Source organism: Mycobacteriales bacterium, assembly GCA_030697205.1.
Lineage (GTDB): Bacteria > Actinomycetota > Actinomycetes > Mycobacteriales > SCTD01 > JAUYQP01.
In genome coordinates, this window is record JAUYQP010000042.1 from 56192 (window position 1) to 111567 (window position 55376).

A 55376-nucleotide genomic window follows, 5' to 3' on the forward strand; every position below is an offset into this window, starting at 1 on the left:
CGCCACCAGCCGCGACCCGAGCGCCGCCACCATCGCGCCGTTGTCGGTGCACAGCCCCGGCCGCGGGACGCGCAGGACGATGCCCGCGGCGTCGCAGCGCTGCTGGGCGAGCGCGCGCAGCCGGCTGTTGGCCGCCACCCCGCCGCCGATGAGCAGGTGCTCGACGCCGGTGTCGCGGCAGGCCGCCACCGCCTTGGTGGTGAGCACGTCGACGACGGCCTCCTGGAACGACGCGCACACGTCGGCGACGGGCACCTCGCCCTCGTGGGCCTCGAGCCAGCGGGCGACGGCGGTCTTCAGCCCGGAGAAGGAGACGTCGTAGGCGCCCTGCACCTTGCCGCGAGGGAAGGCGATCGCCGCCGGGTCGCCCTCGCGGGCAGCCCGGTCGACCGCGGGGCCGCCGGGGAAGCCGAGGCCGAGCAGCCGGGCGACCTTGTCGAAGGCCTCTCCCGCAGCGTCGTCGACGGTCTGCCCCAGCGGGGTGAGGTCGTGGGTGACGTCGTCGACGCGCAGCAGACTGGAGTGGCCGCCGGAGACGAGCAGCGCGAGCGCCGGCTCGGGCAGCGGGCCGTGCTCGAGCACGTCGACCGCGACGTGCGCGGCGAGGTGGTTGACGCCGTACAGCGGGACGTCGAGGGCGAGGCTGTAGGCCTTGGCAGCGGCGACCCCGACGAGCAGGGCACCGGCCAGCCCCGGACCGGCGGTGACCGCGATCGCGTCGAGGTCGGTGAGCGCGACGCCGGCGTCGGCCAGGGCCCGGCGCACGGTCGGGACCATCGCCTCGACGTGGGCGCGGCTCGCGACCTCGGGCACGACCCCGCCGAAGCGGGCGTGCTCGTCCACGCTGCTCGCGACCGCGTCGGCGAGCAGCGTCGTGCCCCGCACGATCCCGATGCCGGTCTCGTCGCAGGAGGTCTCGATGCCGAGGACCAGCGGCTCGTCAGCCACGCTGCATCACCCACGCGTCGGTGCCCGAGGGCTGGTAGTAGCCACGACGGACGCCGGTACGCCGGAAGCCGTGCCGTGCGTAGAGGCGCTGCGCCGGCTCGTTGTCGGCCCGCACCTCCAGGGCGACGGGCGCCTTGCGACGGCGGTCGGCTTCCGCCAGCAGGTCCTGCAGCAGCAGCGCCCCGATCCCCCTGCCCTGGTGCGACGGGGCCACCGCGACGGTCTGCACGAAGGCCTCGTCGGGGTAGTCGCACAGCCCGGCGTAGCCCACGACCGACCCCTGGTCCTGCGCCACGACGTAGTGGCGGGTGTCGACCTGGCCGAGCTCGGACCAGAAGGCCCGCGCGCTCCAGCGCTCGTCGGGGTAGACGACCTGCTCGATCGGCAGCACCTCGTCGAGGTGCCACCACCGCATCCGGGTGAGGGTCGTCATGCCGTCACCCGCTTGGGGGCTGCGGGCTGCTCGGCGTCGGGGCGGCGCAGGTAGAGCGGGGTGAGCGGCTCGCTCGGGGCGCCCGCGACGACCCGCACGGCCGCGAGCAGGACGACCGCGTCGGCGCTGGGGTAGCGGTCGTCGTCGGAGACGTCGAACCCCTCGAAGGCGTCGCGGTGCAGCAGCGCGCCGTCGCCGACGACCCTGCCGGCCGCGTCGGGCTGCGGCCAGGACGTCTCGCGCAGCCGTCGCGACAGCTCGGCCGGCGCGAGCACCGACGGGCCGGCGAGGCGCTCGCCGTCCTCGTCGTACTCCGCCCAGTAGACCTCGCGGCGGCGTGCGTCGGTGACCACGAGCCGGCGGCCCGGGTCCTCGGTCCAGGCCCCGACGGCGTCGAGGCTGCAGGCGCCGTAGGCCGGGATGCCGAGCGCATCGGCCATGGTCGCCGCGGTGACGACCCCGACGCGCAGCCCCGTGAAGGGCCCCGGCCCGAGGCCCACCGCGACCGCGGCGAGGTCGCGCGGCCGCACCCCGCGCCGACCCAGCAGCTCGTGGACGCCGGTGGCGAGCAGCTCACCGTGGCGCTTGGCGTCGACCCGCTGCCAGGTGGCCGAGTCGACCCAGCGCGCCCCGCCGGCGCCGTCGGGCTCGAGCTCGACCAGCGCCGCGGAGACCGCCGGGGTCGAGGTGTCGAGCCCGAGGACGAGCACGGCTCAGCCGGCGGCGGGCGGGAGGGCCTCGGAGGTCGAGCCGACGGTGGCGAACCACCGCGAGGGTGCCTGCGTGGTCACCGTGACGTCGAAGGACTTCGGCGCGGGCTGGAAGACGTCATCGCTGACCGACAGCTCCGACGTCGAGCCCTCCTCGAAGCACGACATCGTCAGCTCGGCCAGCGAGTCGGGCACGGTCGCGACCTCGAGGAAGGTGGCGCCGTTGCACGCCGCGGTGACCTCGAGCCGGCCGCCCTTGGGCACGGTCACCCGGAAGGTCTGGGTGGTCAGGGTCGGGTCGGCGTCGTTGCCGCCGCGCGCGAGGTCACCGGCCTCGGCCTCGAGGGTGACGGCCGCGATCTCCGCGGAGGTGGCGGGATAGCGGCCCTTCGGCACCTCGGGCTTGGCCGTGACCTGGTTGGGGACGCAGCGCTCGGGGATCTCGGTCGCGTTGACGAACTGATCGCAGTCGTCGTCACCCGACGTCGCGAGGGCAGTCGGCTCCGGGGTGGTGGGGTCCTCGCTGCTGCAGGCGGTGAGCAGCAGCGGGAGGGCAAGCAGGAGGGGGGCGAGCCTCAAGAACTGTTCTCCTTGTAGTGCGCGACGAGCTCGCGCTTGAGCACCTTCCCCGACGGCCCGAGCGGGAAGGCGTCGGTGAAGAAGACCCTCCGAGGGTACTTGTAGGCCGCGAGCTTCTCCTTCGACCAGGCCACCAGGTCGGCCTCGGTGAGCTCCCCGCCCGCGGGGTCCAGCACGACGACGGCGCAGACCTCCTCGCCGTACTGCGGGTCGGGCAGCCCGATGACGGCGACCTGGGCCACCGCCGGGTGCCGCCCGAGGACCTCCTCGACGTCGCGCGGGTAGACGTTGTAGCCGCCGCGGATGACCATGTCCTTCTTGCGGTCGACGATGGTGACGTAGCCCTCGGCGTCCTTGGTGCCGAGGTCGCCGGTGCGGAACCACCCGTCGACGATCGCGGCCGCGGTCGCCTCGGGCTTGTTGAGGTAGCCCTTGAAGACGTTGTGGCCGCGCACGACGATCTCGCCGAGCTCGCCGGTCGGCAGCAGCTCGATGCGGTCGTCGATCTCGGCCTTCGCGACCTCGACCTCGACGCCCCAGATCTGCTTGCCCACGGTGCCCGGGCGCGGCTCGAAGCCGACCTGGTTGAAGGTCGCGACCGGCGAGGTCTCGGTGAGGCCGTAGCCCTCGAGCACCTGGGTACCGAAGACCTCGGCGAAGCGCTCGAGCACCGCCACCGGCAGGGCCGCGCCACCGGACAGCGCGGACTTCAGCTGCGGACGGGCCTCGGAGGTCTTGGCGGCCTCGAGCAGGCCGATGTACATCGTCGGCACGCCCATGAAGATCGTGCACTTCTCCTTGACCAGCAGGTCGAGGGCCTGCGCGCCGTCGAAGCGCGGGAGCAGCACGACGGTCGCGCCGACGTAGAAGGCGGTGTTCATGCAGCAGGTCTGGCCGAAGGTGTGGAACAGCGGCAGGCAGCCGAGCACGACGTCGTTCTCGTCGATGTCGAAGGAGTGCATGGCCGAGGCGACGACGTTCATCGTCACGTTGAGATGGGTGATCTCGGCGCCCTTGGGCTTGCCCGTGGTGCCGCTCGTGTAGAGGATCACCGCGGTGTCCTCGGGCTCGCGCGGCTCGACCGCCGCGATCGGCTGCACCTCGAAGGCCAGGTTGTCGATGCGCTCGATCGTCGCGTCGCCCCCGTCCATGACAGCCAGGACGGGTACGCCGGCGAGCTCCGCGCCCTTGGCGCCCTCGCCGAGCAGCGGGGCGGCGCACACCAGCGCCTTCGCACCGGAGTCGGTGAGGACGTACTCGATCTCCTCGGCCTTGAGCAGAGCGTGCACCGGCACCGCGACCGCGCCGAGCGCGAGCGTCCCGAAGTAGGCGAGCGGGAAGTGCGGCGTGTTGGGCAGCAGCAGCGCGACCTTGTCGCCGGGGCCGACGCCCCGGTCGCGCAGGACCTGGGCGTACTGCTTGGCGTGGCCCCAGAGCTGGGCGTAGGTGAGCCGCAGGTCGCCGAGGACGACCGCGGTGCGGTCGGCGTGGCGGACGGCGGACTCCGCCAGGATGCTCGCGATGGTCAGCGACATGTCACTCCTCGTTCGGTGCGGGTCAGGGCGAATCTAGGGCTCACGGTCGGGGTCAGGCCACGCCGAGGTAGGCCTGCTTGACGTAGGGGTCGGCGGCGATCTGGGCCGTCGGGCCCTCGCGGGCCACCCGGCCGTGCTCGAGGACGATCACCCGCTCGGCGCACCGGAACGCGAAGGACACGTCCTGTTCGACGAGCAGCATCGTGGTGCCCGACTCCTGGATGCTCTGGATGCCGGCGATGATCGCTTCCTTGACGCCCACCGACAGCCCGAGTGTGGGCTCGTCGAGGAGCAGCAGGGTCGGGCGCCCCATGAGCGAACGGCCGATCGCGCACTGCTGCTGCTCACCGCCGGACAGGGTGCCGGCCGTCTGCCCGGCGCGCTCCTTCAGCTTGGGGAACAGCGCGTAGACGCGCTCGAGGTCCTCGGCCCGGGTGTTGGGCTGCTTGCGCAGCCGCCGCGCACCGAGTTCGAGGTTGTCGCGGATGGTGAGCCCCGGGAACAGCCGGCGACGCTCGGGCGTGTGGACCAGCCCGGACATGACGACGTCGTAGGGCCTCTTCGCGAGCGGGCGGCCGTCGAACTCCACGCTGCCGGTGCAGGTGTTGAGCCGGGACAGCGCGCGCAGCAGGGTGGTCTTGCCCGCACCGTTGGGCCCGACGACGGCCACGGTCTCGCCCCTGTCGACGTGGAAGGACACGCCGTCGAGGACCTGCGCCTTGCCGAACGACACCTTGAGGTCCTTCACCTCCAGCACGCGCTCACGCAGTCCGTCACTCACCGTCGGTGCCCTCCGTGCTGTCAGAGTTGGCGTCGGGGTCGCCGCCGAGGTAGGCGCGCACGACGGCGGGGTCGCGCAGGACGACCTCGGGCTCGCCGTCGGCGATGACCCGGCCCTGGTCCATCGCGATGACCCTGTCGACGAGCGCCAGCAGCGAGCCGATCTTGTGCTCGACGATGACCAGGGTGACGCCGTCGTCCTTGAGCTGGCGGATCGTGTCGGACAGGACCCCGATCTCGTTGGTCGACAGGCCTGCGAAGGGCTCGTCGAGCAGCAGCAGCTCCGGGCCGGTGGCCAGCGCCCGGGCCATCTCGAGGCGCTTGAGGTCGCCCTCGGACAGCTGGGAGCTCGGGGACGCGGCGCGGTGCGCGAGCCCCACCCGCTGCAGCACCGCCATGGCCTCGGCCTTCACGTCGCCCTTGGTGCGGCGCACGATGAGCGGGACCATGACGTTGGCCAGCACCGGCAAGTCCGGGAACGGCTTGACGATCTGGAAGGTGCGGGCAACGCCGTTGCCGACCACCTTGTGACGCGGCAGCTTGAGCAGGCTCTTGCCGCGCAGCCGGACGTCACCGCTGGTCGGCTTGTCGAACCCGGTGAGGCAGTTGAACAGCGTCGTCTTGCCGGCGCCGTTGGCGCCGATCAGGCCAACCGCTGAGCCCTGCTCCACGGAGAAGCTGACCTCGTTGACCGCGGTCAGACCCCCGAAGCGGCGGGTGACGGCCTGGGCCTCGAGCAACGCGGTCATGGTGACTCCGTCAGGGCTGCGCCCGCGGCGCGGGACGGGCTGCCGCGGCCGGACAACCGCTGCAGGAGCGGAGGGACGAGTCCGCGCGGCGCCACGATGAGCACCACGATGAGCAGCAGCGCGAAGCTCCCGAGCTTGAGCTCCGGGTGCTCGACGAAGACGTCGGACGCCCGGTCCAGGTAGTAGTTCTGGAGCAGGATCACGGCGTAGGCCCCCAATGCCGGCCCGATGATCGAGCCCGCGCCCCCGAAGGCCGCGATGATGATGATGAGCAGGCTGAGGTCGACGCCGAGCAGGTCGAGCGCCACAGTGCCGCGGATCTGGGCGTAGATGCCGCCGCCGAAGCCGGCGCAGGCTGCCGAGAGCACGAAGGCCGCGAGCTTGTAGCGGGTCAGGGGCACACCGGCCGCCTCCGCCGCGAGCTCGTCCTGCTGGATCGAGCGCAGCACGAGGCCCCGCTTGCCGTATCCGAGCAGCATCAGCCCACCGACGACGAGCACCATGGCGACGAGCGCCACGAAGTAGCTGACGTAGATGTACTGGTCGAAGCCGCCCTTGCCGGCGTAGGTCAGCGGGCCGAGCACGAGCTTCGCCAGCCCCTCCCCGACCGGTCCGGTAACGGCGCCGTCCTGCACGTTCTTCACGCCGGCGATGCCGTCCTCGCCGCCGAGCTGCTCCTTGTAGATGAAGGTGAACTGCACCAGGGCGCCGGCGACCGACAGCGTGGCGAGCGCGAGGTAGGGGCCCTTGAGCCGCAGACAGGGGACGCCGATCGCGACGCCGAGTGCGGCAGCCGTGCCGACGCCAGCCAGCAGCGCGACCTCGTTGGGCACGTCGGGCTGGTACTTGCTGAACAGCGCCACGGTGTAGGCGCCGGTGCCGATGAAGGCGGCGTGGCCGAAGTTCACCTGGCCGGTGTAGCCGGACAGGATGTCCCAGCTGGCCGCGAACATCACGAAGACCGTCGCGACCGAGATCGCCTGCAGCAGCGTGGTGTTCGCGACGAACCGCGGCAGGTAGAGGAGCACGACGGGGATGAGCAGCAGCAGGACCACGTTGGGCGTGGGACGCAGCCGTCGGCTGCTGCCTGCGGGAGCCCGGCGGGGGGCGTCCGCAGCGGGGGCGGCCTGCTCCGTCGTCGTCACCTGGCCACCTTCCCCAGCAGGCCCTGCGGCCGGAGCACGAGGGTCGCGAGGATGACGGCCACCGTCACGAGGCCGATCTTGATCCCGCCGTCCTTGACGTTGAAGGCGACGAAGCGGTCGAGGAAGCCGATCACCACGGAGGCGAGCACCGTGCCCTGGATGCTGCCGAGACCGCCGAGGATCACGATCGCGAAGGCCTGGGTGAGCGGCAGCAGCCACATCGTCGGCGTGAGGACGCCGTAGGGGGCCACGAGCACGCCGGCGAGGCCGGCGAGCCCGGCGCCGATCGCGAGGACGTAGAGGGTCACGCGCTCGGGGCGCACCCCGACGAGCACCGCCGCCTCCTCGTCCTCGGCGACCGCCCGGACCATGCGACCCGCGGGCGAGCGGGTGAGGACGAGGAGCACGACCACGATGGTCACGAGAGCGGCGACGCCGGCGAGCAGCTCGGTCTGGCGCAGGCCCACGCCGAGCACGCTCACCCGGCCGTCGACGAAGCCTGGCAGCTGGCGCTCGAGCCCGCCGTAGAAGAACTGCACTGCCGACTGCACGAGGATCGCGACCGCCAGCGTGGCGATGAGGACGGCGACCTCCTGGTGGCGGATGGGCGCGATGACCAGCCGGTCCAGCAGCACCCCGGCGACCATCGCCGCGGCGACGCCCACCAGCGCGGCGAGGAGCAGCGGTGCGCCCGCGTCCGACGCGGCGTAGGCGCTGTACGCGCCGATCATGAAGAACGAGCCGTGCGCGAGGTTGACGATCCCGCCTACGCCGTAGACGAGGGAGAACCCGAGGGCGACCAGCGCGATGGTGGCGCTGGTGAGTGCTCCTTGGACGAGGACGTCCACGTGCCTCCTTCTGGAGTCCGGCGAGAGGGGCGCGGAGCGGGTCCGACGGCGCGGCGCTCAGCAGAGCGCCCGCCGCCGGACCCGACCGGCGTGGGAGAGCTCTAGCCGAGCTTGACGAACGGCGGGAGCTTGTAGGTGTTGCCCTCCGCGAGCGCCTCCGGGAAGACGATCTTCTTGGAGCCGTCCTCCTGGTACTGGAAGTACAGCAGCGACAGGCCCTTCGTCGGGTCGGTCGCGCTGTAGATCACGTCGTGCTGCTCGTTGAACTTCTCGACGCCCGAGGCCCCGATGCGGTCGGTCTTCTCCAGCTCCGTGACGAGGGCGTCGGCACCGAGGCCGCCGGCGCGCACCGCCGCCTCGTGCAGCGTGTAGATGCCGTCGTAGGTGGCCACGCCGTTGTAGAGCGGGTCGCGCTTGAACTTGCCCTGGAAGGCGTCGAAGAACGGGATCGTCTTCTCCGACACGGGGGCGCGCACGGCGCCGGCCGGGCCGTTGAGCTGGCCGACGGCCTTGGTGACGTCGAAGTACGCGGAGGACTGGCCGGCCACGTTGATGCCGCCCATGGCGAAGTTCGGCTTGAGGTCCGCCCACGCCTTGCCCAGCTGGATGCCGACCTGGGTGGAGCTCACCTCGAGCACGAAGTTGGCGCCCTTGTCGGTGAAGCTCTTGAAGGGCGCCTCGAAGCGGGTGGCGCTCGGCGTGAACTTCTCCGTGCCCACCAGCTCCACGCCCTTGTCGACGGGGATGGCGCCCTTGGTCGCCGCGCTCGGCGACGCCAGGCAGGCCTGCAGGAACTTCACCAGCGGGATCGCGAAGGCGGCGTCCTCGTGCAGGATGGCGAACTTCGTGAAGCCGAGCTTCGGCAGCTTGGTGACGGCGGTGAGGCACATGTCCGCGGCGAGGTTGGTCGAGTTGACCGGGCCGATGCGGAAGATGTACTTGCCGGGACCGGTGGAGTCGACGCCCTTGACCACGTCGGGGGCGGCTGCGCCGGCCGAGACGTACGGGATCTTCGCGCGCTTGACGGTGTCGAGGACGGCAAGCGTCTCGGCTGTGGAGAAGCCGCCGGAGATGGCCTGGACCTGGTCCTGCTGCGCGAACTTGGTGATGCAGGCGACCGCCTTGTCGGGCTTGGCCTCGGAGTCGCAGAAGACGATCTCGACCTTCGGGCCCTCGCCCTTGGCGTTGAGCTCCTCGGCCGCCAACAGCGCGCCGTCGCGGACGTCCTCGCCCTGGGGGATCTGCTCGGGCCCGAAGACACCGATCTTGAACGTCTCGGTCGACCCGCCCGTCGACGCGCCTCCGCTAGGGGTGGCCGTGCCGTCGCCGCTCTCCCCGCAGGCCGCCGCGCCCAGCGCCAGCACGGCCATGAGGGCCACCCACCTCGTCTTGTGCATGTGTGCTCCTGACGTCATCGTCGTGTGCGCGCTGTGGGCGCGCTCACAGACCACACCGCAACACGGCCGAAAGAGCAACCCACCGGGCGCCTCGTAGTACATCTGTGATGCAGTGCGCGTGCACAGCGAGCCCGGCGCACCACGCCCCGGATGCGCCCCGCCGGGCCAATTTGTCCGGATTAGGGCTGTGCCGGCGACCAGCCCGACGACCGGGCGGGCGGTGACTCGAGCAGCACGTCGAGCGCGACGTCGCGCCACCGCGGGCCCCGCCCGTCGAGGCGCGCGACGCGTTCGTCGTCGCCTCCCCCACCGCGAGCCAGGCGCACCTCGAGCCACGAGTCGGCGAGCCGCTCCGCCAGGCCCTCACCCCACTCGACCACCGTGACGCAGTCCTCCAGGGCGCTGTCGAGGTCGAGGTCGTCGAGCTCGAGCGCTGAGCCGAGGCGGTAGGCGTCGACGTGCACGAGCGGCAGCCGCCCCGCGTGGTGCTCGCGGGCGATGACGAAGGTCGGGCTCGTTACGCCCGTGATGCCGAGCCCGTCACCGATGCCCTGCGTGAGGGCGGTCTTGCCCGCCCCGAGCGGCCCGGTGAGGACGACGAGGTCGCCAGGGCGCAGCAGCGCGGCGAGGGCCGCGCCGAGGGCCCGGGTGTCCTCGGGCAGGGGCAGGGAGTACGACGCTGCGCTCACCGGGCGGGCGTCCCCTCGAGCGCGAGCGCGGCCCTGCGCAGGTCGGCGGCGAGCTCGCGCAGCGGCTCGCCCGCCGGGCCACCCCGCAGCGCCCCACTGGGGTGCCAGGTCGGCAGCACCCGCAGCGGCCCGACTCCCTCGACGTCAGCGTCGTGGACCCGGCCGCGGACCGGCCCGAGGGCGGTCGGTCCGAGGAACCACCGGGTCGCCGACAGGCCGAGTGCGACGACGAGCTCGGGCCGCAGCAGCGCGAGCTGGGTCGTTAGCCACGGCCGGCACGCGGCGGTCTCGGCACGGGTGGGTGGGCGGTTGCCCGGCGGGCGGCACTTGACGCTGTTGAGGACGTGGAGCCCGTCGCGGGGCAGGCCGGCCTCGCCGAGCAGCCGGTCGAGCAGCTGACCGCTGCGTCCCACGAACGGCCGCCCGGTCAGGTCCTCCTGCGCGCCGGGCGCCTCCCCGAGCACGACCAGCCGGGCGCCCTCGTTGACGTCGCCGACGACGACGCGGCTGCGGGTCGCGACGAGCTCCGGGCAGGCGGTGCAGCCCCGGCACCGCTCGTGGAGCTGCTCCAGCTCGTCGGTCGGGAGCACGGCGGGGTGGGCGCTCACGCGGTGCGGGAGACCGGGCGGGTCGCGCGCCGCACGAGCGCGCGCAGGTGGAGCGTGACGAGCGGGGCGCGCTCGAGCTGCACCATGTGGCCGGCGCCCTCCACGACGACGAGCTGCGCGTCGGGCACGGCGTCGACCATGACGCTGGAGTGGTCCGGCGGCGTGACGAGGTCCTTGCTGCCGACGAGCACCAGGGTCTCGACATCGCCGAGGACACCGAGCGCGGAGAGCTTGTCGTGGCCGACGAAGGTGTCGTAGAACTCCGCGATCACGTCGACCGGCGTCGCGGCGGTCATCCGCTCGACGAACTCCACCAGCGCCGGGCTGACGTCCTTGGCCCCGAAGGCGTAGCGGCGGGTGGCGAGGAAGGCGAGGTCGGTGCCGAGCCGGCGGCCGCGCTCGAAGACCTTCGGCTGCTTGCGGATGCCGCGGGTGAGCCAGGGCAGCACTCGGGTGCCGACCGGCGTGACGACCGCAGGCAGGCCGAAGGCGGCTTGGGCGAGCTTGCCGGTGCTCGTCGACAGCAGCGCGACGCCGACGACCCGCTCGCCGAACAGCTCGGGGTGGCTGTCGGCGAGCGCCATGATCGTCATGCCGCCCATGGAGTGGCCGACCAGGACGACGCGGCCCCTCGGGGCGGTCGCGTCGAGGACGGCCCGCAGGTCGAGCCCGAGCTGGTCGATGGTCGCGCGCTCCGGGGTGCTGCGGCCCGAGCGGCCGTGGGAGCGCTGGTCCCAGAAGACCAGCTTGCCCGGAAGGTCCTGTGCGAGCGCCTGGCGCTGGTAGTGCCAGACCGCGAGCTCTTGGGTGTAGCCGTGGCAGAAGACGACCGTCAGCGCGGCGTCGGCGGGGCCGACCTCCTCAACGTGCAGCGCCACCCCGTCGTCGGCGGTGACCGTGAGGACGCGGTCGGCGGGCAGCTCGCCGAAGGCCTCGCGGGCCTCCGGGTCGGGGCGCAGCCGGGTGCGGCCGACGGCGTAGCGCTCGGCGGCGAGGCCCGCGGCGGCGCCGACCGCGACGGCCCCCGCGACTGCGCCGACGAGCCCGGCGGAGCGGCTCCTGCTCATGCCCCAGCCTCCCAGACGCCGGTGTAGGTGCGCGGCACCCGGGCCCCCACCCGGGTCACGACCTCGTAGCCGATCGTGCCGATCGCCTCGGCCCACTCCTGCGCGGTCGGCTCGCCCCGGTCGCCGGGGCCGAAGAGCAGCACCTCGTCGCCGGCGACCACCGCGTCGTCGTCGACGTCGACGAGGAACTGGTCCATGCAGACCGTGCCGGCGATCCGTCGGCGCCGGCCACCGACGAGCACCTGCGCGAGGTTGGTCGCGGCCCGCGGCACCCCGTCGGCGTAACCGAGCGGCACCAGGGCGAGGGTCGTCTCGTGCTCGGTGGTGTAGCGATGGAGGTAGCTCACGCCGGAGCCCTCGGGCACCCGCTTGGTCAGCGCCACCGTGCTGGACAGCGTCATCGCCGGGCGCAGGCCGAAGACCTCCGGCCCGCCGAGCTGCGGCACCGGCGTCACGCCGTAGACGGCGATGCCGGGGCGCACCAGGTCGAAGTGGGTCTGCGGCGCGGTGAGGGTCGCCGCGGAGTTGGCGAGGTGGCGGACCGTCGGCCGCAGGCCCGCGCGGTCGGCGACCTCGAGGGCCTCGCGGAACTCCCGGACCTGCCGCTCGCAGGTCGGGTGGCCGGGGTCGTCGGCGTGGGTGAAGTGGCTCCACACGCCGACCACCTCGACGGTGCCGGCAGCCTCTGCGTTCGCGGCCGCGGCGCACAGGTCGGGCCAGTCGGTCGCGGTCGCGCCACCGCGGGACAGGCCGGTGTCGACCTTGAGGTGCAGGCGGGCCGCGCGGCCCGTGACCGCCGCGGCTGCCCGCGCGAGCTCGGCCACGCTGTAGATGCCGAGGTCCACGCCGGTGGCGACCGCCGGCGCGAGGTCCTCGTCGGGGCTGAAGAGCCAGGCGAGCAGCGGCGCATCGATGCCTGCCGCCCGCAGCGCCGCCGCCTCCTCGAGGAAGGCCACGCCGAGCCAGGCGGCCCCACCGGCGAGCGCCGCCCGGGCCGACGGCACCAGCCCGTGGCCGTAGCCGTCGGCCTTGACCACGGCCATCACCGACGCGCTGCCGGCCCGCTCGTCGAGGGCACGCGTGTTGGCCGCGATCGCGTCGAGGTCGATCTGGGCGCAGCTCCTCACTCCCTGATCCTCCCAGTCCGCGCCAGCGCCACCGCGTCGGGCCAGGCCTCGAGCACCCGGCTCGCGCTGGTCGTGCCTGCACCGCCGGACAGCTGGCCCGCCAGGCCGTGCAGGTGCGCCCCGACCGCGGCCGCGAGCCCGAGCTCCAGACCCCGCGCGAGCAGGGTGCCGATCCCGCCCGCCAGCACGTCGCCGGTGCCGGCCGTCGCGAGGTGAGTCGTGCCGGTCGCGTTGACCCAGGTGCCCCCGGGCCCGGTGACGACGGTCGCCGCGCCCTTGAGCAGCACGGTGCAGCCGAGGTCCTCGGCCAGGGCGCGCGCTGCCGCGAGGCGGTCCGGTCCGACCTCGCGGCCGAACCGCGCCGCCTCCCGGTCGTGCGGTGTCAGCACCGTCGGGGCGCTGCGGTCCCGGACCCATTGCGGGTGCTGAGCCAGCACGGTGAGCGCGTCGGCGTCGACGAGCACGGGTACGCCGGAGGCGAGCACCGCCTCGACAGCCTCTGCGGCCGTCGCCCCGGTGCCGAGTCCGGGGCCGACCACCCAGGCCTGGACCCGTCCTGCGTCGACGACTGCTGTGCCCTCGGCCTCGGTGACCACCGCCTCGGGCCAGCGGGTCCGGACCTGCTCGGCGCTGTGGGTCGCGCCCGCGAAGCGCACCATCCCGGCTCCGGCACGGACCGCCCCGCCGACCGCCAGCACGGCCGCACCGGTGTAGCTCGGGCTGCCTGCCACGACCCCCACGACCCCGCGGGTGTACTTGTCGTGGGCGCTGCCCTCGGGCAGACCGGGCACGTCACTGCCCTCGACGACCCGGACCGTGGGCTCCGGCAGCCACGGGCCCAGCCCGATGTCGACGAGCTGCACCTCGCCGGCGTGGTCGCGACCCGCCCCGACGAGCAGGCCCGGCTTGAGGGTCCCGAAGGTCACGGTGAGAACGGAGCGCACCGCCTCGCCCGCGACGACGCCGGTGTCGGCGTCGACCCCGGACGGGACGTCGACCGCGATGGTGCGGGACGGGTCGAGGTCGCGGACCAGCTCGGCGGCCTGGTCGCGCAACGGGCCTGTCCCACCGATGCCGACGAGCCCGTCGAGGACCGCGTCGGGGTCGCGCGGCGGGTGCGGCACGAGGCGCCCGCCGACCCGCGCGAAGGCCGCTAGGGCGGCCTCGTCACGCTGGGTGCCGACCACGGTCGCAGTGACCTGCGCTCCCCGCCCTCCGAGCAGGGCGCCCGCCCACAGAGCGTCCGCGCCGTTGTCTCCTCCGCCGACCAGCAGGTGCACGCGGGCGCCGTAGACCCTGCCCGCGAGGAAGCGAGCGGTCTCGACGGCGAGGCCGGTCGCGGCCCGCTGCATGAGGGTGCCCGGCGGCAGGGTGGCGCGCAGCGCGTCCTCGGCCGCCCGCACCTGCGCGACGGTGTGGGTAACCCTCACGACGCGGCTCCGGTGTCGGCGGCTCGCGCGGACCTGGCCGTCATGACTCGGCCACGACGACGGCGGTGGCGACGCCGCCGTCGTGCGACAGCGACAGGTGCCAGGTCGTGATCCCCTGCGACGCGGCCTCGGCGGCGACCCCGCCGTGGACCGCCAGGCGTGGCCGGCCCGACCCCTCCCGGACGACCTCGGCGTCGACCCAGCGCAACCCACCCGGGGCCCCGAGCGCTTTCGCGACGGCCTCCTTCGCGGCGAAGCGCGCCGCCAGCGAGGCCACCTGGGTCACCTGGTGCTCCGCCTCGGTGAACAGCCTCCTGCGCAGCCCGGGCGTGCGCTCGAGCGAGCGCGCGAAGCGGGCCACGTCGACCACGTCCACGCCGACACCGACGATCGCCATCCGACTACTCGCCCGGGGCCGACGGCCCGGGGCCGCACGGCCGGTCGAGCACGGGCTGCGCCTGCGGCGTCATGAGCCCTCCTCGATCGCGGGTGGTCGGCTGCCACGAAACCTAGGCGATGCCGGAGCCCAGCCGCTCCCGGGCGACCCAGCGAGATCACCAGGCGATCTGCACGGGACACGCCGGCGGGTCGCGTGCAGACCACCTGTTGATCACGGCCGGTCGGCGGCGGCGGCACGGCGGCGGTGACGCCGGATCGCTACTCGACGGTGACGGACTTGGCGAGGTTGCGGGGCTGGTCGACGTCGAGACCGCGGGCCATCGCGACCTCGGCCGACAGGACCTGCATCGGGACGATGGTGAGCAGCGGCGAGAGCAGCGACTTGGTGTCGGGCAGCCGGATGATGTGGTCGGCGTAGGGCGTCACGCTCTCGTCGCCGTCGGTTGCGATGACGATGGTGCGGGCGCCGCGGGCGCGGACCTCCTGCACGTTGTTGACGAGCTTGGCCTGCAGCGCGTGGCGGGTCGCGACGACGACCACGGGCGTGCCGTCCGTGACGAGCGCGATCGGGCCGTGCTTGATCTCGCCGGCGCTGAAGCCCTCGGCGGAGACGTAGGCGAGCTCCTTGAGCTTGAGCGCGCCCTCCAGCGCCATCGGGTAGCCGACGTGGCGGCCGAGGAAGAGGACCCGCTCCTCGTGGGCGATCTCGCGCGCGATCTCCCGGACGGTGTCCATCCGCGACAGCGTCTCGACGAGCAGGTCGGGGATCTCGGCGAGGTCGCGCAGGTGAGCGCGGACCTCGTCGGGGTCGCGGGTGCCGCGGACCTGCGCGAGGTAGAGGCCGACGAGGTACATCGCCGTGATCTGGGTGATGACGGCCTTCGTCGACGCGACCGCGACCTCGGGTCCGCCGCGGGTGTAGAGCACTGCGTCGGCCTCGCGGGCGATCGAGGAGCCGACGGTGTTGGTGACCGCGAGGACCCACGCCTTCTGCGAGCGCGCGTGCCGGACGGCCTCGAGGGTGTCCGCGGTCTCCCCGGACTGCGACACGGCGACGACGAGGGTGCTGCGGCCGACGACCGGGTCGCGGTAGCGGAACTCGCTGGCCAGCTCGACGTGGACCGGCACGCGGCACCAGCGCTCGATGGCGTACTTGCCGACCATGCCGGAGTGGTAGCTCGAGCCGCACGCGATGATGACGACCTGCTCGACGGAGCGCACGTCCTCGTCGGACAGCGCGATCTCGTCGAGGTGGATGCTGCCGCCCTCGGTGAGCCGGCCACCGAGGGTCTCGCGGACCGCCTGCGGCTGCTCCTCGATCTCCTTGAGCATGAAGTGCGCGTAGCCGCCCTTCTCGGCGGCGGTGGTGTCCCAGTCGACGTGCATCTCGTCCGGCGTGACGACGGTGCCGTGCAGGTCGGTGACGGTGATGCGGTCACGCCGCAGCTCGACGACCTGGTCCTGGTCGATGACGAGCGCGTCGCGGGTGTGGGCGATGAAGCCGGTGACGTCGCTGCACAGGAAGTTCTCCCCGACGCCGACCCCCGCGACCAGCGGCAGGTTGCGGCGGGCGCCGACCACGACGTCGGGCTCGTCGGCGTGGCTCACGACCAGGACGAAGCTGCCCTCGAGGTCGCGGCAGACGCTGCGCACCGCCTCGGCGAGGTCGCCGGCGTAGCGCTCCTCGAGCAGGTGCGCGACGACCTCGGTGTCGGTGTCGCTGCGCCGCTCGTGGCCGCGCGCCTCGAGCCCGGCGACGAGCGTCTCGTAGTTCTCGATGGTGCCGTTGTGCACGACGGCGACCTTGCCGGCGCAGTCGACGTGGGGGTGGGCGTTGCGGTCGGTCGGCGGGCCGTGGGTCGCCCAGCGGGTGTGCCCGATGCCGAGGGTGCCCGGCATGGTCGTCTCGCCGAGGACCTTCTCGAGGTTGGCGAGCTTGCCGGCCTTGCGCTCGACGTGCAGCGCCCCGCCGTCGAGCACCGCGACGCCCGCGCTGTCGTAGCCGCGGTACTCCAGCCGCCGCAGGCCGTCGACGATGACGTCGACAGCGGGCTGGCTTCCGACGTACCCGACGATGCCGCACATGGGTCAGAGGTTACCTACCCGGTGCGTGCCAGACTCGCGCCGTGCAGGAGGTCTGGAGCGCGCCGGTCCGCTACATCGAGTGCGACCAGCAGGGCATCGCGTTCAACAGCCACTACCTCGCGTGGTGCGACGAGGCCGTGAGCGGCTGGCTCGCGGTCCGCGGCACGCCGTACGAGAGCGTGCTCGAGCGCGGCCTCGACACCCGCGTCGTGGGCAGCGAGCTGGCCTGGTCGGCGCCGGCCCGCTGGGGTGACGCGGTGACCGTCGACGCCGAGTGTGCGCGGGTCGGCACGAGCAGCTTCGCCGTCCGCTTCCACGTGCGCGTCGCGGACCGCCTGTGCTGCACGGTGACGACGACCTACGTGCTCGTCGACAGCGCAGGGCCCACGCCGGTTCCCGACGACCTGCGCGCGGCCTGGCTCGACCAGACGGCCGGCTAGACCAGCAGGCCCTCGACCCGGGCGACGACTGCGAGGCGGTGCGCCGCGACGACGCGCTCCACGTCGTACGACGTGGGCCAGCCGTGGCGGGCGAGCACCTCCGGGTCGGCGTCCCGGTCGGTCATCGAGGGCACCTCGCGCGGCAGCGCAGCGAGCTCCTTCGCGATGCGGTTGCGCAGCCGGCTGTCGCCGACCGACAGGCACCAGGCCAGCAGGTCGAGCGACAGGACGGCGTGGCCGGCCTCGTCGGTCGCGATGACGTCGAGGCTCGCGCGCAGCGCCGGGTCGTCGGCGGTGTCGGCGGCGAGCCGGAGGATCGCCGCCATCGCGCCCTCGTGCCAGCAGCCGTCGGCCAGGGCCTCGACCGCGAGCCGGGTCAGTGCCGCGCGCGGCGTGCTGGCCTGCCCGATGCGCCGGCCGAGGAGCCCCGGGACCGCACCGCCCTCGACGGGCTCGCCGGCATAGGCCCCGGCGATGGCGAAGGCCCTGCGGGTGTGGTCGACCTCGTCGAGCGCGGCCTGGGTCGCCCGGGCGACCAGGTCGAGCGGCGCGCCGAGGGCAGACAGCACGAGGGCGAGGTCGTGGAAGGCCGGCACGGAGGCGAGCTCACCGCGGGCGGCCTGCGTCCAGAGCCGGGCCAGGGCCGCGCGCTCGCGCGGGTCGAGCCCGGTCACGTCGGGGCGCGGCAGGTCGTCGTCGCTGCCGGGCCGGACCTCGGGCACGAGCAGGTCGCCGTCACGCCGCATCGGTCGGCCGCAGACGACGGTGCCCGTGAAGGCGCTGCCGCTGGGCGAGGGGGTGACGGTCTGCTCCGGGTCGGCGGTGGAGCTCGCCGACGCCGTCGGCGGCGCGGGCTCGGTCGGCTCGACGGTCGTGTCGGTCGGCGAGGGCGAGGGGCTCACCGACTCGGGGTGGCTCGAGGCCTGGCGCTGCGCGGGCTCGGTCGGGGGGACCGGCCCGGGGCACCCGAAGTAGCCCTCTGTCTCCTCTGGGGTAGGCGACGCGGTCGGGCGTGGCGCGTCGCGGCGGTCGTCACCGGCGGCGGTCCCCGCGGGCTCCACGGCTTCCGACGTCTGCGCGCTCGGCTCAGCCGACGGCTCGGGACTGGCCTCGACCGTCGGGTCGACCGTCGGCTCGGCGGTCGGCTCCGAGCCCAGGCTGTCACCCGTGCGCGGTGCCGGAGCGTCGTCACCGCCCGCGGCGAGGACCGCAGTCACGGCGACCGTGGCGGAGACCGCGGCGGCGGTCGCCACGATCGCGGCCCTGCGTCCGTGCACCAGCTCGGCGAGCGTCACCGTCGTACCCCCGTCGTCGTCGTGCCGCGTTGGACGCCACCCGTCCCCATCTGGTTCCGTCTGACCCCATGGTCCTCGTCCAGCGGCTGTTTCGCAGGAGCCTGCAGCAGGTCGGCGCCTACGCGCTCGACTGGGCCGCTGCCAACGAGGCGGCGATGGCCACCGAGGGCCCGCTGTGGGTGGCGCTCGGCGACAGCGCGGCCCAGGGCGTCGGGGCGTCTGCGCACGACCGGGGCTACGTCGGGCTCGTCCTCGAGCGGCTGCGCGCGTCGACCGGCGAGCCGTGGCGGGTCCTCAACCTGTCGCGGTCGGGGGCGCGCACCCGGGAGGTCGTGGATGTGCAGCTGCCGCTCGGCCTGGAGCTGCAGCCGGACCTGCTCACCGCGGTGGTCGGCGGCAACGACGCGCTGAAGACCCGCCGCGAGCAGTGGCTCCGCGACGTCGACGACCTGTGCCACGCGCTGCCGGCGGGAGCGGTCGTGTCGACGACGGCGCGGGGCGTCTTCGAGCGCAAGACGGAGCTGGTCAACGCGCGGGTGCGCGAGCAGGCGGCGGCGCACGGGTTGCGGGTCGCGGACCTGTGGGCGTTCACGGGTCCGCCGTACAAGGGCCTCTACGCCGACGGCTTCCACCCCAACGACAAGGGGTATCTGCAGTGGGCGGACGCCCTGTCGGCGACCCTCGAGCTCTAGCGCTCGAACGCGCGCGCGGCGACGGCCCGCGCGAGGTCGTCACGGACCTCGAGCACGCTGCGCCGCAGGGCCGGTGGCAGGTCGGTCGCGAGCAGCCCGTCGGTGCGGTCGAGCACCTCCTGGTCGACGACGGTGCGCGGGTAGAGGTGGCGCGCGAGCGCCGGCCCCACCGCGGCGGAGCGCGCAGCGAAGACCGCCGGCAGCTCGTCGAAGTAGCGGTCCACGAAGGCTCCGAGGTCCTGGTGCGGCTGCCAGAACGACGGCCCGACGGCCCGCACCTTCGGGGCCGACACGGCAGGGTTGTACATGAGCTCCTCCCAGACCGTGCCCTTCGCCACCGGGTCGGCGAGCGCTGCCCGGGCCATCCCGGCGCCGCGCTCCCCCGCGTCGGTGCGGTCCGCGGCGAGCTCGGCGAGCACCCGCTGCTCGTCGACCGCACCGACCGCCGCCGCTGCGCGCAGCAGGTGCCAGCGCAGGTCCGCGTCGAGCACCGCACCGGTCGGCAGCTCGCCACGGTCGAGCCAGCCGAGCAGCGGCTCGGGTCCGGTGCTCGTCTCGGCCGCGCCGTGCAGCAGGGCCAGCTGCAGGTCGCCGTCGAGGTCGGGCAGGGCGAGCAGCCGCAGCACCGCCTCGTGCAGGTCGGTCAGCAGGTCCGGGTCGGCGCTGTAGAGCGCCGCCGCCGTCGTCGCCTGCGCCAGCAGCGTCTGGACCAGCGCCGGGTCGGACTCCGCGCCGAGGTGACGGATGACCACCTCCACGAAGTCGGCCGCCGGCAGCTCGGCATTGCGGCAGCTGTCCCACAGACCGCCCCAGGCGACGACCCGGTCGAGCGGGTCGGCGAGGGTGCCGAGACTGCGGCGCAGCGCGTCGAGCGAGGCCCCGTCGAAGCGCACCGCGGCGAAGGTCAGGTCGCCCCGGTTCGGCAGCACGAGCGCCGCGCCGCTGACTCCCGAGACCTCGGTGCGGGGCCCGTCGACGTCGACGTCGACGTGTGACCGCAGGACCAGCGCGCCGGCCGTGTCGTCGTACACCCCGATGCCCGTGCGATGCGGCAGCAGGACGCCACCCTCCTGCAGGACTGCGCCGTCCTCGACCCGCAGCGTCGCGAAGCCGGGGGTCCGCAGCCAGCGCTGCGCCCAGTCGCCGAGGTCGCGGCCGCTGCTGCGCTCGAGCGCCGCGAGCAGGTCGGCGAGGGTGGCATTGCCCCAGGCGTGGCCGGTGAGGTGCTCGCGCACCCCCGCGAAGAAGGCGTCCTCCCCGACCCAGGCCACGAGCTGGCGCAGCACCGACGCGCCCTTGGCGTAGGAGATGCCGTCGAAGTTGAGCAGGGCGGCGCGGGTGTCGGCGACCTCGCCGGCGACCGGGTGCGTCGTGGGAGAGGAGTCCACGCGGTAGCCCCAGGCCTTGCGCGTGAGGCCGAAGTCGGCCCACACGCCGTCGAAGGGCAGCGCGCGGTCGCAGGTGAGGTAGCCCATCAGCTCCGCGAAGGCCTCGTTGAGCCACAGGTCGTCCCACCAGCGCATCGTCACGAGGTCGCCGAACCACATGTGCGACAGCTCGTGCGCGATGGCCTCGCTGCGCTCGCGCCGCAGCGCCTCGGTGACCCGCCCGCGGGGGACGTAGCGCTCCTCCGACAGCGTCACCAGCGCGGGGTTCTCCATCGCGCCACCGATGAAGTCCGGCGCGAAGACCTGCGCGTAGCGGTCGCCGAAGGGGTAGCGGCCGAGCAGCTCCTGCTGCAGGTCCAGGCAGCGCGCGGTGAGGTCGAGGACCTCCGCGCTGTCGAGGACGGAGGCGACCGACTGGCGACACCACACCGACAGCTCGATGCCGTCGTGGGTCGTCGTGGTCCCGTGCCAGGGCCCGGCGGCGACGCAGAAGAGGTACGTCGGGAGCGGCGGCGTCGGCGCGAACTCGTGGCGGCCGGGGGCCGTGACCGTCGCGGCCGTCGTCGACAGGACCACCCACCCCGGCGGCGCGTCGACAGTGAGGGTCAGCGGCGCCTTGAGGTCGGGCTGGTCGAAGCAGGCCAGCAGCTGCTGGGCCTCGTCGAGGAAGGCCTGGGAGTAGACGTAGACCTCGCCGTCGGCCGGGTCGGTGCTGCGCTGCATCCCCTCGCCCGTCGTGCTCCACCGGCAGCGGGCCACGACCACGACGTCCTCGTGGGCGGCGAGCTCGCGCAGCACGACGCGGTTGCCGTCGACCTCCGGGGTCACCGGTATGCCGCCGCGGGTCATGGACACCAGTTCGGCGTCGAGCTCCAGGAAGGTCGTCGCCCCGGGACGCGCGACGTCGACGCGCACCCGGGTCGTGGAGGTGAAGCCGTCGGTGTCGCGCAGGTCGAGGTGCACGTCGTACGCCGACACCGTGAGCAGGCCGGCTCGCTCGCGGGCCTCCTCGAGGGTCAGCGCCCGCTTCATCCCGCGACGACTCCGGCGAGCCGCTGCGCCACCGCCCGGGCCTGCTCGTCGGTGGGCGCCTCGACCATGACGCGCACGAGCGCCTCGGTGCCCGACGGCCGCAGCAGGACCCGGCCGTCACCACCGAGCTCGGCCTCCTCCTTGGCGACCGCCTCGACCACGTCGGGCGCGGTCGCGCGGGAGCGGTCGGCCTGCACGTTGACGAGGACCTGCGGCAGCGCGACGACGACGCCGGCGAGCTCGGCGAGGGTCGCCCCGGTCCCGGCCATCCGCTGCAGCACGGTCAGCCCGGTGAGGACGCCGTCGCCGGTCGTCGCGTGGTCGAGCAGCACGAGGTGGCCGCTCTGCTCGCCGCCGACGGAGAAGCCGCCGGCCAGCATCGCCTCCAGCACGTAGCGGTCACCGACCGCCGTCGACACGACGGCGAGGCCCTCGCGCTGCATCGCCTGGGCGAAGCCGAGGTTGCTCATGACGGTCGCGACGACCGTGTCGTGGGCGAGTGCGCCGGTGGCCTTCAGCGCCAGCGCGCAGACCGCGAGCAGCTGGTCGCCGTCGACGACGGCACCCGTCGCGTCGACCGCCAGGCAGCGGTCGGCGTCCCCGTCGTGGGCGAGACCGAGGTCCGCTCCGTGGGCCAGGACAGCGGCCTGCAGCGCCTCGAGGTGGGTCGCGCCGCAGCCGTCATTGATGCGGCTGCCGTCACCGTCGGCGAAGATCGCGACGACGTCGGCGCCGGCCCGGCGGTAGGCCTCGGGGGCGATCGTGCTGGCCGCGCCCTGCGCGCAGTCGACGACCACCTTCAGCCCGGTCAGCGGCGCACGGACGGTCGCGAGCAGGTGCGCGAGGTAGGGCTCGGCGGCCTGCTCGGCCACCCGCACGTGGCCGATCTCGGTGCCCTGCAGTGGGGTGTCGAGGCCCGCCTCGATCGTGGCCTCGACGGCATCGGACAGCTTGTAGCCGCCGGCGCCGAAGAGCTTGAGGCCGTTGTCGGGCGCCGGGTTGTGGCTGGCGCTGACGACCAGGCCGAGGTCGGCGGCGCCGCTCGCGACGGCGTGGGCGACCGCGGGGGTCGGGACGACGCCGAGCAGGTCCACGTCGAGGCCCACCGCCGCGAAGCCGGCCGCGGCCGCCGCGGCGAGCATCGGGCCGCTCGGCCGGGTGTCACGCCCGATCGCGACCCGCATCCCGGGGCGGCCGAGCTCGCGGCCCGCGGAGGCGGCCAGCCGCAGCGCGAGGTCGGCGGTGAGGACGTCGCCGCCCGCGAGCCCACGCACCCCGTCGGTCCCGAACAGTCGCCGCGCGCTCCCTGCCGTCATGCCGCCAGACCCTAGGCGACCCGCCTGCCCACCCCAACGTCATAGCAATTCAGGAGACGCCCACGCTCAGGACTTATGACGCAAGGGGGGCGGGAACGCCGCGAGGCCGGCACCCGCGGAACGGGTGCCGGCCTCGGCGTACAGGCTGGTGTTAGCGCTTGGAGTACTGCGGCGCCTTGCGGGCCTTCTTGAGGCCGTACTTCTTGCGCTCCTTGATCCGCGAGTCGCGGGTCAGGAAGCCTTCCTTCTTCAGCGCGGGGCGGTCGTCGGGCTCGATCTCGATGAGCGCGCGGGCGATCGCGAGGCGCAGCGCACCGGCCTGGCCGGAGATGCCACCGCCGTGCAGGCGGCCGACGACGTCGTACTGCTCGGCCTTCTCCAGGGTCACGAACGGCTCGTTGATGAGCTGCTGGTGGACCTTGTTGGGGAAGTAGTCCTCGAGGGTGCGGCCGTTCAGCTTGTACTGACCGGTGCCCGGCACGAGGCGGACCCGGACGATGGCCTCCTTGCGGCGGCCGACCGTCTGGATGAGGGCGGGGGACGTCACTGCGCGACCTGCTTCAGCTCGTAGGGCACCGGCGACTGGGCCTGGTGCGGGTGGGTCGGACCGGCGTAGACCTTCAGCTTGGACAGCATCTGCCGGCCCAGCGTGTTGTGCGGGAGCATCCCCTTGATGGCCTTCTCGATGATCCGCTCAGGGCGGGTCGCGAGGACCGAGGCGTAGGAGACGGACGTGAGACCGCCCGGGTAGCCGGAGTGGCGGTGGACCCGCGACTGCTCCGCCTTGTTGCCGGTCATGTGGATCTTGCCGGCGTTGATGACCACGACGAAGTCGCCGGTGTCGAGGTGCGGCGCGTAGTAGGGCTTGTGCTTGCCGCGCAGCAGGATGGCCGCCTGGCTCGCGAGCCGGCCGAGCACGAGGTCAGTGGCGTCGATGACGTGCCACTGGCGCGTGATGTCGCCGGGCTTCGGGGTGTAGGTGGACACGGGCCTGCTCTTCTTCCCTCGTGCACGGGTGAGACGGGTGGGGTGTGCGATGGGCACGCGTCAAGACGGCGCGCCGCGCAACAGCCCGCCACGATACCCGACGCAGGCCCCGGGCCGCAAAGCGCGGCTAGTCGTCGAGGTCGACCTGCCAGAGCAGCAGGCCGGTGCGACCGGCGCGCAGCGCGAGCAGGCCCGTCTCGGGGTCGTGGAGCACGACGTCGCGGCCGCGCCCGGGCCGGACATCGGCGGCGAGGACGGCGAGGTCGCTGAGCCGCTCGCCCGTCGTCCACAGGACCTGAGCGGTGCGGCCAGACAGCGCCGTCAGCCCGTCCGGGACGGGCGGGCCGCCACCGAGGACCTGCTGCTGCGGGTTCTCCTCCGCCAGGGTCGCGACGAGGTCGCCGTGGCCGTCGCCGTCGAGGTCGCCCACGCCGGTGACGTCGGCGGTGAGGTGGCTGAGCACACCGGGGTGCAGCGACGACCCGCTCCGGCCTGACAGCACGGCGGTCGACCCCAGCGGGCCCGGGACGTAGACGTCGGCCATCCCATCGGCGTCGAGGTCTCCGACGAGACGCTCGCCGCCGCCGAGGTCGTCGCCGGTGCGCCAGGCCGTCGCGCCGTCGGCGGCCGCCACCCGCTCGAGGCGACCCAGGCCCCCGAGCCCCACGAGCAGGTCACCGCCGGACTCGAGGAGCTGCAGCGGTCCCGTGTCGGCCCAGGTGCGCTGCCAGACGACGGCTCCGGTGCGGGCGTCGAGCTGCACCACCCGGTGGGTGCGCACCGACCCGACGAGCACCCCGGAGGTGGCCACGACGGGGCCGACCCGTGACGAGCGCAGCAGCGGCGCACCCCGCTCGGTCGGGACCGCGGCGCGCCAGATCTGCCGGCCGTCGCGACGCGCCACGACCTCGCTGGAGCCCGCAGTGCTCGTGCCCGTGAGCAGCAGCCCTGCGACGACCGCGCCGAACGGCCCTGCCCCCGCCTCCGCGGGCTGGGCCACCAGTGACGACACGCGACCGCCCGCCCCGTCGACGAGGTGGACCGTGCCGGCCGCACCGTCGGTCGCGTCGAGCCGACCGTCGGCGTTGCGCAGGGTGCGGTCCGACGTCGAGGTCCGGACCTCGACCACGACGTCCTCGACGCCGTCGCCTGTGACGTCGGCGACCGACGGCACGAGCCACCCGGTCAGGCGCTGCCCCGCAGCGGGCAGCGGGACCGACGCGGCCCATCGCGCCCGTCCCTGCCGCGGCTCGAGCACCTGCACCTGCAGGGCGCCGCAGGTGCGGGCGGTCGCGTCGACGACCACCACACCGAGGCCGTGGCCAAACCCGACGTGGTCGAAGCCGGTGGGCGCGTCGAGCCGCACCCACGGCCGGCGACCGTCCGCACTGCGCACCCCCTGCACCGACACGGCCCGGCGCACGCCGAGCAGCGCCTCACGACCAGGACCGGCGGGTTGCACGACGCCGAGCCGCGCGGGGGCTGCGGCCCCGACGAGCAGGTCGTCGCAGCCGGCGTCGGCGCCCGACGGGACGGCACCGGCCACCAGGCAGCCGAGCACGGCAAACAGCACCGTGGTGCGTGAGCGCAGCGACATGCGACTCCGACCGGCTGGGAGGGTCGAGGACTGGCTGCGGACGCTAGAGCGTGACGATCATCACGTCAACGACCGCACCATTGCGTGCAACGCCCGCGTCTCGTCCAGGTTGTAGGCCCGCGTCTCGCCCGTGGCGACCCACCCCAGACGGGTGTACGCCGCTGCCGCCCGTGCGTTGTCCTCGTGCACCTCGAGCCGCAGCTGTTCCGCACCCTCGCCACGCGCCCACTCGGCGACCGCGTCGAGCAGCAGCCCGACGCCTCCGCGGCCGCGCGAGCCCGGCTGCACGAAGACACCGAAGACCGTCGGCCGCCCGGCGTCGTCGACGAAGCCGCCGGCCATCCCGACCGGCCGGTCGCCGTCCCAGAGCAAGCAGTGGAAACCGGGCCTCGTGGGGGTGCCGGTCCAGCGCTCGACCGGCGACGCCAGCGCGTCGGCGTGGGTCTCGCCGTAGCCGATCGGGGTGTCCCGCAGCGCCTCGAGCCGCAGGTCGCGCCACCGCTCCCACTGGTCGGCGGCGAGCGGCTCAGCGCGCACGCACGACCCGCCCCTCGTCCCAGACCGGCTCGTCGGACTCGTAGACCTCACCGGAGGACCCGAAGACGAGGAAGCGGTCGAAGCCGCGGGCGAACCACCGGTCGTGGGTGACCGCGAGCACCGTGCCGTCGAAGGACTCGAGGCCCTCCTCGAGCGCCTCCGCGGAGGCGAGGTCGAGGTTGTCGGTCGGCTCGTCGAGCAGCAGCAGCGTGCAGCCGGACCGCTCGAGCAGCAGCACCTGGAAGCGCGCCTGCTGGCCGCCCGACAGCGTCTCGAACCGCTGGTCGGCCTGGCCGTGGAGCTCGTAGCGGCGCAGCACCCCGATGGCCGCGCCCCGCTCGAGGCCCCGGCGGGCGTCGTCGCCGCGGTGCAGCACCTCGACGAGCGACTTCCCGTGCAGCTCAGGCTGGTCGTGGGTCTGCGCGAACCACCCCGGCACGACCCGCGCGCCGAGCCGCACCCAGCCGGTGTGGGCGACCGGCTGCTCGGCGAGCAGCCGCAGGAAGTGCGACTTGCCGGAGCCGTTGGACCCCAGCACGGCCACGCGCTCGCCGTAGAACACCTCGAGGTCGAAGGGCTTCATCAGGCCGGTCAGCTCGAGCCGCTCCGCGGTGACCGCACGCACCCCGGTGCGCCCGCCCCGCAGCCGCATCGAGACCTTCTGGTCGACGACCTGTTCGGGCGGCGGACCGGCCTCGACGAACTTCTCGAAGCGGGTCTGCATCGCGTGGTAGCGCGACGCCATGTCGGGGCTGATCTTGGCCTGCTCGCGCAGCGTGATGACCAGCTTGCGCAGCCGCTCGTGCTCCTCGTCCCAGCGCTTGTGCAGCTCCTCGAGCCGCTCGCGCCGCGCGGTCCGCGCCTCGTAGTAGGTCGCGAAGCCGCCGCCGTGGACCCACGCACCGTGGGCCTCGATCGTGACGATCCGGTCGGCGACATTGGCGAGCAGCTCACGGTCGTGGCTGACGAACAGCACCGTCTTCGGTGACTCCGCGATCGCGGCCTCGAGCCAGCGCTTGCCCGGCACGTCGAGGTAGTTGTCGGGCTCGTCGAGCAGCAGCACCTGGTCCGGCCCGCGGAGCAGCGCCTCGAGGGCGAGCCGCTTCTGCTCACCCCCCGAGAGCGTGTGGAGCTTGCGGTACTGGCTCTTCTCGTAGGGCATCCCGAGCGCGGCCATCGTGCACACGTCCCAGGTGACCTCGGCGTCGTAGCCGTGCGCGTCGCCCCAGTCCGACAGCGCCGTCGCGTAGCGCATCTGCGTCTTCTCGTCGTCGTGCTCCATCATCGCGAGCTCGGCGGCCTCCAGCGCCCGCCCGGCGTCGCGGATCCCCGGCGCGGCCAGGTCCAGCAGCAGGTCGCGCACCTCGCTGTCGTCGCGGATCGAGCCGATGAACTGCCGCATCACCCCGAGCCCGCCGTCGCGCGCGACCGCGCCGTCCGCCGGCTTCAGGTCCCCCGCGATGATCCGCAGCAGCGTCGTCTTGCCCGTCCCGTTGGCCCCGACCAGCGCGGTCTTCGCGCCCTCACCGACGCGGAAGCTGACATCGCTGAACAGCACCCTGCCGTCGGGCAGGACCTGGCTCAACCGCTGGCAGTCGACGTACCCCATGCCCTCCAGTGTGGGGGCGCAGTCCACCGACTTCAGGAGTACGACGCAGGCGCGTCCAATCAGCGGGCGACGACGAGGACGCCGTGGTGGCCGGTCGCGCCGTCCGGTCGCTGGGCGCGCCTGCTCGCGTCCTGCACGACCCCGGTCCGGTCCGTGGCGCGCACCTTCAGCACGTGCTGGCCGGGCGCGAGCTCGACGGTGGCGCGCCACTGCCGCCAGGCGTCCTGCGACAGCGCGCCGCCGAGGTCGGCCTCGGTCCAGTCGCCGTCGTCGACGCTCACCTCGACCTTGACGACCCCGCGCTTCGGACCAGGCGCCCAGGCGACTCCCGCCACGACGACGCTGCCGGCCGCGACGGTCGAGCTGTCGCGGGGGACGTCGATGCGGGAGGCGAGCTTGACCGGCCCGAGCTTCGACCAGCCGCGCGGGACCCAGAAGCCGTCGAAGCCCTCCCAGGTCGTCAGCTCGATCGCCTGCAGCCACTTGGTCGCCGAGACGTAGCCGTAGAGCCCCGGCACGACGAGCCGCGCCGGGAAGCCGTTGAGCTGCGGGAGCGGCTCGCCGTTCATGCCGAGGGCCACCATCGCGGGCCGGCCGTCGAGAGCGACCTCGGTCGGGAAGCCGGCGGTGAAGTCGTCGACGGAGCGGCCGACCACCTGGCCCGCTCCGCGCTGGACGCCCGCTATCTCGAGCAGGTCCTTGAGCAGCACGCCCTGCCAGCGCGCGTTGCCGACGAGCTCGCCACCGACCTCGTTGCTGACGCACTGCATCGTGATGTCGGCCTCGAACTGCGGCATCGCCAGGAGCTCGTCGTAGGTCAGCGACAGCGGGCGGTCGACCATGCCGGTGATGCCGAGCGACCAGGTCTCGGGGTCGATGGCGGGGACGACCAGCGCGGTGTCGATGCGGTAGAAGTCGCGGTTGGGCGTGAAGAGCGGCGAGATGCCGGGAACGTCGACGGTCGAGCCGAGCACGTCACCGGGAGCGGGCCGCACCGGCGGGCGCAGGACGCGCAGCGCGCGGATCCGGTCCACGTCGACGCGGCCGTCCAGCCACTGCGCGACGGTGCCGCCGACGGTGGCGACGGCGATGACGACGCTGCTGCGCAGGATGAAGGCGCGGCGCGACCAGGTGGGCGCGGCCTCGGGTCGCGGGTCGGGTGCCCGCCAGGGCACGCGTCCCATGAGGGCGCGCAGCAGCACGATCCCCACGACGACGGTGAGCGCCGCGGCGCAGAGGCCGCCGGCGCTGGTCGTGCCGGCCTTCGCGAGCTGGGCGACCAGCGCGACGGCTCCGAGCAGCGCGACCGCGGCCTCGCCCTCCCGGGGGTGCAGGCGGGCGAGCATCCCGGCCAGCGCCGCCAGGCCGGCGATGACGACCGCGATGGTGACGAGCAGGATCGGCTTGTCGGCGGTGCCGAAGGCCTCGATCCCGCCGTCGCGCAGGGCGGGCGGCGCGAGCCGGATGACGGTGTCGCCCACGGCCACGAGCGGCGGAGCGGCGCCTGGGACGACGCGACCGGCGACCTCGCCGACCACCAGCGCCCCCAGCCCAGCGGCGATGCCGGCGAGCGCAGCGGCCCGCGCAGGGAGCGGCGGCTGTACGGCTGTCGTCGTACGCCCTGTCGTGACTGTCGTCATGCCCCACCCCCGTCCTGGTCCGCTCCCAGTGTCGGGTGCCGCTCCTGGGTGTTCGTCCCCGGAGCCGTGACGGATCGGTGACGTCGGCCGGTCAGTCCGCGAGGCAGGTGGGGCGCAGGCCCTGCGGGGCGATCCAGGCGCCGAAGGCGACGCGGGCCACCATCACGCACCGGGTCGTCGGTCCCGACAGGTCGAGCGGCGGTGCGAGGCCGCCGAGCCGCTCGCCGCGCAGGGAACGCAGGACCTCCACGAGGGCTGCCCGTGTCGCCCGCGCCCCGTCGAGCTCCGCGACCGCCCGCTCGAGCAGCAGGGCGGCGACCCACGTGCGGGCTTCGGGAGCCCCGAGGTCGAGGTCCGCACCGACGCGGTGGAACCGGGCCGCCGCGCCGTCACGGACGACGTGGGGGAAGACGCTCTGCACGGCGTACCAGCCGGCTGTCTCGGGCTCATCGGCCAGTTCCTCAGCGAGGTCGTGCTGCACCACGACCTGCTGCGGCTGGAAGTTCTGCCGCTCGAACTCCAGGGCGAACGAGGCCGCCTGCTGCCAGGCCATCTGCAGCGCGACGACGTCGGTGCCGGCGGCCTTCATCCGCTGCACCACGGGCCCGTAGTTGGTCTCGCTGATGCCCACGCGCTGCACGAAGGTCCCGCGCAGGCCGTAGGCCTCACCCCGTCCGTCCTCCACGCCCTCCTGGAGGGTGTCGCAGGCGGTGCCGTCGATACAGACCACGGCCGCGTCGCGGTCGTCCGCGCTGGCCGCCTCGCCGAGGACGGCCAGCATGCCCTCGGCCAGCTCGTCGACGAGGGCGCCTTGAGCGAAAGCGAGTCGGTTGGTCCGCCAGTCGGCAGTGCCGAGGTCGCCGCCGACCAGCGGCACGCCGTGCTCGGCCAGCAGTGTGGCGCCCGCGTCGGGCGAGAGGCGGTTGAGGACGCTGCCGACGACGGCGACGACGCCCGCGTCCACCAGCTCCTGTGCGGCCCGCCGGCGGTCGCCCTGGTCGACGGAGGCGTCGCGCACGAGGAGCTCCACCCGTCGACCGTCTACCCCGCCAGCGCGGTTGACGTCAGCGACCCACGCGCGCAGCAGCGCCACCGGGACGGCCCCGTCGCTGTCACCCGGGACCGGCCCGCTCGGCGCCCCCGGGACGTCCCCGATGAACCCGAGCCGCAGCACGGACGTGTCCCTGGCGGGTCGCGTCGCGTCGGTCGGCACCGGCGTCGGGGACGCACCGGGTGCTGTCGCGGCCGGCTGCGGCTCGTCCGTCGGGGTGGCGGTCGCGGTGGCCGTGGCCGAAGGGGTCCCGGACGCGGCCGGCTCCGCGGAGGTCGCCGTCGGGTCGGGGGACGCGGCCACCAGCCCTTGCTCGCCGGCGCCACCGCCCGAGACGAGGACCGTCGCACCCAGCACCACCGCGGCCGCGGTCACGGCCGCCGCCGCAGCACGCAGCTGCGTCCGCCGCCGCGCCCTGCCCAGCACGGCGCCCACCCGGTCACCCGGCGCGGGCGGTCCCCCGGAGGCCAGTCCCTCGAGCCGCCTGCGCAGCCAGTCCTCGCTCATGCCGGTCCCTCCACGAGCGGCGCGTCGGCCGTCTCTCCGAGCAGCTCGCGCAGCCGGGTGAGCGCCCGCGACGTGCTGCTCTTGACGGTGCCGACCGCGCAGCCCAGCACTGCGGCGGTGTCGGCCTCGGACAGGTCGTCGAAGTAGCGCAGCACCACGACCGCGCGCTGCCGGGGCGGCAGCTCGCACAGCGCGGCAGCGAGGACGGCCTGGTCGTCGACGCGCAACAGCCCGCCGTCGACCGGAGTCTCCGGCAGGACCTCGGTCGGCCGCTCGCCGTGCCACCGGCGCCGCCACCGGCGGGTCGACAGCCGCGCCATGGTGCGTCGTGCGTAGGCCTCCGCGGCCTGCGGGTCGCGCAGCGACGACCAGTGGTTCCACGTGATCGCGAGCGCCGACTGGAGCAGGTCCTCGGCCGCTCACCAGTCGCCGGTGAGCAGGTAGGCGCTGCGCTGCATGGCCTGCCCTCTCTCGTCGACGAGCAGCCGGAAGCGGTCGTGCGCGGCACTGCGCTCGTCCACGTGGCTGACCCCCTTCGGCATACAGGAGGCCCTAGGCCCCGCTGGAGGTTCCCTGCGTGCGCAGGTTCCTCGTGACGGCCTGCCGCGCGAGCAGCTCCTCGTCGGGCGGGTAGCCGACCTGCTCGAGCGACAGCCCGTGCGGGGCCGCCACCGCGATATCCTGCGCCCGGGCGCCGGTGTCGAGCAGCGCCGCCATCCACGCCGGCTCGCGCCGCCTCTCGCCGACCGCGAGGAAGCCGCCGACGAGCGAGCGCACCATCGAGTGGCAGAAGGCGTCGGCCTGCACCGTCATGACCAGCACGTCCTCGCGCCGCCACTCGAGCCCGAGGATCTCGCGGATCGTCGTCGCGCCCTCGCGCTTCTTGCAGTACGCCGCGAAGTCGTGCTCGCCGAGCAGACCGGTGGCCGCCTCCTCCATCGCGGCCAGGTCGAGCGGCCGCGGCCAGGCGAGGGTGTCGTGGCGGCGCAGCGGGTCGACCTGCTCCGGCCCGTCGCTCACCTGGTAGCGGTAGGTCCGGCTCACCGCCGAGAAGCGGGCGTCGAAGCCCGCAGGAGCATCAGAGGTACGACGCACGCGCACGTCCTCGGGGAGCAGCCCGTTGAGCCGGCGCAGCAACCGCGGGTCGTGGGCGACCGGCTCGGGGAGGTCGACGTGCGCGACCTGACCCCGGGCGTGCACGCCCGCGTCGGTGCGGCCGGCCACCTGCACCCGCGGTGCGTCGCCTCGCACCAGCACCGCGAGCGTGTCCTGGACGACGCCCTGCACGGTGCGCCGGTCGGTCTGCTGCGCCCAGCCCGCGAAGGAGGTCCCGTCGTACGCCAGGTCGATCCGCACCCTGACGAGCCCCTCGGCCACGGCGTGCTCCCGCGCCCGCTCGAGCGGTGTCGGGGCCCACGGCGCGTCCACGCTGCTCCTCGTCACGACCGCCGGTGTGCGGGTCCACCACGGTAGCGGGGGCTGTCGGGCGCCGGTCCTAGTCTGTCGCGGGAGCCCGAGGCGGAGGTCGGATGCAGGTCACGTTGCGCACGCCCTGGCCCGAGTGGTTGCTGCGCTGCACCGACGACGACCTGATCGCGGTCTGCGGGGGCGGATCGGTCGCCCGGGGCGCGCTCTACGCCAAGAAGCAGGCCGTGCGGACCCTGGTCTGCGACGACGACGCGCTCGAGGCGGTCGTGTCGGGCAGCGGCGGCCGGGCCTACGAGACGCTGGTGACCGGCGACGTCTACGACGGTGAGGTCGAGGTCGGCGGCGAGTGCAGCTGCCCCATCGGGATCGACTGCAAGCACGTCGTCGCGGTCGTGCTCACGGCCCGCCGGCTCGCCCGGGCCGCCGGTCAGGCTGCATCGCCCGCCCTGTCGGTCGTGCGCGAGTGGGAGGCCCGCCTGGCCCCGCTGCTCGGCCCTCCCGACGCCGAGCCGGAGAGCGCACCCGTCGGGCTGCAGCTCGAGCTCGTGTCCGCCACCCCGTCCCGCCACGACGCGACTGCGGGCACGCCCCGGCTCAGGCTGCGCGCGGTCGTCCCCGGCAAGAACGGTCGCTGGGTGCGGACCGGCGCCACCTGGCGCGACGTCGACAACCGCTGGAGCGGGCTCGCCGTCGGGCCGGACCAGCGCGAGGTGCTGCGGGCGTTCCTCACCACGCAGCGCAGCCGGCAGAGCTCGACCTTCTACGGCTACGGCTACGGCGACACCTCGGTCCACCTCGACGAGCTCGGACCGACCGCCTGGGCGCTGATCGACCGGGCCGTGCAGACCGGCATCGCGCTGCTCACCACGGCGGCGGACCGCAAGGTCGAGCTGGCCGCACCGGCCACCGTCGTCGTCGACGCCGGCCGTCGCGGAGGCGACCTCGCGCTGATGCCCGTCGCGCGGCTCGTCGACGGGCCCGACGTGGCGCTCGACGACCTGGTCCTCGTCGGCGCGCCCGCCCACGGCGCGTTCCGCGTCGACGCGGAGGCGTTGCTGCTGCTGCCCTTCACCGCACCGCTCGCACCGGCCGCCGACGCCCTCGCCCGGGGCGGCACGGTCACGGTGCCGGAGTCCGACGTCCCCGACTTCCTGCAGCGCTTCTACCCCGCGCTGCGACGCCGCGCCGCGCTGGTCTCGCTCGACGGCAGCGTCGAGCTGCCCGAGGTGCGCCCGCCGCACCTGGTCCTGCAGGTGGCCTTCGAGCCGGGCCACCGCACCGTGCTCGGCTGGTGCGTCGGCTACCCGAGCGGTGACCAGGTGACCCTGGTCCGCGGCGCCGACCAGACCGTCACCCGCGACCTCGTCGCCGAGCGCGCGCTCGTCGCCGGCCTGCCCGACCTGCCCGGGGTCGACCGCGACCCCTTCGGCCACGCCCGCCTCGTCGCGGAGACCGTGCTCGAGGGCATGGCGACAGCCCGCTTCGTCCGCGACACCCTGCCGCTGATCCGCGCGCTCGACGGCGTGGTCGTGGAGGTGACCGGCGAGCCCGCGAGCTACGGCGAGAGCTCCGAGCCGCCGCGGATCACGGTGTCGACGAAGGACAGCGACCAGACCGACTGGTTCGACCTGCAGGTGAGCGTGTCCGTCGCGGACGAGGACGTGCCCGTCGCCGACCTGCTCGCCGCGATCGCCCACGGCCAGGAGGAGCTGCTGCTCCCGAGCGGCACGTGGTTCGGCCTCGACCGGCCCGAGCTCGTCGCGCTGCGCCGCGTCGTCGAGGAGGCCCGAGCACTCACCGACCGCGAGTCGACCGGGCTGCGCCTCACGCCCTTCCACGCCGGCCTGTGGGAGGAGCTCGTCGGCCTCGGCGTCGTCGAGCACCAGAGCGCCCGCTGGAGCGCGACCGTCGGGGGCCTGCTCGCCCTCGAGACCCTGCCGACGCCACCGCCGCCCGCGGGGCTCCAGGCCACCCTGCGGCCCTACCAGCTGGAGGGCTACCACTGGCTCTCGCTGCTCTGGGACCACCAGCTCGGCGGGATCCTCGCCGACGACATGGGACTGGGGAAGGGACTAGCGCACGGGACTCGGGTGCTCGTCCCCGGTGGGTGGACCAAGGTCGAGGACCTGCAGCCCGGTCACCAGGTGATCGGCCGTGACGGCGCGGCGCACACGGTGACCGGGGTCTACGACAGGGGTCTGCTGCCGACCTTCCGGGTCCGCTTCAACGACGGTGCCAGCGTGGTCGTAGACGGCGAGCATCTCTGGGCCGTCCAGCACGTCCAGAACGGGCACCGTCATCCTGACGACTGGACGGTCGTCGAGACGCAGGCCCTGGCGACCGACCTCGTCGACGGCGCGGGCAACCGGAAGTGGCGCATCCCGGTCGTCGCGCCGGTGCAGCACCCGCACGCAGAGCTGCCGCTGGACCCGTACCTGCTGGGCGTGCTTCTCGGCGACGGCTGCCTCCGGCAGAGCACGCCGATGGTGTCCACCGCAGACGTGGAGCTGCTCGACCTCCTCCAGCCCCTACTGCCCGCACCCGTACGCCCCGTTCACGCGAGCGCCTACGACTACCGCTTGAGCGGGTGCGGACCTGACCACCGCAATCCGCTGACCTCAGCGCTGCGGGACCTCGGGCTGTGGGGACTCGGGAGCCACCACAAGTTCGTCCCTGACACCTACCTGCATGCTGCTGCCGACCAGCGACTCGCCCTGCTTCAGGGCCTCATGGACACCGACGGGTCGGCCGGACCCAACAGCACCAACGAGTTCGGCAGCGTGAGCCAGGACCTCGCCGACGCCGTCGCGCACCTGACCGAGTCCCTCGGCGGCATCGTCCGACGCGGGAGCCGGGTCCTCCCGGACGGATCGCACGCCTACCGGGTCAACGTGAAGCTGACGATCTGCCCGTTCCGCCTTCCCCGCAAGGCCGCTCGATGGGTGGCTCCGACGAAGTACCCACCGGGACGCATCATCAGCGCGATCGAACCCGCGGGCCCCGCACCGGTGACCTGCATCGCCGTCGACGCCCCTGACAAGCTGTTCGTGACTGAGCACCACATCGTCACGCACAACACCGTCCAGGCGCTGGCGATGACCCTGCGGGCGCAGGAGCAGGGCACCGTCGGTGGCACGGCAGGGCCGCTGCTGGTCGTGGCGCCGACCAGCGTCGTGGCGACGTGGGCCCGTGAGGCCGCGCGCTTCGCCCCGTCCCTGACGGTCGTCGCCGTGACCGAGACCGCGGCGCGCAGCGGCCTCGAGCTCGCCGACCTGGTCGGTGACGCCGACGTCGTGATCACGTCGTACGCCTTGTTCCGCATCGACGAGGACGCCTATCAGGGCCTCACCTGGTCGGGGCTGGTGCTCGACGAGGCCCAGTTCGTGAAGAACCACCAGGCCAAGACCTACCAGTGCGCGCGGCGGCTGCGCGCGCCCTTCAAGCTCGCCATCACCGGCACGCCGCTCGAGAACTCCCTCATGGACCTGTGGTCGATGCTCTCGATCACGGCACCGGGCCTGTTCCCCAACCCGCAGCGCTTCACCGAACTCTACCGCCGGCCGATCGAGAGCGGTTCCTCGCCCGAGGTGCTCGCCGCGCTGCGCAGGCGGATCCGCCCCCTGATGCTGCGTCGCACCAAGGACCAGGTCGCGGTCGACCTACCTCCGAGGGTCGAGCAGGTCCTGCCGGTCGAGCTCAACCCCGCGCACCGCAAGGTCTACGACAAGCACCTCGCCCGCGAGCGGCAGCGCGTCCTCGGGCTGCTCGACGACCTGCAGCGCAACCGGATCGCGATCCTGCGCTCGCTCACGGTGCTGCGCCAGCTCGCCCTCGACGCGTCGCTGGTCGACGACGCGCACGCCGGCAAGGTCCGGTCGAGCAAGATCGACGTGCTGCTGGAGCAGCTACAGGAGGTCGTCGCCGAGGGCCACCGGGTGCTGGTCTTCAGCCAGTTCACCGGCTTCCTCGGGCTGGTCAAGGCCCGCCTCGACGCCGAGGGCATCGGCTACTGCTACCTCGACGGCCGCACCCGCAACCGGCCGGCCCGGATCGCGGAGTTCACCGAGGGCACCGCACCGGTGTTCCTCATCAGCCTCAAGGCCGGCGGGGTGGGCCTGACGCTCACCGAGGCCGACTACGTCTTCGTCCTCGACCCCTGGTGGAACCCCGCTGCGGAGGCCCAGGCCGTCGACCGTGCTCACCGCATCGGGCAGTCCAAGACCGTGATGGTCTACCGCCTGGTCGCGACCGACACCATCGAGGAGAAGGTGGTCGCGCTGCAGCAGCGCAAGCGCGACCTGTTCGCGCAGGTCGTCGACGACGACGCGATGACCGGCTCGGCGATGACCGCCGACGACATCCGCGGCCTGTTCACCTGACGAGCCACCGCGCGGTCACGGCCAGGTGATCTCGGCCTCGAGGTCGGCCATCGCGAGGTCGAGGACGCTGCTGCGGTCGGTGAGCACTGCCTGACCCGATCGCAGGTCGTAGCACCGGACCCAGCGCTCCTGCGGGTCGGCGACCACGACGTCGTGGATGCCCCTGCCGGCGTAGAACGGGAGCTTGGCCAAGGTCTCGTCGTCCGGGCTGAGCACCTCGACGACGAGCAGCGCGGTCGGGACGTAGACGGTGTGCGGCGCGGTCGCGCACAGCACGCCGTCCGGGACCCGGAAGTTCGTGGGGCTACCGATGTTGCACCCGCTGAGAGCGGCGAGTCCACGTCGTTTGGCGCGACCGGTCAGGGCGAACAGGATCTCGGCCTGCACGAGGCCGTGGTGGCTGTGCGCGTAGGGAGCCACGTGGTAGGCCCCCTCCCACACCTCGTCGTAGGTGTCCTGCCCGAGCGCGCGGCGCCGCTCCAAGAAGGCCTGGAGCTCCGGGGGTCGCTCTCCCAGGATCACGGTGCGCATGCGGCCAGTCTGACCGACGTCATCGCTGCGGCCAAGGGCCGACTGTGGACAAGCGTCGAGCCCGCCACCCCGGGTGGGGTGACGGGCTCGACGGACGTGCAGGACTACTTGGTGTCGCCCTCGGTGCTGTCCTCGGTGGCGTCGCCCTCGGCGAGCAGGTCGCCCTGGACCGGCTCCTCGGCAGCAGCAGCCTCGGGAGCAGCCTCCTCGGGCGCAGCCTCCTCGGGAGCAGTCTCCTCGGGGGCGGTCTCCTCGACCGGCTCCGCGGCGGGGGCCTCGGTGACCTCGGCGTCGACAGCGGCGCCGGCCTCGGCAGCCTCGTCACGCGCAGCGGCGTCAGCCTCGGCGGCGACGGCGGCGGCGGTCGGGGACTCGGCCTTCAGGTCCTCGGCAGCCTCGAGCGTCGCGCCGGTCGGGGCCTTCTTCGGGGCGGTCTTGGTGCCACGGGCGCGCTCGGCCTCGCCGACGGCCTGCTGGGCCACCGTGAGGGCCTCGACGAGCTCGATGATCGCCATCGGCGCGTTGTCGCCCTTGCGGTTGCCGACCTTGAGGATGCGGGTGTAGCCACCCGGGCGGTTCTCGTAGCGCGGGCCGATCGTCTCGAACAGCTCGTGCACGACCGACTTGTCGCGCACGACCTTGAGGACCTGGCGACGGGCGTGCAGGTCACCGCGCTTGCCGAAGGTGATGAGCTTCTCGACGTAGGGGCGCAGGCGCTTGGCCTTGGCCTCGGTCGTGGTGATCCGGCCGTGCTCGAGCAGCGCGGTCGCGAGGTTGGCGAGCATGAGGCGCTCGTGCGCCGGGCTGCCGCCCATGCGCGGACCCTTGGTGGGCGTAGGCATGTCGTTCCTTCCAGGTGCGGGACCGTGTTCGGTCCGTGGGGGCGCCGCCGCGGGTGCGGGGGCCCTGCCTGCCACCGGTACGACGCAAGGACGGGCCTTGCGTCGTACCGGGCCGTGCTGTGGTTCCTGCTAGAGCTGCTCGTCCTCGGCGAACGACTGGTCGTCGTCGGCCGGGTCGGAGAAGCTCGGGTTGCCGAACTCGTCGGTGCCGTACTGGTTGACGATCTGGCTCGGGTCGAACCCGGGCGGGCTGTCCTTGAGGGCGAGGCCCATCTGGTGCAGCTTGACCTTGACCTCGTCGATCGACTTCGCACCGAAGTTGCGGATGTCGAGCAGGTCGGCCTCCGAGCGCGAGACGAGCTCGCCCACGGTGTGGATGCCCTCGCGCTTGAGGCAGTTGTAGGAGCGGACGGTGAGGTCCATCTCCTCGATCGGCAGCGCGAGGTCGGCCGCGAGAGCGGCGTCGGTCGGCGACGGGCCGATGTCGATGCCCTCGGCCTCGGCGTTGAGCTCCTGCGCGAGACCGAACAGGCCCACGAGGGTCTTGCCGGCCGACGCGATCGCGTCGCGCGGGGTGATCGACGGCTTGGTCTCGACGTCGATGACGAGGCGGTCGAAGTCGGTGCGCTGCTCGACGCGGGTGGCCTCGACCTTGTAGGTCACCTTGAGGACCGGCGAGTAGATGGAGTCGACCGGGATGCGGCCGATCTCCTGGCCGACCTGCTTGTTCTGCACGGCGGAGACGTAGCCGCGACCGCGCTCGACGGTCAGCTCGATCTCCAGGCGGCCCTTGCCGTTGAGGGTCGCGATGTGCAGGTCGGGGCTGTGGATCTCGACGCCCGCGGGGGGCGCGATGTCCGCGGCGGTGACCGGGCCGGGGCCCTGCTTTCGCAGGTACATCACGACCGGCTCGTCGGACTCCGAGGAGACCACGAGCTCCTTGAGGTTGAGGATGAGGTCGGTGACGTCTTCCTTCACCCCCGGGACGGTGGTGAACTCGTGCAGGACGCCGTCGATGCGGATGCTCGTGACCGAGGCACCGGGGATCGACGACAGCAGCGTGCGGCGGATCGAGTTGCCGAGGGTGTAGCCGAAACCGGGCTCGAGCGGCTCGAGGATGAAGCGGGAGCGGTACTCGCTGACCGGCTCCTCGGTGAGGGTGGGGCGCTGTGCGATGAGCACGAAGAGTCCTTCCGGGACCTGTCCGCGGCGTCCGCCATATGACGTCGCGTCTGCGCGCGGATGACGGGTCCGCGCGGTCTTTCGCCCGGCCGGGGCGTCCGTCTGCCCCGGCCGGGATGGTGCTACTTGCTGTAGAGCTCGACGATCAGCTGCTCCTGGACCGGGGTGTCGATCACCTGGCGGGCCGGGAGGTTGTGCACGAGGACGCGCATCTGCGAGGAGATGACCTCCATCCACGCCGGCGGCTGCCGGTCGCCGTGGGTCTCGCGGGCGATGACGTAGGGCGTCAGCTCGCGGCTCTTCGGGCGGATCTCGACGATGTCGCTCGCGGTGACGCGGTACGACGGGATGTCGACCTTCTTGCCGTTGACCAGGACGTGTCCGTGGCGCACGGCCTGCCGGGCGTGGTCGCGAGAGGTCGCGAAGCCGGCGCGGTAGACGACGTTGTCGAGGCGGCTCTCGAGGATGACGAGCAGGTTCTCACCGGTCTTGCCGGTCTTCTTGTTCGCCTCCTCGTAGTAGCCGCGGAACTGCTTCTCGAGCACGCCGTAGATGCGCGCGCACTTCTGCTTCTCGCGCATCTGCAGGAGGTACTCGGAGTCCTTGGTGCGACCGCGGCCGTGCTCACCCGGGGGGTAGGGACGGATCTCGATCGGGCACTTCGGGGACTCGCACTTGCTGCCCTTGAGGAACAGCTTCATCTTCTCGCGACGGCAGCGGCGGCAGTCGGCACCCGTATAGCGGGCCATATCTGTGTGTCTCTCTTCCGGGTCAGACGCGACGGCGCTTGGACGGACGGCAACCGTTGTGCGGCACCGGGGTGACATCGCTGATCGAGCCGACCTCGAGGCCGGTCGCCTGCAGCGAGCGGATCGCCGTCTCGCGGCCCGAACCCGGGCCCTTCACGAACACGTCGACCTTCTTCATGCCGTGCTCCTGCGCCTTGCGGGCGCAGTTCTCCGCGGCCATCTGAGCGGCGAACGGCGTGGACTTGCGCGAGCCCTTGAAGCCGACGTGGCCGGCGGAGGCCCAGGCGATCACGTTGCCCTGCGGGTCGGTGATCGAGACGATCGTGTTGTTGAACGTCGACTTGATGTGCGCCTGGCCGTGCGCGACGTTCTTCTTCTCCTTGCGGCGGACCTTCTTCACGCCGGCGCCGGTGCGGGTCTTGGGAGGCATGTCAGCTCTTCTTCTCGAGGTGGTCGGTGACGTCTGCCGTGACGGGGCGGGTAGTCACTACTTCTTCGGCTTCTTCTTGCCGGCGACGGTCTTCTTCGGGCCCTTGCGGGTGCGCGCGTTGGTGTGCGTGCGCTGCCCGTGGACCGGCAGGCCGCGGCGGTGACGGATGCCCTGGTAGCAGCCGATCTCGATCTTGCGGCGGATGTCCTGGGCGACCTCGCGGCGCAGGTCTCCCTCGACCTTGTAGTTGGCGTCGATCCAGTCGCGCAGCTTGACGAGGTCGTCGTCGCCGAGGTCCTTGACGCGGACGTCCGGCGAGACGCCGGTCTCGGCGAGCGTCTGCTGCGCGCGGGTACGGCCGATGCCGTAGATGTAGGTGAGCGCGATCTCCAACCGCTTCTCGCGGGGGAGGTCGACGCCAGCAAGGCGTGCCATGTGCGGGCTATCTCCTTCTGCATGCGGAGGTCGTGTGCGCGATCCCTGCCCCCTCCTGCCCAGGAGGGGCCCCGGCCTCCGACCGGGGGTGTCCGCTGCGAGCAGCGGGTGGGTGCGCCTCGTGCTTGTGTGGTGCGGGTGGTGCGTTGAGCTGGCTGACTAGCCCTGGCGCTGCTTGTGGCGGGCGCTGGACGAGCAGATGACCATCACGCGACGGTTGCGCCGGATGACGCGGCACTTGTCGCAGATGGGCTTGACGCTCGGCTTGACCTTCACGGGAACTCGTTCCTCTACTTGTAGCGGTAGACGATGCGACCGCGGGTGAGGTCGTAGGGCGAGAGCTCCACGACCACGCGGTCCTCGGGGAGGATGCGGATGTAGTGCTGCCGCATCTTGCCGCTGATGTGGGCCAGGACCTTGTGGCCGTTCTGCAGCTCCACGCGGAACATCGCGTTGGGGAGCGGCTCGACGACTCGGCCCTCGATCTCGATGGCCCCGTCCTTCTTCGGCATGTCCTCCACGATCCGTCGGCTTGGTGGTGCAGATTGGTGGTGCGGGTGGAGCTGCCCGGGAGCATGGTCCGCAGCCCGGTGGGCATGCGGACACGGCGGAGCGCAGTCCGAACGGGAAGTCTACGTCGGAACCGCGCTGCGGTCCAACTCCCCCTGCGCTCGCCCGGCGCGGATGCCGTGTGACCTCGCTCTCACCGGCGCTCCCTCACCCCCTCCCCACCCCTCCGCACCCGGACCCTCGCCCGGACACCACCCCGAACCCACCCCGGACGATCTTCGCCTCCTTGCGGCGGGCTGAGCGTGACCGCCCGCAACACGGCGAAGATCACTATGCAGGAGGGGCGGGGTGGGGGCGGGTCAGAGGGTGGCGTTGTCGGCGAGGGCGTGCAGGACGGTCTTGACCTGGAACGGCGTGAGCTCGGGGTGGTTGCCGAGCAGTCGCGCCACCAGCCCGGTGATGTGCGGTGCGGCGAAGGAGTTGCCGGTCGCGACCAGCCGGGAACCGCCCCGCCAGGCGACCTCGACGTCGATGCCGGGCGCGCCGAACTCGACCGGCGGGTCGGGGTTGTAGTCGAACCGCTCCGGGTCGCGGCGGGGGTGGGAGGCGACGGACAGGACCGCGGCGTACTGGGAGGGGTACGACGCCACCGGTGCGTTGTTGACCGCGCAGACGAGGGCGACCCCGCGGAAGTAGGCCTCGTCGGCGAGGTCGTGGAACAGCCCGTGGTACTCCTCCTTCCCCGTCGACAGCGACAGGTTGACCACGCGCATGCCGTGCTCGACCGCCCAGCGCAACCCCGCGGCGAAGACCGGACCGCGGCCGGTGAGTCGGTCACCCAGCACCCGCACGCTGTGCAGCCGGCAGTCCGGCGCCAGGGACCTGACCACGCCCGCGACCGCGGTCCCGTGCCCGAACAGGTCCTCGTGCGGGCCCTCCTCGACCCGGACGAGGTCGGGCGCCGAGGCGTCGAAGGACAGCGCGACCGAGGAGGCGAGCCCGCCGATGTCGGGGTGGTCGGCCTCGACGCCGCTGTCGATGACCGCGACGTCCACGCCGGCTCCGGTGGAGGACCCGAAGGCCCACTCCCGGGTGATCCTCGCGACCAGTGGCAGGGGGGTGACCGGTCGCAGTCGCCCGGGTTCGAACTGCTCCGACCAGGCGGGCCGGAGAGCTGTCACGGACGCGTCACGGTGGGGCCGTCCCCGGGTAGCCCGGGCGCCCCCGCCCCGTGCGGCCCGCGAGCCGCCCTGCCTGCTGCCGTGCCTGCCGTTGCCCTGCTGTGGCCACGAACTCGCGGACGACCCGCACCGCGAGCCGGCGCTGCTCCGCGTCGAGCCTGCCCAGCTCGCCGAACAGCGCCGCGAGCTCGAGCAGGTCGCTCTCGGGCGGGTGGACGCGGGCGGCCGCGGCGTCGAGCACCTCGGACAGCTCGGCGTCGAGCGCGGCCGAGACCGCGAGCGCCCGCACCAGGCGTCGTCCGAAGTCGTCGAAGGCCCGCGCGCCCTCCAGAGCCAGCGCCGCCTGGTCCGCGACGAGGCCGAGCAGCTCCATGTCGGCCGAGGCCTCCGGTCGGTCCTCGCTGCGGTCCAGGACCTCCAGCACCCCGAGCAGCCGGTCCGAGGTCGCGATGGGTGCCGCGAGGATGCTCCTCGGCGTGTAGCCGCTGCCGTCGTCGACCGGGCCGCTCCACCGCGGGTCGGAGCGCAGGTCGGACACGACGAGCGGCTGCCCGGACATCGCGACCCACCCGGCGATGCCGTGCCCCGACGGCACGCGCAATCCCTTCACGGCCTCGGCGCCAGCGCCCACGACGGTGGTGAAGACGAGCTCGGAGTCGTCCTCGGTGAGCAGGGCCAGCGAGCAGGCGGCCGCGCCGAACATCCGCATCGCGGTCGCCGTGACGGCCTCGACGAGGTCGTCGTAGCCGCCCGGAGAGAGCACCGGGCCGAGGTCGCCCGCCAGCGCGGCCAGCCGGTCGAGCAGCGAACCCAGAGCCGGCTCACCGGTCGGGTCGACGGCCGAGCCGTCGGGGCCGCCGGGGTTGTCGGTCATGACACGGTCGCGCAGGCAGCGTGCTCGGCGTCGCCGGCGTAGTCGACCCGCCACGCCTCACCGCCGAGGGCCGGGAGCCGCACCCGGGCGACGCCGTCGAGCAGCGCGACCCGCAGCGAGGACGAGGACGAGGAGAGCACGACCTCTCCGCTCGCTGTCGGCAGCGGCAGGGCGGTCACGGCGTCCACGACCGTGACGGTCACGCCGAGTTCCTGCCCGATCACGACCCGCTCGAGTGCCAGCCGGGTCTGCACCGCCGCGACGGCGACGGCCTGCGGGATAGGGGTCGAACGCGACGCGGCGTGGGAGCCATCACCGGAGTACGCCGCGACGATGCGGTGGACACCCGTGCCGAGCGCCGCGACCGGAAGGACTGCGGCACCGTCCGCGCCGAGCCGCGCAGAGCCGAGCTCACGGCCGCCGTCGAGGAACAGCACCGTGCCGGACGGAGCCCGGCTCTCCTCGCTGCTGCTGACCCGGGCGGTGAGCACGACCGTCTCCCCGGACGGGACCGGACCACGGCTGCCCGCGAGCGTGACGAGCGTCGGGTGCGCCTCGACCCGCAGCACCCGCGCGCAGGAGCTCGGAGCGCAGCGGGCGTCCCCGGAGTAGGCGACGCGCAGGACGTGCTCGCCGAGCGGCAACACCACGGTGAGCATCGCGCGGCCGCCGGGGTCGAGCTCACCCTCGGCCAGCACCGCGCCGTGCTCCTGCGGGCTGTCGAGCTGGACGCGCACGGTCCCGGTGACGGGTTCCTGGGCGGTGACGTCGACGACGAGCAGCGCGGACGACCCGGCGAGCAGCCGGCTGGGCGCGCTGACCCCCGTGGAGCTGGCCTGGCGGGTGTCGGTGAGCACGGACCCTCCTGTGACGGGGGGCCGTGGGTGGGATGCGAGCAGGGCGGGCGATAACCGGACAGCGTCGTCCAGGAGGTGGGCGCGCACGTCGTCGGTGCTCTCACCGTCGCCGGCGCTCATCCACTCCCCCTCGTCTTGCGCCGACTCGGGACGGCACCCCCTGAGGCTGCCGCCTCGGGCCCAGGGGCGCAACGGCTCTGTCGGCTGGGTGACACCTGCCGCACGGGCTGAGCTGAATCGGTGGGTTCAGCCGGTGAGCTCAGCCGGTGAGCTCAGCCGGCAGGCTCGTGCCGAGCCGGACGGCTCCGCCGTCCGTGGCGGTGAGGACCCACGGGCCGTGCTCGGTGATGGCGACGGTGTGCTCCCAGTGGGAGGCCTGCAGCCCGTCCCTGGTGACGACGGTCCAGCCGTCGTCGAGCTCGAGGACCTCCGGTGAGCCGAGCGTGGCCATCGGCTCGACGGCCAGCACGATGCCGCGGGTGAGCGCCATGCCCTTGCCCGGGCCCTGGGGCGCGGTGTTGGGGACGTGCGGCGGCTCGTGCATCGAGGTGCCGATGCCGTGCCCGGTGTAGTCGTCGAGCAGGCCGTAGCCGTGGGGACGCACCACCCGCTCGACCTCGGCCCCGATGTCGGACAGCCGCGCGCCGTCGCGGACGACGGCGAGCGCGGCCCACAGGCTCTCCTCCGTGACGCGGTTGAGCTCCAGCACATCCGCGGCGCACTCCCCGACGGGAACCGTGATCGCGGCGTCTCCGTGCCACCCCTCGACGATCGCGCCGAAGTCGATCGAGCACAGCTCGCCCTCGCGCAGCACCCGGTCTCCGGGGATCCCGTGGACGACCTGCTCGCCGACCGAGGCGCAGATGACGCCGGGGAAGCCGTGGTAGCCGAGGAAGCTCGACACCGCGCCGCGCTCGCGCAGGACGTCGCGGCCGATGCCGTCGAGGTCGGCAGTGCTGACGCCCGGCGCCACGGCTGCACGCATCCGGTCCAGCGCCTCGGCCACGACCAGGCCGGCGCGGCGCATGAGCCGGACCTGCTCAGCGGTCTTGACGGTGACGCCGCGCGGGCGGCGCGAACCGCGGCCAGCTCCAGCCACGATGCGGCTCAGTGCCCGTCGCGGCGGAAGGGGCGCAGCGCGTCGATCGCACGGGTGGTCACGTCGTCGACCGGCCCGGTCGCGTCGATCCCCACGAGCACGCCGCGACTGGCGTAGTAGGACACCAGCGGAGCGGTCTGCTCGTCGTACACCTCGAGCCTGTTCTCGACCGTCGCGGGCTTGTCGTCCTCCCGCTGGAAGAGCTCGCCGCTGTCGAGATCGCACACGTCGGCTGTGGCGGGCGGGTCGAACTCGACGTGCCAGATGTGGTTGCAGCTGCGGCAGGTCCGCCGGCCGGACAGCCGGCGCACGACCTCGTCGTTGTCGACGACGAGCTCGAGCACCACGTCGAGCTTGGCACCGGCCTCGCGCAGCATGTCGTCGAGGACCTCGGCCTGCGGGACGGTGCGCGGGAAGCCGTCGAGCAGGAAGCCGACCTGCGCGTCGTCCTGTGCGAGGCGGTCGCGGACCATGTCGATGGTGACCTGGTCGGGCACGAGGTCGCCCTTGTCCATGAACTTCTTGGCCTCGAGGCCGAGCGGCGTCCCTGCGCTCACGTTGGCGCGGAAGATGTCGCCCGTGGAGATCTTGGGCACGGCGACGTGCTCGGCGATGAACTGCGCCTGGGTCCCCTTGCCCGCGCCAGGTGGCCCCACCAGGACGAGGCGCACTACCTCAGGAAGCCTTCGTAGTTGCGCAGCATGAGCTGGCTCTCGACCTGCTTGACGGTCTCGAGCCCGACCCCTACGACGATGAGCACGGCGGTGCCGCCGAAGGGGAACTGCGAGCTGTCGGTCGCGAAGGTGAACAGGAAGTAGGGCAGCACCGCGACCAGGCCGAGGTAGAGCGCCCCGAAGCTGGTGATGCGCGACAGGATGTAGTCGAGGTACTCGGCGGTGGCCCGGCCCGGGCGGATGCCGGGGACGAAGCCGCCGTACTTCTTCATGTTGTCGCTGACCTCGACCGGGTTGAACGTGATCGCGACGTAGAAGTAGGTGAAGAAGACGATGAGCGCGAAGTACAGCGACAGGTAGACGGGGTCACCGGGGTCGACGAGATGGCGGTTGATGAAGCCGGTCACCGAGCGGTTGTCCGGGAAGATCTGGGACAGCAGCTGCGGCAGGTAGAGCAGCGAGCTCGCGAAGATCACCGGGATGACGCCGGCCTGGTTGACCTTCAACGGGATGTAGGTGCTCGTCCCGCCGTACATCCTGCGGCCGATCATGCGCTTGGCGTACTGCACCGGGATGCGGCGCTGGGCCTGCTCGACGAAGACCACGAGGGTGATGACGACGAGGGCGAGCACGCCGATGGCGACGAGGATGAAGGGGCCGCGCGGCTGCTGCCACACGCGCAGTGCGCCGGACGGGACGCTCGAGATGATCGAGGTGAAGATCAGCACCGACATGCCGTTGCCGACGCCGCGGTCGGTGATCAGCTCGCCGAGCCACATGACCACGGCGGTGCCGGCGGTGAGGGTCACGACGAGCACCAGGATCCGCACGATGCCCTGGTCGGGGATGATCTCCTGCGTGCACTGCGGGAAGAGCCTGCCGCTGCGCGCCAGCGCCACGATGCCGGTGGACTGCAGGACCGCCAGCGCGACCGTGAGGTAGCGGGTGTACTGCGTGAGCTTGGCCTGGCCGGACTGGCCCTCCTGCTTGAGCGTCTCCAACCGCGGGATCACCACGATGAGCAGCTGCACGATGATCGAGCTCGTGATGTAGGGCATGATCCCGAGCGCGAAGACGCTCAGCTGCAGCAGCGCACCGCCGCTGAACAGGTTGACCAGCCCGTAGAGCGAGTTGTCTTCGACCTGCTCCAGGCAGTTCTGGATCGCGACGTAGGAGACGCCGGGCCCCGGCACGACGGACCCGATCCGGTACAGCCCGATGACCGCCAGGGTGAACAGCAGCTTCCTGCGCAGGTCCGGGGTCTTGAAGGCCCGGCCGAAGGCGGTGAGCACGGATCCTCCTGGCGTCCGTCCGCGCGGTGCGGTACGGGTCGGTGTGGCAGGTCTGTCGAGCAGGTCTGTCTAGGCGTGCGGGCGGGACGGGTCGGGTGCCCGCCGCGCTGCGGGGACTGTAACAGCCGCAGCGGTGGTGACCGCGGGGCGAAGCGGTCACGTGCGGGGCCGTCAGACGCCGCGAGCCGCCGGTCCCCCGCGGGGGGCCGGCGGCTCGTGCGCGCGGTGCTACAGCTCGGTGGTGCTGCCGCCGGCCGCGCCGATCTTCTCCTTGGCCGAGGCCGAGAAGGCGTGCGCGGTGATCTCGAGCTTGACGGCGAGGTCGCCACCACCGAGGACCTTCACGAGGCGGTTGTCGCGGACCAGGCCCTTGGCGACCAGCTCGTCGACGCCGACCGTGCCGCCCTGCGGGAACCGCTCGGCGATCTTGTCGAGGTTGACGACCTGGTACTCCGTGCGGAACCGGTTCTTGAAGCCCTTGAGCTTGGGCAGCCGCATGTGCAGCGGCATCTGCCCGCCCTCGAAGGCGGCCGGGACCTGGTAGCGGGCCTTCTGGCCCTTGGTGCCACGACCTGCGGTCTTGCCCTTGGACGCCTCACCACGACCGACGCGGGTCTTGGCGGTCTTCGCGCCAGGGGCCGGCCGCAGGTGGTGCACCTTCAGCGTGCTGTCGGCCATCTCAGTCCACTTCCTCGACCGACACGAGGTGCGTGACGGTGTTGACCATCCCGCGGATCTCGGGGCGGTCCTCCTTGACGACGGTGTCGGAGATCCGCTTCAAGCCGAGCGAGCGCAGGGTGTCGCGCTGGTTCTGCTTGCCGCCGATTCCGGACTTGATCTGGGTGACCTTCAGGCGCCCCATCAGGCACCGCTCGCAGCCTGGGCACGAGCCCGGAGCATGGCCGCCGGAGCGACCTCCTCGAGGGTCAGGCCGCGCTTGGCGGCGATCTCCTCGGGGCGCACGAGGCCCTGCAGCGCGGCGACCGTGGCGTGCACGATGTTGATCGGGTTGGAGGACCCGAGCGACTTCGAGAGCACGTCGTGGATGCCGGCGCACTCCAGGACGGCGCGCACGGGGCCACCGGCGATGACGCCGGTACCCGGGCTGGCCGGCTTGAGGAGCACGACGCCGGCAGCGGCCTCGCCCTGGATCGGGTGCGGGATCGTCGAGCCGATGCGCGGCACGCGGAAGAAGTGCTTCTTGGCCTCCTCGACGCCCTTGGCGATCGCGGCCGGCACCTCCTTGGCCTTGCCGTAGCCCACGCCGACCTGGCCGTCGCCGTCGCCCACGACCACGAGGGCGGTGAAGCTGAAGCGACGACCACCCTTCACGACCTTGGCGACGCGGTTGATCGCGACGACGCGCTCGATGTGGTTGCTCTTCTCGGCGGGGGCACCGCGCTCACCACGGCCACCGCCGCGGTTGTCGCGGCGGTCGCCACCAGCCGCTCCGGTGCCGCCGGCCGCGCCAGTCCCACCGCGGCGCTGCTGTCCGGGCATCAGAGGTACCTCTCCATCAGGGTGTGCAGGTCTGTGCTGCTCATCAGAACTCCAGGCCGTTCTCGCGGGCGCCGTCAGCCAGCGCGGCGATGCGGCCGTGGTACTTGTTGCCGCCGCGGTCGAAGACGACCGCGCCGATGCCCTTGTCCTTCGCGCGCTGCGCGACGAGGGCGCCGACCTCGCGGGCGCGGGCGCTCTTGTCGCCCTCCCCGGAGGCACGCAGCTCGAGGGTCGACGCGCTGGCCAGGGTGTGGCCGGCGAGGTCGTCCACGACCTGGGCGGTGATGTGGCGCGACGAGCGGGTGACGACCAGGCGCGGACGCGCCGGGGTGCCGCTGACGCGCTTGCGGATGCGGAAGTGCCGGCGGGCCTTGCCCAGCCTGCGGATGCCAGAGATGTTCGCCATTACTTACCCGTCTTCCCGACCTTGAGCTTGATCTGCTCGCCCTCGTAGCGGACGCCCTTGCCCTTGTACGGGTCGGGCTTGCGGAGCTTGCGGATGTTGGCGGCGACCTCGCCCACCTTCTGCTTGTCGATGCCCTTGACCGTGAACTTGGTCGGGCTCGCCACCTCGAAGGTGATGCCCTCCGGCGCCAGGACCGGCACCGGGTGGCTGTAGCCGAGGGCGAACTCGAGGTCCGAGCCCTTGGCCGCGACGCGGTAGCCGACGCCACGGATCTCCATGGCCTTGGCGTAGCCCTCGGTCACGCCGGTGACCATGTTGGCCACCAGGCTGCGGGTGAGCCCGTGCAGGCTGCGGCTCTCCCGGTTGTCGTCCGGGCGGGTCGCGACGAGCGTGCCCTCCTCGGTGCGCTCGAGCCGGATCGGCTCGGCGATCGTGTGCGTCAGGGTGCCCTTGGGGCCCTTCACCGTGACGTGCTGGCCGTCGAGGGTGACCTCGACGCCGGCAGGGACGGGGATGGGCAGGCGGCCAATTCTAGACATGGTGGGACGTTCCTTCCTGTCTAGTAGACGTAGGCGAGGACTTCCCCACCCACGCCCTTCTTGTTGGCCTGGCGGTCAGTGAGCAGGCCGGCCGACGTCGAGATGATCGCGACGCCGAGCCCGCCGAGGACCTTGGGCAGCTGGCCGGCCTTGGCGTAGACGCGCAGGCCGGGCTTGCTGACCCGACGGACGCCGGCGATGGAGCGCTCGCGGTTGGGGCCGTACTTGAGGTCGATCGAGAGGACCTTGCCCTTCTCGCCGTCCTCGACCTTCCAACCCGCGATGTAGCCCTCCTGCTGGAGGATCTCGGCGATGTGGGTCTTGATCTTGCTGTGCGGCATGGCGACGGTGTCGTGGTACGCCGAGTTGGCGTTGCGCACGCGGGTCAGCATGTCCGCGATGGGATCGGTCATGGTCATGTTGGGTGGCCTTCAGGCCTTTCCCGCCGGGGTTCCCTGTCTCCAGGGCCTACGACGAAGAGGTGGACTACCAGGAGGACTTGGTGATGCCGGGCAGCTCGCCCGCGTGCGCCATCTCGCGCACGCAGATGCGGCAGAGCCCGAACGTGCGGTACACCGCGCGCGGACGGCCGCAGCGGTTGCAGCGGGTGTAGCCGCGCACCGCGAACTTCGGCTTGCGCTTCGCCTTCTCGACGAGGGCCTTCTTCGCCATCTCTACAGCTCCTTGAACGGGAAGCCGAGCGCCTTGAGCAGCGCGCGTCCCTCGTCGTCGTTGGTGGCCGTCGTGACGACCGTGATGTCCATGCCGCGCACGCGGTCGACCCTGTCGACGTCGATCTCGTGGAACATCGACTGCTCGTTGAGGCCGAACGTGTAGTTGCCGTTGCCGTCGAACTGCTTGGGCGACAGGCCGCGGAAGTCGCGGATGCGCGGCAGCGCGATCGTCACCAGCCGGTCGAGGAACTCCCACATGCGGTCGCCGCGGAGGGTGACCTTCGCGCCGATCGGCATGCCCTCGCGCAGCTTGAACTGCGCGATCGACTTGGTCGCGCGGCGCAGCTGCGGCTTCTGGCCGGTGATGGCCGTGAGGTCCTTGAGCGCACCGTCGATGAGCTTGGAGTCCTTGGCCGCGTCGCCGACACCCATGTTGACGACGACCTTGACGACGCCGGGGATCTGCATCGCGTTGCCGTAGGAGAACTGCTCCAGCAGCGCCGGCTTGATCTCCGCGCGGTAGCGCTGCTTGAGGCGCGGCAGCTCGCGGGCGGGGGTCTCAGCGGTCGTCATCAGATGTCTCCGTTGCAGCGCTTGCAGTAGCGGGAGCTGCGGGCCTTGCCCGTCACGTCCGGCTCACCGGTGCGCTTGCCGATGCGGGTGGGCTTGCCACAGGTGGGGCAGACGACCTGCACGTTGCTCACGTGCACGGCCGCCTCCTGCGTCACGATGCCGCCCTGCTGCGAACCGCGGGTCGACTGCGTGATCTTGGTGTGGCGCTTGATCCGGTTGACGCCCTCGACGAGGACGCGCGAGCGCTCGGGGTCGGCCGAGATGACCTTGCCCGTGACGCCGCGGTCCTTGCCGGAGATCACCTGGACGGTGTCGCCCTTCTTCACGAAGAGGCCTGCCATGGCTACAGCACCTCCGGTGCGAGCGAGATGATCTTCATGAACTTCTTGTCACGAAGCTCACGGCCGACCGGGCCGAAGATGCGGGTGCCACGCGGGTCGCCGCCGTCCTTGATCAGGACCGCCGCGTTCTCGTCGAAGCGAATGTAGGAGCCGTCTGGACGACGACGCTCCTTGACGGTGCGCACGACGACAGCCTTGACGACGTCGCCCTTCTTGACGCCCGCGCCGGGCAGGGCGTCCTTGACGGTGCAGACGATGATGTCGCCGATGCCCGCGTAGCGCCGGCCCGAGCCGCCGAGCACCCGGATGCAAAGGACTTCCTTCGCACCCGTGTTGTCGGCGACGCGCAGTCGCGACTCCTGCTGGATCACTGTGTCTCCTGGTGTGAACCCCGTATCCCTCGCGGGACGCGGGCTCGCTAGTGGACCTCGCGGTCCGGGGGTGGGACTACTTCGCCTTCTCGAGGATCTCGACGACGCGCCAGCGCTTGGTCGCCGACAGGGGTCGGGTCTCCATGAGCAGGACCCGGTCGCCGACGCCACAGGCGTTGGCCTCGTCGTGCGCCTTGAGCTTGTTGGTACGACGCAGCGTCTTCTTGTAGAGGGGGTGCTGCACGCGGTCCTCGACGGCGACCACGACGGTCTTGTCCATCTTGTCGCTGACCACGAGGCCCTCACGGGTCTTGCGGAAGCCGCGCTCGTCGCTGGTCGTCTCGGGGGTGCTCACAGTTCCCTCACTCGTGCTGCTCATGCGGTGGTGCCCGTCCGGACGATGCCGAGCTCGCGCTCGCGCATGACCGTGTAGATGCGGGCGATGTCGCGGCGCACCTTCTGCAGCCGCCGGTTGTTGTCCAGCTGGCCGGTGGCGACCTGGAAGCGGAGGTTGAACAGCTCCTCCTTGTGCTCGCTGAGGCGAGCCACCAGCTCCTCGTCAGCGAGGTCGCGGATCTCCTGCGTCGTGGTGTCGGCCATCAGTCACCCACCTCCCGGACGACGAAGCGGCACTTCATCGGCAGCTTGTGGATGGCGCGGCGCATGGCCTCGCGCGCCAGCGGCTCCGGCGGACCCGCGAGCTCGAACAGGATGCGACCCGGCTTGACGTTGGCCACCCACCACTCGGGCGAGCCCTTACCGGAACCCATGCGGGTCTCGGCCGGCTTCTTGGTCAGCGGACGGTCCGGGTAGATGTTGATCCAGACCTTTCCACCACGCTTGATGTGGCGGGTCATCGCGATACGCGCGGACTCGATCTGGCGGTTGGTCACGTAGGCGGGCTCGAGAGCCTGGATGCCGTAGGTGCCGAACGCCAGCTCGGTGCCGCCCTTGGCCGCACCGCTGCGGTCGGGGTGGTGCTGCTTGCGGTGCTTGACCCTGCGGGGGATCAGCATGATCAGGCCTCCGTCTCGGGGGCGGTCTCGGGGGCGGTCTCGCCAGCGGTCTCGACGGCGGGCGTCTCGACAGCAGCGGTCTCGACAGCGGGCGTCTCGACAGCCGGCGTCTCGACAACAGCGGTCTCGACGGCGGGCGACTCGAGCTCGGGGCTCTCCGGACCACCGTCGACCGACGCGCGACCGGCCTCGGTGCCGCCGGCGGTGGTGCCGGTGGAGCCGGAGCGCGGACCACGACGGGTCGGGCGGTCACGACGGGCCTGGCGGATCTCGGCCTCCTGCGCCTCGCGCTCGGCGCGGGACTGGACGACGTCGCCCTTGTAGATCCAGACCATCACGCCGATGCGGCCGAAGGTCGTCTTGGCCTCGTACTGGCCGTAGTCGATGTTCGCGCGCAGGGTGTGCAGCGGCACGCGCCCCTCGCGGTAGAACTCCGAGCGGCTCATCTCGGCACCGCCGAGGCGGCCGGCGCACTGCACGCGGATGCCCTTGACGCCCGGGCCCTTGAGCGCGGACTGCATGGACTTGCGCATCGCGCGGCGGAAGCTGACGCGCGACGACAGCTGCTCGCCGACGCCCTGCGCGACCAGCTGCGCGTCGGACTCGGGGTTCTTGACCTCGAGGATGTTGAGCTGGACCTGCTTGCCGGTCAGCTTCTCGAGGTCGCCGCGGATGCGGTCGGCCTCGGCGCCGCGGCGGCCGATGACGATGCCCGGGCGCGCCGTGTGGATGTCCACGCGGACACGGTCACGGGTGCGCTCGATCTCGACCTTGGAGATGCCGGCCCGCTCCATGCCCTTGGACATGAGCTTGCGGATCGCGACGTCTTCCTTGACGTACTCCGCGTAGTTGCGGTCGGCGTACCAGCGAGACGTCCAGTCGCTCGAGATGCCGAGCCGGAAGCCGTGGGGGTTGACCTTCTGACCCACTAGCGGGCCCTGCCCTTCGAACCAGAGGTGGTCGTGGCGGCGTCGTCGACCAGCGACTGCACCACCACGGTGATGTGGGACGTGCGCTTGCGGATGCGGAAGGCACGGCCCTGCGCACGCGGCCGGAAGCGCTTGAGGGTCGGACCCTCGTCGACGTAGGCCTGCGCGATGAAGAGGTCACGCGCGTCGAGCTGCTTGTTGTGCTCGGCGTTGGCGATGGCGCTCGCGACGACCTTGGCGATCGGCTCCGAGGCGGCCTGCGGCGCGAACCGCAGGATGTCGAGGGCCTCCTGGACGGGCAGGCCGCGGACCAGGTCGATGACGCGACGGCACTTCATCGGCGTCATGCGGACGTAGCGCGCCTGGGCCAGGGCGGCGTTGGCCGGCAGGTGCCGGGTCTTGTTCTCAGCCACGACGGGCCCTCCGGTCGTCCTTGATGTGACCGCGGAAGGTGCGCGTGGGCGCGAACTCGCCGAGCTTGTGACCGACCATCGCCTCGGTCACGAAGACCGGGACGTGCTTGCGGCCGTCGTGCACGGCGAGCGTGTGCCCGAGCATGTCGGGGATGATCGTGGAGCGACGCGACCAGGTCTTGATCACGTTCTTGGTGCCCTTCTCGTTCTGCACGTCCACCTTCTTGAGCAGGTGGTCGTCGACGAAGGGCCCCTTCTTCAGGCTGCGCGGCACGGCGGTATCCCCTAGCGCTTCTTGTTGGTCTTGCGGCGGCGGACGATCATCGCGTCACTGGCCTTGCGGCGACGCGTGCGACCCTCGGGCTTGCCGGCGGGGTTGACCGGGTGGCGTCCACCGGAGGTCTTGCCCTCGCCACCGCCGTGCGGGTGGTCGACGGGGTTCATGGCGACACCACGGACGGAGGGGCGCTTGCCCTTCCAGCGCATGCGGCCGGCCTTACCCCAGTTGATGTTGCTCTGCTCGGCGTTGCCGACCTCGCCGACGGTCGCGCGGCAGCGGATGTCGACGTTGCGGACCTCGCCCGAGGGCAGACGCAGCTGCGCGTAGGGACCGTCCTTGGCGACGAGCTGGACGCTCGCACCCGCGGAGCGGGCCATCTTCGCGCCGCCGCCGGGGCGGAGCTCGATGTTGTGGATCGTGGTACCGGTCGGGATGTTGCGCAGCGGGAGCGCGTTGCCCGGCTTGATGTCCGCGGTCGGACCGGCCTCGACGGTGTCGCCCTGGGACAGGCCCTTGGGCGCCACGATGTAGCGCTTCTCGCCGTCCGCGTAGTGCAGCAGCGCGATGCGGGCGGTGCGGTTGGGGTCGTACTCGATGTGAGCGACCTTGGCCGGCACGCCGTCCTTGTCGTGACGACGGAAGTCGATGACGCGGTAGGCGCGCTTGTGGCCACCACCCTGGTGACGGGTGGTGATGCGCCCGGTGGCGTTGCGGCCGCCCTTGCTGTGCAGGGGACGGACCAGCGACTTCTCCGGCGTGGAGCGCGTGATCTCGGCGAAGTCGGCCACGCTGGAGCCACGACGGCCCGGGGTGGTCGGCTTGTACTTGCGGATGCCCATGTCAGTCCTTCAGCTCTGGAGGTCCGGTCGCCTAGGCGACCGGGCCCCCGAAGATCTCGATGCGGCCCTCGCGCAGGGTGACGATCGCGCGCTTGCTGTCGGCGCGCTTGCCGAAGCCGGACTTGGTCCGCTTGCGCTTGCCCTGGCGGTTGAGGGTGTTGACGGACGCGACCTTGACGCCGAAGACCTTCTCGACCGCGATCTTGATCTGGGTCTTGTTGGCGTCGGGCGAGACGATGAACGTGTACTTGTCCTCGTCGAGCAGGCCGTAGCTCTTCTCCGAGATGACCGGTGCGAGCAGGATGTCGCGGGGGTCGGTCAGGTCGCTCATGCGGACTCCTCCTTGACGAGCGCGTCGGGCGCAGTATCACCGGCGACGTCGCTCGAGCTCGCACTGGCCTTCGCCGACTTG

At 72.6% G+C, this 55376-nt stretch carries 64 protein-coding genes and 1 pseudogene (2 of these 65 running past the window's edge); 3 read left to right on the forward strand and 62 right to left on the reverse strand.

Going from position 1 to position 55376, the window contains the following annotated elements; translation table 11 throughout:
• From tsaD to glmS, 17 genes are all read right to left on the reverse strand, one after another.
• A protein-coding gene (gene tsaD, locus Q8R60_13470) for a tRNA (adenosine(37)-N6)-threonylcarbamoyltransferase complex transferase subunit TsaD (protein MDP3713479.1) crosses the window boundary here: on the reverse strand, positions 1-948 show its 5' portion. The gene continues 84 nt to the left of window position 1, outside the view; the window shows 948 of its 1032 coding nt (coding positions 1-948); the start codon lies at positions 946-948; its stop codon lies beyond the left edge, outside the window.
• Positions 941-1381 (reverse strand): ribosomal protein S18-alanine N-acetyltransferase, encoded by a 441-nt coding sequence (gene rimI / locus Q8R60_13475; GenBank protein MDP3713480.1) that lies wholly within the window; start codon positions 1379-1381, stop codon positions 941-943. The genes tsaD and rimI overlap by 8 nt, the downstream gene beginning before the upstream one ends.
• Entirely contained in the window at positions 1378-2091 is a 714-nt protein-coding gene (gene tsaB, locus Q8R60_13480; GenBank protein MDP3713481.1) for a tRNA (adenosine(37)-N6)-threonylcarbamoyltransferase complex dimerization subunit type 1 TsaB, read from the reverse strand. Before tsaB ends, rimI begins: the two co-directional genes overlap by 4 nt.
• Before the next feature lie 3 nt (positions 2092-2094).
• The gene (locus Q8R60_13485) at positions 2095-2670 is read right to left on the reverse strand and encodes a hypothetical protein (protein MDP3713482.1); all 576 of its coding nucleotides are present in this window, start codon (positions 2668-2670) and stop codon (positions 2095-2097) included.
• Positions 2667-4205, reverse strand: a complete 1539-nt coding sequence (locus tag Q8R60_13490; protein MDP3713483.1) for a long-chain fatty acid--CoA ligase — start codon at positions 4203-4205, stop codon at positions 2667-2669. Before Q8R60_13490 ends, Q8R60_13485 begins: the two co-directional genes overlap by 4 nt.
• Before the next feature lie 52 nt (positions 4206-4257).
• Positions 4258-4986, reverse strand: a complete 729-nt coding sequence (locus tag Q8R60_13495) for an ABC transporter ATP-binding protein (protein MDP3713484.1) — start codon at positions 4984-4986, stop codon at positions 4258-4260.
• Positions 4979-5734 carry an ABC transporter ATP-binding protein gene (locus Q8R60_13500; GenBank protein ID MDP3713485.1) on the reverse strand — a complete coding sequence of 252 codons (756 nt, stop codon included), beginning with the start codon at positions 5732-5734 and terminating at the stop codon, positions 4979-4981. The genes Q8R60_13495 and Q8R60_13500 overlap by 8 nt, the downstream gene beginning before the upstream one ends.
• Positions 5731-6879, reverse strand: a complete 1149-nt coding sequence (locus tag Q8R60_13505) for a branched-chain amino acid ABC transporter permease (GenBank protein ID MDP3713486.1) — start codon at positions 6877-6879, stop codon at positions 5731-5733. The genes Q8R60_13500 and Q8R60_13505 overlap by 4 nt, the downstream gene beginning before the upstream one ends.
• Entirely contained in the window at positions 6876-7727 is an 852-nt protein-coding gene (locus tag Q8R60_13510) for a branched-chain amino acid ABC transporter permease (protein ID MDP3713487.1), read from the reverse strand. Before Q8R60_13510 ends, Q8R60_13505 begins: the two co-directional genes overlap by 4 nt.
• 101 nt (positions 7728-7828) lie before the next feature.
• Complete coding sequence (locus tag Q8R60_13515) at positions 7829-9124, reverse strand: ABC transporter substrate-binding protein (GenBank protein MDP3713488.1); 1296 nt, start codon at positions 9122-9124, stop codon at positions 7829-7831.
• A gap of 179 nt (positions 9125-9303) precedes the next feature.
• Entirely contained in the window at positions 9304-9813 is a 510-nt protein-coding gene (gene tsaE / locus Q8R60_13520) for a tRNA (adenosine(37)-N6)-threonylcarbamoyltransferase complex ATPase subunit type 1 TsaE (GenBank protein MDP3713489.1), read from the reverse strand.
• On the reverse strand, positions 9810-10421 hold the full coding sequence (locus tag Q8R60_13525) for a uracil-DNA glycosylase (protein MDP3713490.1): 612 nt from the start codon (positions 10419-10421) through the stop codon (positions 9810-9812). The genes tsaE and Q8R60_13525 overlap by 4 nt, the downstream gene beginning before the upstream one ends.
• Positions 10418-11488 carry an alpha/beta hydrolase gene (locus tag Q8R60_13530; protein MDP3713491.1) on the reverse strand — a complete coding sequence of 357 codons (1071 nt, stop codon included), beginning with the start codon at positions 11486-11488 and terminating at the stop codon, positions 10418-10420. Before Q8R60_13530 ends, Q8R60_13525 begins: the two co-directional genes overlap by 4 nt.
• A complete protein-coding gene (gene alr, locus Q8R60_13535) occupies positions 11485-12615 on the reverse strand; it encodes an alanine racemase (GenBank protein MDP3713492.1) in 1131 nt (376 codons plus the stop codon). The genes Q8R60_13530 and alr overlap by 4 nt, the downstream gene beginning before the upstream one ends.
• Positions 12612-14045, reverse strand: coding sequence for an NAD(P)H-hydrate dehydratase (locus Q8R60_13540; GenBank protein MDP3713493.1), 1434 nt, complete (start codon positions 14043-14045; stop codon positions 12612-12614). Before Q8R60_13540 ends, alr begins: the two co-directional genes overlap by 4 nt.
• A 40-nt stretch (positions 14046-14085) precedes the next feature.
• On the reverse strand, positions 14086-14442 hold the full coding sequence (locus Q8R60_13545) for a holo-ACP synthase (GenBank protein MDP3713494.1): 357 nt from the start codon (positions 14440-14442) through the stop codon (positions 14086-14088).
• Positions 14443-14702: 260 nt separating this feature from the next.
• Entirely contained in the window at positions 14703-16529 is a 1827-nt protein-coding gene (gene glmS / locus Q8R60_13550) for a glutamine--fructose-6-phosphate transaminase (isomerizing) (GenBank protein MDP3713495.1), read from the reverse strand.
• 41 nt (positions 16530-16570) lie between these two features.
• Here glmS and Q8R60_13555 point away from each other — a divergent pair, with 41 nt between their 5' ends.
• Positions 16571-16969 carry a thioesterase family protein gene (locus Q8R60_13555; protein ID MDP3713496.1) on the forward strand — a complete coding sequence of 133 codons (399 nt, stop codon included), beginning with the start codon at positions 16571-16573 and terminating at the stop codon, positions 16967-16969.
• Here the strand turns inward: Q8R60_13555 and Q8R60_13560 are convergent.
• Positions 16966-18264: a hypothetical protein gene (locus Q8R60_13560; GenBank protein ID MDP3713497.1), complete on the reverse strand. Its 1299-nt coding sequence runs from the start codon at positions 18262-18264 to the stop codon at positions 16966-16968. The genes Q8R60_13555 and Q8R60_13560 overlap by 4 nt on opposite strands.
• A 68-nt stretch (positions 18265-18332) precedes the next feature.
• Here Q8R60_13560 and Q8R60_13565 point away from each other — a divergent pair, with 68 nt between their 5' ends.
• Positions 18333-18956, forward strand: coding sequence for an SGNH/GDSL hydrolase family protein (locus Q8R60_13565; protein MDP3713498.1), 624 nt, complete (start codon positions 18333-18335; stop codon positions 18954-18956).
• Here the strand turns inward: Q8R60_13565 and pepN are convergent.
• The 11 genes and pseudogenes from pepN to truA form a co-directional block, all read right to left on the reverse strand.
• A complete protein-coding gene (pepN, locus tag Q8R60_13570) occupies positions 18953-21376 on the reverse strand; it encodes an aminopeptidase N (GenBank protein ID MDP3713499.1) in 2424 nt (807 codons plus the stop codon). The two genes, Q8R60_13565 and pepN, sit on opposite strands and share 4 nt — an antisense overlap.
• Complete coding sequence (gene glmM / locus Q8R60_13575; GenBank protein MDP3713500.1) at positions 21373-22692, reverse strand: phosphoglucosamine mutase; 1320 nt, start codon at positions 22690-22692, stop codon at positions 21373-21375. The genes pepN and glmM overlap by 4 nt, the downstream gene beginning before the upstream one ends.
• Positions 22693-22843: 151 nt before the next feature.
• A pseudogene (rpsI, locus tag Q8R60_13580) lies at positions 22844-23221 on the reverse strand (30S ribosomal protein S9).
• A gap of 14 nt (positions 23222-23235) precedes the next feature.
• A complete protein-coding gene (gene rplM, locus Q8R60_13585; protein ID MDP3713501.1) occupies positions 23236-23679 on the reverse strand; it encodes a 50S ribosomal protein L13 in 444 nt (147 codons plus the stop codon).
• Between the two features lie 127 nt (positions 23680-23806).
• Entirely contained in the window at positions 23807-25276 is a 1470-nt protein-coding gene (locus Q8R60_13590; GenBank protein MDP3713502.1) for a PQQ-binding-like beta-propeller repeat protein, read from the reverse strand.
• Positions 25277-25336: 60 nt separating this feature from the next.
• On the reverse strand, positions 25337-25813 hold the full coding sequence (locus tag Q8R60_13595) for a GNAT family N-acetyltransferase (protein ID MDP3713503.1): 477 nt from the start codon (positions 25811-25813) through the stop codon (positions 25337-25339).
• On the reverse strand, positions 25803-27422 hold the full coding sequence (locus Q8R60_13600) for an ATP-binding cassette domain-containing protein (GenBank protein MDP3713504.1): 1620 nt from the start codon (positions 27420-27422) through the stop codon (positions 25803-25805). Before Q8R60_13600 ends, Q8R60_13595 begins: the two co-directional genes overlap by 11 nt.
• A gap of 59 nt (positions 27423-27481) precedes the next feature.
• On the reverse strand, positions 27482-29062 hold the full coding sequence (locus Q8R60_13605) for a molybdopterin-dependent oxidoreductase (GenBank protein MDP3713505.1): 1581 nt from the start codon (positions 29060-29062) through the stop codon (positions 27482-27484).
• Positions 29063-29153: 91 nt separating this feature from the next.
• Positions 29154-30620, reverse strand: a complete 1467-nt coding sequence (locus Q8R60_13610; protein MDP3713506.1) for an ABC transporter substrate-binding protein — start codon at positions 30618-30620, stop codon at positions 29154-29156.
• On the reverse strand, positions 30617-31027 hold the full coding sequence (locus tag Q8R60_13615) for a SigE family RNA polymerase sigma factor (GenBank protein MDP3713507.1): 411 nt from the start codon (positions 31025-31027) through the stop codon (positions 30617-30619). The genes Q8R60_13610 and Q8R60_13615 overlap by 4 nt, the downstream gene beginning before the upstream one ends.
• A gap of 145 nt (positions 31028-31172) precedes the next feature.
• On the reverse strand, positions 31173-31997 hold the full coding sequence (gene truA, locus Q8R60_13620) for a tRNA pseudouridine(38-40) synthase TruA (GenBank protein ID MDP3713508.1): 825 nt from the start codon (positions 31995-31997) through the stop codon (positions 31173-31175).
• Positions 31998-32149: 152 nt separating this feature from the next.
• Here truA and Q8R60_13625 point away from each other — a divergent pair, with 152 nt between their 5' ends.
• Positions 32150-36427, forward strand: a complete 4278-nt coding sequence (locus Q8R60_13625; GenBank protein ID MDP3713509.1) for an SNF2-related protein — start codon at positions 32150-32152, stop codon at positions 36425-36427.
• Positions 36428-36442: 15 nt separating this feature from the next.
• On the opposite strand, the gene Q8R60_13630 is transcribed toward Q8R60_13625, so the two are convergent.
• The 33 genes from Q8R60_13630 to rplD form a co-directional block, all read right to left on the reverse strand.
• Positions 36443-36958, reverse strand: a complete 516-nt coding sequence (locus Q8R60_13630; GenBank protein ID MDP3713510.1) for a Uma2 family endonuclease — start codon at positions 36956-36958, stop codon at positions 36443-36445.
• Positions 36959-37062: 104 nt separating this feature from the next.
• A complete protein-coding gene (gene rplQ / locus Q8R60_13635; protein MDP3713511.1) occupies positions 37063-37800 on the reverse strand; it encodes a 50S ribosomal protein L17 in 738 nt (245 codons plus the stop codon).
• A 129-nt stretch (positions 37801-37929) separates the two neighbouring features.
• Positions 37930-38982, reverse strand: coding sequence for a DNA-directed RNA polymerase subunit alpha (locus Q8R60_13640; protein ID MDP3713512.1), 1053 nt, complete (start codon positions 38980-38982; stop codon positions 37930-37932).
• A 122-nt stretch (positions 38983-39104) separates the two neighbouring features.
• A complete protein-coding gene (gene rpsD / locus Q8R60_13645; GenBank protein MDP3713513.1) occupies positions 39105-39731 on the reverse strand; it encodes a 30S ribosomal protein S4 in 627 nt (208 codons plus the stop codon).
• 22 nt (positions 39732-39753) lie between these two features.
• Positions 39754-40161: a 30S ribosomal protein S11 gene (gene rpsK / locus Q8R60_13650; GenBank protein MDP3713514.1), complete on the reverse strand. Its 408-nt coding sequence runs from the start codon at positions 40159-40161 to the stop codon at positions 39754-39756.
• 57 nt (positions 40162-40218) lie between these two features.
• Entirely contained in the window at positions 40219-40596 is a 378-nt protein-coding gene (rpsM, locus tag Q8R60_13655) for a 30S ribosomal protein S13 (GenBank protein ID MDP3713515.1), read from the reverse strand.
• A 159-nt stretch (positions 40597-40755) separates the two neighbouring features.
• Positions 40756-40872, reverse strand: coding sequence for a 50S ribosomal protein L36 (gene rpmJ, locus Q8R60_13660; GenBank protein MDP3713516.1), 117 nt, complete (start codon positions 40870-40872; stop codon positions 40756-40758).
• A gap of 14 nt (positions 40873-40886) precedes the next feature.
• The gene (infA, locus tag Q8R60_13665; protein MDP3713517.1) at positions 40887-41108 is read right to left on the reverse strand and encodes a translation initiation factor IF-1; all 222 of its coding nucleotides are present in this window, start codon (positions 41106-41108) and stop codon (positions 40887-40889) included.
• A gap of 357 nt (positions 41109-41465) precedes the next feature.
• Positions 41466-42287 (reverse strand): S8 family serine peptidase, encoded by an 822-nt coding sequence (locus tag Q8R60_13670; protein ID MDP3713518.1) that lies wholly within the window; start codon positions 42285-42287, stop codon positions 41466-41468.
• A 7-nt stretch (positions 42288-42294) separates the two neighbouring features.
• A complete protein-coding gene (locus tag Q8R60_13675; GenBank protein MDP3713519.1) occupies positions 42295-43161 on the reverse strand; it encodes a GAF domain-containing protein in 867 nt (288 codons plus the stop codon).
• Positions 43158-44018, reverse strand: coding sequence for an Ig-like domain-containing protein (locus Q8R60_13680; GenBank protein ID MDP3713520.1), 861 nt, complete (start codon positions 44016-44018; stop codon positions 43158-43160). The genes Q8R60_13675 and Q8R60_13680 overlap by 4 nt, the downstream gene beginning before the upstream one ends.
• Positions 44019-44277: 259 nt before the next feature.
• On the reverse strand, positions 44278-45117 hold the full coding sequence (map, locus tag Q8R60_13685) for a type I methionyl aminopeptidase (GenBank protein ID MDP3713521.1): 840 nt from the start codon (positions 45115-45117) through the stop codon (positions 44278-44280).
• A gap of 8 nt (positions 45118-45125) precedes the next feature.
• Entirely contained in the window at positions 45126-45788 is a 663-nt protein-coding gene (locus Q8R60_13690; protein ID MDP3713522.1) for an adenylate kinase, read from the reverse strand.
• Positions 45788-47083 carry a preprotein translocase subunit SecY gene (gene secY / locus Q8R60_13695; protein ID MDP3713523.1) on the reverse strand — a complete coding sequence of 432 codons (1296 nt, stop codon included), beginning with the start codon at positions 47081-47083 and terminating at the stop codon, positions 45788-45790. Before secY ends, Q8R60_13690 begins: the two co-directional genes overlap by 1 nt.
• 228 nt (positions 47084-47311) lie before the next feature.
• The gene (rplO, locus tag Q8R60_13700) at positions 47312-47761 is read right to left on the reverse strand and encodes a 50S ribosomal protein L15 (protein ID MDP3713524.1); all 450 of its coding nucleotides are present in this window, start codon (positions 47759-47761) and stop codon (positions 47312-47314) included.
• Position 47762: 1 nt separating this feature from the next.
• Entirely contained in the window at positions 47763-47945 is a 183-nt protein-coding gene (gene rpmD, locus Q8R60_13705; GenBank protein MDP3713525.1) for a 50S ribosomal protein L30, read from the reverse strand.
• Entirely contained in the window at positions 47945-48583 is a 639-nt protein-coding gene (gene rpsE, locus Q8R60_13710) for a 30S ribosomal protein S5 (protein ID MDP3713526.1), read from the reverse strand. Before rpsE ends, rpmD begins: the two co-directional genes overlap by 1 nt.
• Positions 48584-48626: 43 nt before the next feature.
• Positions 48627-48989, reverse strand: coding sequence for a 50S ribosomal protein L18 (gene rplR / locus Q8R60_13715; protein MDP3713527.1), 363 nt, complete (start codon positions 48987-48989; stop codon positions 48627-48629).
• Complete coding sequence (gene rplF, locus Q8R60_13720; protein MDP3713528.1) at positions 48989-49528, reverse strand: 50S ribosomal protein L6; 540 nt, start codon at positions 49526-49528, stop codon at positions 48989-48991. The genes rplR and rplF overlap by 1 nt, the downstream gene beginning before the upstream one ends.
• Before the next feature lie 20 nt (positions 49529-49548).
• On the reverse strand, positions 49549-49947 hold the full coding sequence (gene rpsH, locus Q8R60_13725) for a 30S ribosomal protein S8 (protein MDP3713529.1): 399 nt from the start codon (positions 49945-49947) through the stop codon (positions 49549-49551).
• Between the two features lie 67 nt (positions 49948-50014).
• Positions 50015-50200: a type Z 30S ribosomal protein S14 gene (locus Q8R60_13730; GenBank protein ID MDP3713530.1), complete on the reverse strand. Its 186-nt coding sequence runs from the start codon at positions 50198-50200 to the stop codon at positions 50015-50017.
• A gap of 2 nt (positions 50201-50202) precedes the next feature.
• Positions 50203-50775, reverse strand: a complete 573-nt coding sequence (gene rplE, locus Q8R60_13735) for a 50S ribosomal protein L5 (protein ID MDP3713531.1) — start codon at positions 50773-50775, stop codon at positions 50203-50205.
• Positions 50775-51116 (reverse strand): 50S ribosomal protein L24, encoded by a 342-nt coding sequence (rplX, locus tag Q8R60_13740; GenBank protein ID MDP3713532.1) that lies wholly within the window; start codon positions 51114-51116, stop codon positions 50775-50777. Before rplX ends, rplE begins: the two co-directional genes overlap by 1 nt.
• Positions 51117-51118: 2 nt before the next feature.
• On the reverse strand, positions 51119-51487 hold the full coding sequence (gene rplN / locus Q8R60_13745; GenBank protein ID MDP3713533.1) for a 50S ribosomal protein L14: 369 nt from the start codon (positions 51485-51487) through the stop codon (positions 51119-51121).
• Positions 51488-51563: 76 nt separating this feature from the next.
• A complete protein-coding gene (gene rpsQ, locus Q8R60_13750) occupies positions 51564-51866 on the reverse strand; it encodes a 30S ribosomal protein S17 (GenBank protein MDP3713534.1) in 303 nt (100 codons plus the stop codon).
• Positions 51863-52087: a 50S ribosomal protein L29 gene (gene rpmC, locus Q8R60_13755; protein ID MDP3713535.1), complete on the reverse strand. Its 225-nt coding sequence runs from the start codon at positions 52085-52087 to the stop codon at positions 51863-51865. The genes rpsQ and rpmC overlap by 4 nt, the downstream gene beginning before the upstream one ends.
• Entirely contained in the window at positions 52087-52503 is a 417-nt protein-coding gene (rplP, locus tag Q8R60_13760) for a 50S ribosomal protein L16 (GenBank protein ID MDP3713536.1), read from the reverse strand. The genes rpmC and rplP overlap by 1 nt, the downstream gene beginning before the upstream one ends.
• A 2-nt stretch (positions 52504-52505) precedes the next feature.
• Complete coding sequence (gene rpsC, locus Q8R60_13765) at positions 52506-53432, reverse strand: 30S ribosomal protein S3 (protein ID MDP3713537.1); 927 nt, start codon at positions 53430-53432, stop codon at positions 52506-52508.
• Complete coding sequence (gene rplV / locus Q8R60_13770) at positions 53432-53821, reverse strand: 50S ribosomal protein L22 (GenBank protein MDP3713538.1); 390 nt, start codon at positions 53819-53821, stop codon at positions 53432-53434. The genes rpsC and rplV overlap by 1 nt, the downstream gene beginning before the upstream one ends.
• A 16-nt stretch (positions 53822-53837) precedes the next feature.
• A complete protein-coding gene (gene rpsS, locus Q8R60_13775) occupies positions 53838-54119 on the reverse strand; it encodes a 30S ribosomal protein S19 (protein ID MDP3713539.1) in 282 nt (93 codons plus the stop codon).
• Positions 54120-54130: 11 nt separating this feature from the next.
• Positions 54131-54964, reverse strand: a complete 834-nt coding sequence (gene rplB, locus Q8R60_13780; GenBank protein MDP3713540.1) for a 50S ribosomal protein L2 — start codon at positions 54962-54964, stop codon at positions 54131-54133.
• Positions 54965-54995: 31 nt separating this feature from the next.
• A complete protein-coding gene (gene rplW / locus Q8R60_13785; GenBank protein ID MDP3713541.1) occupies positions 54996-55295 on the reverse strand; it encodes a 50S ribosomal protein L23 in 300 nt (99 codons plus the stop codon).
• Positions 55292-55376 carry the final stretch of a 50S ribosomal protein L4 gene (gene rplD / locus Q8R60_13790; protein ID MDP3713542.1) on the reverse strand. Its footprint extends 632 nt past the window's final position, so the window shows 85 of its 717 coding nt (coding positions 633-717); its start codon lies off the right edge, out of view — the gene reads right to left on this strand; it ends in the stop codon at positions 55292-55294. The genes rplW and rplD overlap by 4 nt, the downstream gene beginning before the upstream one ends.

Bases quoted from the DNA above. Each gene is read 5' to 3' on its own strand.
- Q8R60_13625 (MDP3713509.1), top strand. From the start codon at position 32,150: ATGCAGGTCACGTTGCGCACGCCCTGGCCCGAGTGGTTGCTGCGCTGC.
- Q8R60_13630 (MDP3713510.1), bottom strand. From the start codon at position 36,958: ATGCGCACCGTGATCCTGGGAGAGCGACCCCCGGAGCTCCAGGCCTTC.
- rplO (MDP3713524.1), bottom strand. From the start codon at position 47,761: ATGGCCGACAGCACGCTGAAGGTGCACCACCTGCGGCCGGCCCCTGGC.
- Q8R60_13730 (MDP3713530.1), bottom strand. From the start codon at position 50,200: ATGGCGAAGAAGGCCCTCGTCGAGAAGGCGAAGCGCAAGCCGAAGTTC.
- rplP (MDP3713536.1), bottom strand. From the start codon at position 52,503: ATGCTGATCCCCCGCAGGGTCAAGCACCGCAAGCAGCACCACCCCGAC.
- rpmD (MDP3713525.1), bottom strand. From the start codon at position 47,945: ATGGGGCGCCTGAAGGTCACCCAGATCAAGTCCGGAATCGGCGGCAAG.
- rimI (MDP3713480.1), bottom strand. From the start codon at position 1,381: ATGACGACCCTCACCCGGATGCGGTGGTGGCACCTCGACGAGGTGCTG.
- Q8R60_13605 (MDP3713505.1), bottom strand. From the start codon at position 29,062: ATGACGACAGTCACGACAGGGCGTACGACGACAGCCGTACAGCCGCCG.
- rpsH (MDP3713529.1), bottom strand. From the start codon at position 49,947: ATGACCATGACCGATCCCATCGCGGACATGCTGACCCGCGTGCGCAAC.
- Q8R60_13500 (MDP3713485.1), bottom strand. From the start codon at position 5,734: ATGACCGCGTTGCTCGAGGCCCAGGCCGTCACCCGCCGCTTCGGGGGT.
- rplF (MDP3713528.1), bottom strand. From the start codon at position 49,528: ATGTCTAGAATTGGCCGCCTGCCCATCCCCGTCCCTGCCGGCGTCGAG.
- rplX (MDP3713532.1), bottom strand. From the start codon at position 51,116: ATGGCAGGCCTCTTCGTGAAGAAGGGCGACACCGTCCAGGTGATCTCC.
- rpsK (MDP3713514.1), bottom strand. From the start codon at position 40,161: ATGCCTCCCAAGACCCGCACCGGCGCCGGCGTGAAGAAGGTCCGCCGC.
- rplW (MDP3713541.1), bottom strand. From the start codon at position 55,295: ATGAGCGACCTGACCGACCCCCGCGACATCCTGCTCGCACCGGTCATC.
- rpsQ (MDP3713534.1), bottom strand. From the start codon at position 51,866: ATGAGCAGCACGAGTGAGGGAACTGTGAGCACCCCCGAGACGACCAGC.
- Q8R60_13590 (MDP3713502.1), bottom strand. From the start codon at position 25,276: ATGTCGCTGCGCTCACGCACCACGGTGCTGTTTGCCGTGCTCGGCTGC.
- infA (MDP3713517.1), bottom strand. From the start codon at position 41,108: ATGCCGAAGAAGGACGGGGCCATCGAGATCGAGGGCCGAGTCGTCGAG.
- Q8R60_13565 (MDP3713498.1), top strand. From the start codon at position 18,333: ATGGTCCTCGTCCAGCGGCTGTTTCGCAGGAGCCTGCAGCAGGTCGGC.
- rpsE (MDP3713526.1), bottom strand. From the start codon at position 48,583: ATGCCCGGACAGCAGCGCCGCGGTGGGACTGGCGCGGCCGGCGGCACC.
- rpsD (MDP3713513.1), bottom strand. From the start codon at position 39,731: ATGGCCCGCTATACGGGTGCCGACTGCCGCCGCTGCCGTCGCGAGAAG.
- rplB (MDP3713540.1), bottom strand. From the start codon at position 54,964: ATGGGCATCCGCAAGTACAAGCCGACCACCCCGGGCCGTCGTGGCTCC.
- glmM (MDP3713500.1), bottom strand. From the start codon at position 22,692: ATGACGGCAGGGAGCGCGCGGCGACTGTTCGGGACCGACGGGGTGCGT.
- rplQ (MDP3713511.1), bottom strand. From the start codon at position 37,800: ATGCCTACGCCCACCAAGGGTCCGCGCATGGGCGGCAGCCCGGCGCAC.
- Q8R60_13545 (MDP3713494.1), bottom strand. From the start codon at position 14,442: ATGGCGATCGTCGGTGTCGGCGTGGACGTGGTCGACGTGGCCCGCTTC.
- Q8R60_13515 (MDP3713488.1), bottom strand. From the start codon at position 9,124: ATGCACAAGACGAGGTGGGTGGCCCTCATGGCCGTGCTGGCGCTGGGC.
- rpsM (MDP3713515.1), bottom strand. From the start codon at position 40,596: ATGGCACGCCTTGCTGGCGTCGACCTCCCCCGCGAGAAGCGGTTGGAG.
- rpmC (MDP3713535.1), bottom strand. From the start codon at position 52,087: ATGGCCGACACCACGACGCAGGAGATCCGCGACCTCGCTGACGAGGAG.
- Q8R60_13530 (MDP3713491.1), bottom strand. From the start codon at position 11,488: ATGAGCAGGAGCCGCTCCGCCGGGCTCGTCGGCGCAGTCGCGGGGGCC.
- glmS (MDP3713495.1), bottom strand. From the start codon at position 16,529: ATGTGCGGCATCGTCGGGTACGTCGGAAGCCAGCCCGCTGTCGACGTC.
- Q8R60_13610 (MDP3713506.1), bottom strand. From the start codon at position 30,620: ATGAGCGAGGACTGGCTGCGCAGGCGGCTCGAGGGACTGGCCTCCGGG.
- rplE (MDP3713531.1), bottom strand. From the start codon at position 50,775: ATGACGACCGCTGAGACCCCCGCCCGCGAGCTGCCGCGCCTCAAGCAG.
- Q8R60_13490 (MDP3713483.1), bottom strand. From the start codon at position 4,205: ATGTCGCTGACCATCGCGAGCATCCTGGCGGAGTCCGCCGTCCGCCAC.
- Q8R60_13600 (MDP3713504.1), bottom strand. From the start codon at position 27,422: ATGGGGTACGTCGACTGCCAGCGGTTGAGCCAGGTCCTGCCCGACGGC.
- pepN (MDP3713499.1), bottom strand. From the start codon at position 21,376: ATGAAGCGGGCGCTGACCCTCGAGGAGGCCCGCGAGCGAGCCGGCCTG.
- rplR (MDP3713527.1), bottom strand. From the start codon at position 48,989: ATGGCGAACATCTCTGGCATCCGCAGGCTGGGCAAGGCCCGCCGGCAC.
- Q8R60_13675 (MDP3713519.1), bottom strand. From the start codon at position 43,161: ATGACCGACAACCCCGGCGGCCCCGACGGCTCGGCCGTCGACCCGACC.